General features: G+C 34.0%; 57 protein-coding genes, 2 pseudogenes and 1 riboswitch (2 of these 60 only partly in view). Of the genes and pseudogenes, 45 read left to right on the top strand and 14 right to left on the bottom strand.

The genetic code is table 11. The annotated features are described in order from the left end of the window. Together H033_RS0112865 and H033_RS0112860 are read left to right on the top strand one after the other, a co-directional pair. On the top strand, nucleotides 1–223 hold the 3' portion of the coding sequence (locus tag H033_RS0112865) for a DoxX family protein (RefSeq protein ID WP_026838672.1). Its footprint begins 191 nt before the window's first position; 223 of the gene's 414 nt are visible here — the last part of the coding sequence; its start codon lies off the left edge, out of view; its stop codon occupies nucleotides 221–223. A 33-nt stretch (nucleotides 224–256) separates the two neighbouring features. Next, a complete protein-coding gene (locus tag H033_RS0112860) occupies nucleotides 257–550 on the top strand; it encodes a putative quinol monooxygenase (protein WP_026838671.1) in 294 nt (97 codons plus the stop codon). 73 nt (nucleotides 551–623) lie between these two features. Here H033_RS0112860 and H033_RS0112855 read toward each other — a convergent pair whose 3' ends face one another. Next, a complete protein-coding gene (locus H033_RS0112855) occupies nucleotides 624–1454 on the bottom strand; it encodes a flagellar motor protein MotB (protein ID WP_026838670.1) in 831 nt (276 codons plus the stop codon). 578 nt (nucleotides 1455–2032) lie between these two features. Between H033_RS0112855 and H033_RS0112850 the strand changes: the two genes are divergently transcribed. Both H033_RS0112850 and H033_RS0112845 read left to right on the top strand, forming a co-directional pair. After that, nucleotides 2033–7030, top strand: coding sequence for a translocation/assembly module TamB (locus H033_RS0112850; RefSeq protein ID WP_026838669.1), 4998 nt, complete (start codon nucleotides 2033–2035; stop codon nucleotides 7028–7030). Between the two features lie 16 nt (nucleotides 7031–7046). Then, nucleotides 7047–9323, top strand: coding sequence for a BamA/TamA family outer membrane protein (locus H033_RS0112845; RefSeq protein WP_026838668.1), 2277 nt, complete (start codon nucleotides 7047–7049; stop codon nucleotides 9321–9323). On the opposite strand, the gene upp is transcribed toward H033_RS0112845, so the two are convergent. After that, a complete protein-coding gene (gene upp / locus H033_RS0112840; protein WP_026838667.1) occupies nucleotides 9320–9976 on the bottom strand; it encodes a uracil phosphoribosyltransferase in 657 nt (218 codons plus the stop codon). The two genes, H033_RS0112845 and upp, sit on opposite strands and share 4 nt — an antisense overlap. A 133-nt stretch (nucleotides 9977–10109) precedes the next feature. Here upp and H033_RS0112835 point away from each other — a divergent pair, with 133 nt between their 5' ends. Continuing rightward, nucleotides 10110–10748, top strand: coding sequence for a hypothetical protein (locus tag H033_RS0112835; protein WP_026838666.1), 639 nt, complete (start codon nucleotides 10110–10112; stop codon nucleotides 10746–10748). 87 nt (nucleotides 10749–10835) lie between these two features. On the opposite strand, the gene H033_RS0112830 is transcribed toward H033_RS0112835, so the two are convergent. Next, a complete protein-coding gene (locus H033_RS0112830) occupies nucleotides 10836–11318 on the bottom strand; it encodes a ferritin-like domain-containing protein (protein ID WP_026838665.1) in 483 nt (160 codons plus the stop codon). Nucleotides 11319–11613: 295 nt separating this feature from the next. Here H033_RS0112830 and H033_RS0112825 point away from each other — a divergent pair, with 295 nt between their 5' ends. From H033_RS0112825 to H033_RS0112800, 7 genes are all read left to right on the top strand, one after another. Continuing rightward, nucleotides 11614–12069: a universal stress protein gene (locus H033_RS0112825; protein WP_026838664.1), complete on the top strand. Its 456-nt coding sequence runs from the start codon at nucleotides 11614–11616 to the stop codon at nucleotides 12067–12069. A gap of 39 nt (nucleotides 12070–12108) precedes the next feature. Then, nucleotides 12109–12474: a DUF1622 domain-containing protein gene (locus H033_RS0112820; RefSeq protein ID WP_026838663.1), complete on the top strand. Its 366-nt coding sequence runs from the start codon at nucleotides 12109–12111 to the stop codon at nucleotides 12472–12474. Nucleotides 12475–12822: 348 nt separating this feature from the next. Continuing rightward, the gene (locus H033_RS22145) at nucleotides 12823–13668 is read left to right on the top strand and encodes an FAD-binding oxidoreductase (protein WP_231367618.1); all 846 of its coding nucleotides are present in this window, start codon (nucleotides 12823–12825) and stop codon (nucleotides 13666–13668) included. Nucleotides 13669–13848: 180 nt separating this feature from the next. After that, nucleotides 13849–14079 carry a BBE domain-containing protein gene (locus tag H033_RS22300; RefSeq protein WP_316928649.1) on the top strand — a complete coding sequence of 77 codons (231 nt, stop codon included), beginning with the start codon at nucleotides 13849–13851 and terminating at the stop codon, nucleotides 14077–14079. 299 nt (nucleotides 14080–14378) lie between these two features. Then, a complete protein-coding gene (locus H033_RS22135; protein WP_051227913.1) occupies nucleotides 14379–14564 on the top strand; it encodes a cupin domain-containing protein in 186 nt (61 codons plus the stop codon). A 265-nt stretch (nucleotides 14565–14829) separates the two neighbouring features. After that, nucleotides 14830–15276, top strand: a complete 447-nt coding sequence (locus tag H033_RS0112805) for a cold-shock protein (RefSeq protein ID WP_026838662.1) — start codon at nucleotides 14830–14832, stop codon at nucleotides 15274–15276. Nucleotides 15277–15486: 210 nt separating this feature from the next. Continuing rightward, on the top strand, nucleotides 15487–15852 hold the full coding sequence (locus H033_RS0112800) for a hypothetical protein (protein WP_026838661.1): 366 nt from the start codon (nucleotides 15487–15489) through the stop codon (nucleotides 15850–15852). Nucleotides 15853–15854: 2 nt separating this feature from the next. Here H033_RS0112800 and H033_RS0112795 read toward each other — a convergent pair whose 3' ends face one another. Continuing rightward, complete coding sequence (locus H033_RS0112795) at nucleotides 15855–18125, bottom strand: bifunctional SulP family inorganic anion transporter/carbonic anhydrase (RefSeq protein ID WP_026838660.1); 2271 nt, start codon at nucleotides 18123–18125, stop codon at nucleotides 15855–15857. 217 nt (nucleotides 18126–18342) lie between these two features. Here H033_RS0112795 and H033_RS20245 point away from each other — a divergent pair, with 217 nt between their 5' ends. The 5 genes from H033_RS20245 to H033_RS0112770 all read left to right on the top strand — a co-directional run bounded on the left by H033_RS20245 (nucleotide 18343) and on the right by H033_RS0112770 (nucleotide 22229). After that, complete coding sequence (locus H033_RS20245; protein ID WP_231367616.1) at nucleotides 18343–18903, top strand: hypothetical protein; 561 nt, start codon at nucleotides 18343–18345, stop codon at nucleotides 18901–18903. A 97-nt stretch (nucleotides 18904–19000) separates the two neighbouring features. Continuing rightward, nucleotides 19001–19702, top strand: coding sequence for a hypothetical protein (locus H033_RS0112785; protein WP_026838659.1), 702 nt, complete (start codon nucleotides 19001–19003; stop codon nucleotides 19700–19702). A 39-nt stretch (nucleotides 19703–19741) separates the two neighbouring features. Continuing rightward, complete coding sequence (locus H033_RS0112780; RefSeq protein WP_034886217.1) at nucleotides 19742–20329, top strand: Crp/Fnr family transcriptional regulator; 588 nt, start codon at nucleotides 19742–19744, stop codon at nucleotides 20327–20329. A 97-nt stretch (nucleotides 20330–20426) separates the two neighbouring features. Further along, complete coding sequence (locus H033_RS0112775) at nucleotides 20427–21107, top strand: type 1 glutamine amidotransferase domain-containing protein (protein WP_026838657.1); 681 nt, start codon at nucleotides 20427–20429, stop codon at nucleotides 21105–21107. Nucleotides 21108–21110: 3 nt separating this feature from the next. Beyond that, nucleotides 21111–22229, top strand: a complete 1119-nt coding sequence (locus H033_RS0112770; protein WP_026838656.1) for an alkene reductase — start codon at nucleotides 21111–21113, stop codon at nucleotides 22227–22229. A gap of 148 nt (nucleotides 22230–22377) precedes the next feature. On the opposite strand, the gene rlmF is transcribed toward H033_RS0112770, so the two are convergent. Further along, nucleotides 22378–23232 (bottom strand): 23S rRNA (adenine(1618)-N(6))-methyltransferase RlmF, encoded by an 855-nt coding sequence (rlmF, locus tag H033_RS0112765; RefSeq protein WP_026838655.1) that lies wholly within the window; start codon nucleotides 23230–23232, stop codon nucleotides 22378–22380. 114 nt (nucleotides 23233–23346) lie between these two features. Between rlmF and H033_RS0112760 the strand changes: the two genes are divergently transcribed. Continuing rightward, on the top strand, nucleotides 23347–24660 hold the full coding sequence (locus H033_RS0112760; protein WP_026838654.1) for a DEAD/DEAH box helicase: 1314 nt from the start codon (nucleotides 23347–23349) through the stop codon (nucleotides 24658–24660). Between the two features lie 347 nt (nucleotides 24661–25007). Here H033_RS0112760 and H033_RS0112755 read toward each other — a convergent pair whose 3' ends face one another. Beyond that, nucleotides 25008–25799, bottom strand: a complete 792-nt coding sequence (locus tag H033_RS0112755; protein WP_026838653.1) for an SDR family NAD(P)-dependent oxidoreductase — start codon at nucleotides 25797–25799, stop codon at nucleotides 25008–25010. Between the two features lie 227 nt (nucleotides 25800–26026). Here H033_RS0112755 and H033_RS0112750 point away from each other — a divergent pair, with 227 nt between their 5' ends. The 3 genes from H033_RS0112750 (at nucleotide 26027) to H033_RS0112740 (ending at nucleotide 28724) form a co-directional block, all read left to right on the top strand. Beyond that, nucleotides 26027–27574 carry an SDR family NAD(P)-dependent oxidoreductase gene (locus H033_RS0112750; protein ID WP_026838652.1) on the top strand — a complete coding sequence of 516 codons (1548 nt, stop codon included), beginning with the start codon at nucleotides 26027–26029 and terminating at the stop codon, nucleotides 27572–27574. A 28-nt stretch (nucleotides 27575–27602) separates the two neighbouring features. Next, nucleotides 27603–27833, top strand: coding sequence for a VF530 family DNA-binding protein (locus H033_RS0112745; RefSeq protein ID WP_026838651.1), 231 nt, complete (start codon nucleotides 27603–27605; stop codon nucleotides 27831–27833). Between the two features lie 585 nt (nucleotides 27834–28418). Further along, nucleotides 28419–28724: a GIY-YIG nuclease family protein gene (locus H033_RS0112740; RefSeq protein WP_034886215.1), complete on the top strand. Its 306-nt coding sequence runs from the start codon at nucleotides 28419–28421 to the stop codon at nucleotides 28722–28724. A gap of 844 nt (nucleotides 28725–29568) precedes the next feature. Here H033_RS0112740 and H033_RS0112735 read toward each other — a convergent pair. Next, nucleotides 29569–31359 carry a DUF885 domain-containing protein gene (locus H033_RS0112735; RefSeq protein WP_034886213.1) on the bottom strand — a complete coding sequence of 597 codons (1791 nt, stop codon included), beginning with the start codon at nucleotides 31357–31359 and terminating at the stop codon, nucleotides 29569–29571. Nucleotides 31360–31565: 206 nt separating this feature from the next. Next, nucleotides 31566–31661, top strand: a riboswitch (SAM-I-IV-variant riboswitch). Nucleotides 31662–31717: 56 nt separating this feature from the next. Between H033_RS0112735 and H033_RS0112730 the strand changes: the two genes are divergently transcribed. The 13 genes and pseudogenes from H033_RS0112730 (at nucleotide 31718) to H033_RS20240 (ending at nucleotide 43172) form a co-directional block, all read left to right on the top strand. Beyond that, complete coding sequence (locus H033_RS0112730; RefSeq protein WP_026838648.1) at nucleotides 31718–33073, top strand: Na+/H+ antiporter NhaC family protein; 1356 nt, start codon at nucleotides 31718–31720, stop codon at nucleotides 33071–33073. Nucleotides 33074–33305: 232 nt separating this feature from the next. Continuing rightward, complete coding sequence (locus H033_RS21380; protein ID WP_231367615.1) at nucleotides 33306–33566, top strand: pirin family protein; 261 nt, start codon at nucleotides 33306–33308, stop codon at nucleotides 33564–33566. A gap of 276 nt (nucleotides 33567–33842) precedes the next feature. Next, entirely contained in the window at nucleotides 33843–34088 is a 246-nt protein-coding gene (locus H033_RS0112720; protein WP_155827812.1) for a hypothetical protein, read from the top strand. A gap of 189 nt (nucleotides 34089–34277) precedes the next feature. Further along, entirely contained in the window at nucleotides 34278–35270 is a 993-nt protein-coding gene (lpxD, locus tag H033_RS0112715) for a UDP-3-O-(3-hydroxymyristoyl)glucosamine N-acyltransferase (RefSeq protein WP_026838645.1), read from the top strand. Nucleotides 35271–35388: 118 nt separating this feature from the next. Further along, on the top strand, nucleotides 35389–36729 hold the full coding sequence (locus H033_RS0112710) for a DEAD/DEAH box helicase (RefSeq protein WP_026838644.1): 1341 nt from the start codon (nucleotides 35389–35391) through the stop codon (nucleotides 36727–36729). Between the two features lie 176 nt (nucleotides 36730–36905). Then, nucleotides 36906–37622, top strand: coding sequence for a pirin family protein (locus H033_RS0112705; RefSeq protein ID WP_026838643.1), 717 nt, complete (start codon nucleotides 36906–36908; stop codon nucleotides 37620–37622). 78 nt (nucleotides 37623–37700) lie between these two features. Continuing rightward, nucleotides 37701–38156, top strand: a complete 456-nt coding sequence (locus H033_RS0112700; RefSeq protein WP_026838642.1) for a J domain-containing protein — start codon at nucleotides 37701–37703, stop codon at nucleotides 38154–38156. Between the two features lie 173 nt (nucleotides 38157–38329). After that, nucleotides 38330–39178, top strand: coding sequence for a DMT family transporter (locus tag H033_RS0112695; protein WP_026838641.1), 849 nt, complete (start codon nucleotides 38330–38332; stop codon nucleotides 39176–39178). A 299-nt stretch (nucleotides 39179–39477) separates the two neighbouring features. Beyond that, nucleotides 39478–40077: a fasciclin domain-containing protein gene (locus tag H033_RS0112690; protein ID WP_026838640.1), complete on the top strand. Its 600-nt coding sequence runs from the start codon at nucleotides 39478–39480 to the stop codon at nucleotides 40075–40077. Nucleotides 40078–40357: 280 nt separating this feature from the next. Beyond that, a complete protein-coding gene (gene msrB / locus H033_RS0112685) occupies nucleotides 40358–40894 on the top strand; it encodes a peptide-methionine (R)-S-oxide reductase MsrB (RefSeq protein ID WP_081661851.1) in 537 nt (178 codons plus the stop codon). Between the two features lie 777 nt (nucleotides 40895–41671). Next, nucleotides 41672–42004: an ArsR/SmtB family transcription factor gene (locus H033_RS0112680; protein ID WP_026838638.1), complete on the top strand. Its 333-nt coding sequence runs from the start codon at nucleotides 41672–41674 to the stop codon at nucleotides 42002–42004. Between the two features lie 37 nt (nucleotides 42005–42041). Further along, nucleotides 42042–42515, top strand: coding sequence for a DUF6428 family protein (locus H033_RS0112675; RefSeq protein ID WP_026838637.1), 474 nt, complete (start codon nucleotides 42042–42044; stop codon nucleotides 42513–42515). Nucleotides 42516–42563: 48 nt separating this feature from the next. Next, nucleotides 42564–43172: pseudogene (locus tag H033_RS20240) on the top strand (low molecular weight phosphatase family protein). A 145-nt stretch (nucleotides 43173–43317) separates the two neighbouring features. On the opposite strand, the gene H033_RS21645 reads toward H033_RS20240, so the two are convergent. Next, complete coding sequence (locus H033_RS21645) at nucleotides 43318–44109, bottom strand: hypothetical protein (RefSeq protein ID WP_051227911.1); 792 nt, start codon at nucleotides 44107–44109, stop codon at nucleotides 43318–43320. A gap of 196 nt (nucleotides 44110–44305) precedes the next feature. Next, nucleotides 44306–44518 carry a hypothetical protein gene (locus tag H033_RS20230; protein WP_034886211.1) on the bottom strand — a complete coding sequence of 71 codons (213 nt, stop codon included), beginning with the start codon at nucleotides 44516–44518 and terminating at the stop codon, nucleotides 44306–44308. A gap of 252 nt (nucleotides 44519–44770) precedes the next feature. On the opposite strand from H033_RS20230, the gene H033_RS0112655 reads away from it, so the two are divergent. Both H033_RS0112655 and H033_RS0112650 read left to right on the top strand, forming a co-directional pair. Next, complete coding sequence (locus H033_RS0112655; protein WP_026838636.1) at nucleotides 44771–45718, top strand: EamA family transporter; 948 nt, start codon at nucleotides 44771–44773, stop codon at nucleotides 45716–45718. A gap of 60 nt (nucleotides 45719–45778) precedes the next feature. Then, on the top strand, nucleotides 45779–46285 hold the full coding sequence (locus H033_RS0112650) for a peptide-methionine (S)-S-oxide reductase (protein ID WP_026838635.1): 507 nt from the start codon (nucleotides 45779–45781) through the stop codon (nucleotides 46283–46285). A gap of 88 nt (nucleotides 46286–46373) precedes the next feature. On the opposite strand, the gene H033_RS0112645 is transcribed toward H033_RS0112650, so the two are convergent. Further along, the gene (locus H033_RS0112645) at nucleotides 46374–47117 is read right to left on the bottom strand and encodes an SDR family oxidoreductase (RefSeq protein WP_026838634.1); all 744 of its coding nucleotides are present in this window, start codon (nucleotides 47115–47117) and stop codon (nucleotides 46374–46376) included. Nucleotides 47118–47555: 438 nt separating this feature from the next. Here H033_RS0112645 and H033_RS0112640 point away from each other — a divergent pair, with 438 nt between their 5' ends. From H033_RS0112640 to H033_RS0112615, 7 genes are all read left to right on the top strand, one after another. Further along, on the top strand, nucleotides 47556–48233 hold the full coding sequence (locus H033_RS0112640; RefSeq protein WP_026838633.1) for a DUF2461 domain-containing protein: 678 nt from the start codon (nucleotides 47556–47558) through the stop codon (nucleotides 48231–48233). Between the two features lie 199 nt (nucleotides 48234–48432). Then, nucleotides 48433–48633, top strand: coding sequence for a hypothetical protein (locus H033_RS0112635; protein ID WP_026838632.1), 201 nt, complete (start codon nucleotides 48433–48435; stop codon nucleotides 48631–48633). A gap of 134 nt (nucleotides 48634–48767) precedes the next feature. Then, a complete protein-coding gene (locus tag H033_RS0112630) occupies nucleotides 48768–49025 on the top strand; it encodes a hypothetical protein (protein WP_026838631.1) in 258 nt (85 codons plus the stop codon). A 144-nt stretch (nucleotides 49026–49169) separates the two neighbouring features. Continuing rightward, complete coding sequence (locus H033_RS22520; RefSeq protein ID WP_410503527.1) at nucleotides 49170–49247, top strand: hypothetical protein; 78 nt, start codon at nucleotides 49170–49172, stop codon at nucleotides 49245–49247. A gap of 53 nt (nucleotides 49248–49300) precedes the next feature. Next, nucleotides 49301–49504 (top strand): GlcG/HbpS family heme-binding protein, encoded by a 204-nt coding sequence (locus tag H033_RS22395; protein WP_316928641.1) that lies wholly within the window; start codon nucleotides 49301–49303, stop codon nucleotides 49502–49504. Between the two features lie 323 nt (nucleotides 49505–49827). Beyond that, nucleotides 49828–52254 carry a DUF5916 domain-containing protein gene (locus H033_RS0112620; protein ID WP_026838630.1) on the top strand — a complete coding sequence of 809 codons (2427 nt, stop codon included), beginning with the start codon at nucleotides 49828–49830 and terminating at the stop codon, nucleotides 52252–52254. Nucleotides 52255–52455: 201 nt separating this feature from the next. Then, nucleotides 52456–54006 (top strand): SDR family NAD(P)-dependent oxidoreductase, encoded by a 1551-nt coding sequence (locus tag H033_RS0112615; protein WP_026838629.1) that lies wholly within the window; start codon nucleotides 52456–52458, stop codon nucleotides 54004–54006. A 154-nt stretch (nucleotides 54007–54160) separates the two neighbouring features. On the opposite strand, the pseudogene H033_RS20220 reads toward H033_RS0112615, so the two are convergent. The 3 genes and pseudogenes from H033_RS20220 to H033_RS0112595 all read right to left on the bottom strand — a co-directional run bounded on the left by H033_RS20220 (nucleotide 54161) and on the right by H033_RS0112595 (nucleotide 55179). Then, nucleotides 54161–54461, bottom strand: a pseudogene (locus tag H033_RS20220) (HigA family addiction module antitoxin). Nucleotides 54462–54477: 16 nt separating this feature from the next. Next, nucleotides 54478–54654, bottom strand: a complete 177-nt coding sequence (locus H033_RS20215; protein WP_034886209.1) for a type II toxin-antitoxin system RelE/ParE family toxin — start codon at nucleotides 54652–54654, stop codon at nucleotides 54478–54480. A 240-nt stretch (nucleotides 54655–54894) separates the two neighbouring features. Further along, complete coding sequence (locus H033_RS0112595; protein WP_026838628.1) at nucleotides 54895–55179, bottom strand: hypothetical protein; 285 nt, start codon at nucleotides 55177–55179, stop codon at nucleotides 54895–54897. A gap of 737 nt (nucleotides 55180–55916) precedes the next feature. On the opposite strand from H033_RS0112595, the gene H033_RS0112585 reads away from it, so the two are divergent. Then, nucleotides 55917–56282, top strand: a complete 366-nt coding sequence (locus H033_RS0112585; RefSeq protein ID WP_026838627.1) for a DoxX family protein — start codon at nucleotides 55917–55919, stop codon at nucleotides 56280–56282. Nucleotides 56283–56292: 10 nt separating this feature from the next. Here H033_RS0112585 and H033_RS0112580 read toward each other — a convergent pair whose 3' ends face one another. Further along, nucleotides 56293–56640, bottom strand: coding sequence for a DoxX family protein (locus tag H033_RS0112580; RefSeq protein WP_026838626.1), 348 nt, complete (start codon nucleotides 56638–56640; stop codon nucleotides 56293–56295). Between the two features lie 328 nt (nucleotides 56641–56968). Here H033_RS0112580 and H033_RS0112570 point away from each other — a divergent pair, with 328 nt between their 5' ends. Beyond that, on the top strand, nucleotides 56969–57671 hold the 5' portion of the coding sequence (locus H033_RS0112570) for a zinc-binding alcohol dehydrogenase family protein (RefSeq protein WP_026838625.1). It continues 311 nt past the right edge of the window; only the first 703 of its 1014 coding nucleotides appear in the window; it begins with the start codon at nucleotides 56969–56971; its stop codon lies off the right edge, out of view.

The raw sequence follows: 57671 nt of genomic DNA, 5'->3' as shown, positions 1-57671 counted from the left end.
TTTTGCTGAAGTTATTTGCTCTTTGCTTATAGCTTTTGGTCTGGCTACCAGATTGGCAGCATTTATTCTTTTATTTACTATGGCCTTTGCATTTTTTGTTATCCATGCGGAAGATCCTTTTCAAACTAAAGAATTGGCCTTAATATATTTAGTAGTTTATATATTTATAGTGATAGTGGGAAGTGGTAAATATGCTTTGGATCATTACTTTCTTAAGAAATAAGCTCAAAAAACGAACTAATTAAAAAATATAAACATGAAAAATTTAGGATTACTGGCTACTTTAAAAGCCAAAAAAGGGAAAGAAATGGAAGTTTCCAACTTTATTAAAGAAGCTGTTAATTTGGCGAGAAAAGAGGAGAAAACAATAACTTGGTATTCGTTTAAAATAGATGAATCTACTTTTGGGATCTTTGATACTTTCGAAAAAGAATCTGGAAGAGAAGCACATTTAAATGGTGAGATAGCTAAAGCACTTATGGAAAAAGCTTCAGAATTATTAAGTGAGCCACCAACTATTAAAAAGGTTGAAATTCTTTCTGCTGTATAATTTTTATAATTACACAAAAATTAAAAAGGCCTAACACAAATTTGTGTTAGGCCTTTTTATATAAATGGACCTTTTACTCAGCAGAATCCATCATTGCAAAGAATTTATCAAGATTAGGAATAATAACTATTCTCGTTCTTCTATTTTTAGCCATATTTTCTTTGTCAGAATTCTCTACTAAAGGTGCATAACTACTTCTTCCAGATGCAATTAATTTGGAAGGATCTACATTATACTTGTCTTGTAGCTCTCTTACAATAGAAGTTGATCTTCTAACACTTAAATCCCAATTGTCTTGAATATGAGATCCGGGTACCATAGTTTGAGAATCTGTATGACCTTCTACCATCACTTCCATACTAGGTTCAGAATTAATAACTTCTGCTAATTTTTTCATCAACCCATCAGCTTTGTTATTCAATCTGTAACTACCACTTCTAAAAAGCAGTTTATCAGATACATTTATCATCACTACTGTTTTATCTACGGTAATTTGAACATCATCACTTTCAGAATCATCAGTGATAGATTGCTTTAAATTATAAGAAACTGCAAGATTGATTGAATCTTCCAGAGTGGTTGCTTTGCTTAATTCACTTTGATCTACTTTTGCTAAAGTAGCTCTCATTTGTTGTTTTGTTTTATTGGACATAACGGTAAGATCGTTCATCTCCATTTTTTCGTCATTAGATTCTTTTAAAGAATTGATCTTCGCATTGTAATCTGCAACACGAGATTCAATAGCATCTAATTTTGCCTGCGCCTCTTCTTTTTCCATTGCAGTACGCTGCAAATTACTTTGAGTGTTAGACAATTCAGTTTCTAGTGCTACATATTTTTTCTTAGACACACATGAGCTGAACATTGCTACAGACAATACGGTTACTAATACTGTTTTTTTCATATTATAAATTTTGATTTAAAGGTCCTTGATTATTTGATGATAAATTATATTCTTATTTTTACTAAGACCCTATCGCTTCTCTTTGCGATAACAGTGCCAGTGCATGTGCCTACAATCTAATTTATTAACAGAGATCTCTTTTAAAGCTAAGTTGATATTAGTTTAAGCAGTTAATATTCAGTTATCTAAGAAATAATCTAAGTCCAAGCCGGGGCCTTAAAAAGCCCTTTTTTATAGAATCTACGAACATATTAAAGCAATCATTTCTGTGGAAATCATAAATTAAGTGGGAATAATTACCACAGAATTAGAAGAATATTTGCCCTAGAAGTTGGTATAGTGCTATGCCACATCCTGGAATATATTAATTTGTTCTACGATTTTCGGTCCATTTTTTCCTTTAGTATTGAGATTTTAGGAAAATTGATTTAAAATAAATCTGCTACTATCAAGCCTGGATTTTGAATAAAATGAACTTCTTTAACAAAAATTTATAAATGAATATTTTAAATTAAAGAGTCCTATCCTTTATTATACTCTCTTTATCAATTAAATTTGAAGTTCAAGCACAAAAAGGATTGGAAAACGAAGAAAAGAAGAATAAATTTTTAAGGGTAATAGGCTGGATATTTTTAAGCCTGCTTATCCTTATAATTGTTATTTTACTTTTCGTCCGCAGTCCTTGGGGTCAGGGAATTATTGTGGATAAAGTTATTTCTTCTATTGAAAAAACTACAGGCACCAATGTCGATATTGAAAAACTCTTTATAACCTTTGATGGGAATATTCTTCTAAAGGGCTTATATATTGAAGATAAACAAGGTGATACTCTGGTTTACTCTAAATATTTAGAAGCAGATGTTCCGCTCATACCCATCATTCGTGGAAAAGGAATTTCCATTGATTTCCTGGAATGGGAAGGAGTTGTGGCCAATATTGTAAGAAAAGACAGTGTTAGCGGTTTCAATTATCAATTTATTGTAGATGCATATGCCACTGCAGATACTACAGCAGCTCCTCAGGACACTGCTGCTGCTCCTATTCAAATAAGTCTGGGGGATCTTAAATTTTCGAACTTCAAAGTTAACTTCAACGATGTTGTTGGCGGGATCAACAGCAAATTAATACTTGATCGGTTGGAAGTGGAAATGGAAGAAACGGATCTTGAAAACATGAGGTTCCAAATTTCTAAGGCCGAGCTTGAAAACACCAATTTTAAATACACACAAACAAAACCTTTTCCTCCCTCGGAAACAGAAGATACAGCTGCTCTTCCATTTATTAAAGTAGACAACATTGTCTTAAAAAATGTTTTTGCTGATTATTCTTCAGAACCTGATGGTCTTTCTACTGTTGTGGAAATAGGAAATTTTACAGGTGATTCTGGAGAAATAAATTTAGACCAAAGTATTATAGATATAAAGGAGGTTAGCCTTGCCAATTCTGATATCCTATTGGAGATGACAACTATCGCAGCAGATACTGCTGGTACAATAGTTAAAGAGGAACTTGTAATTAATGAAGAATCTCAGACCTTTGATTGGCCAGAATGGCAGGTAAATGTAGAAGCGATTGCACTGGAAAATATAGATTTTAGTTATTTTGTTGATGGAGCAGAAGTGGTGGAAGGTAAATTTGATCCCAATGCAGTAGTTTTAAAAGATCTTGATTTTATAGCTGAAAATATTCTGCTGAAAGAGGAAGCTGCAGGAATGCATTTAAAAAAATTCAATTTTAAAACAGCATCAGGATTAGCTTTAAATCAGTTTAATTTTGATCTGGAAATCACCGAAGATATACTGGTACTTGAAAGCCTGGATTTTAAATTAAATGAGAATGAACTCCACGGAAACTTAAGCCTGAATTATGACTCCCTGCAGCAATTAATCAATTCTCCGGAAAAGGTAAGTATAGAAGGAGAGTTTTCTGAAATCGATATTCATCTGAAAGATATCTTTCCATTTCAGCCTGAACTTAAGAACAATGAATATTTAGCCGCCTTAAGCGAAAAACCAATTTCTGGTAATCTGAAAATTGCTGGTAGTCTTTCTTCATTGGAAATTTCTTCTGCAGATTTCAACTGGGGTGCTAATACTTCTTTATCTGCAAGTGGAACAGTTCAAAATTCTCTGGATCCGGAAAACTTAAGATTTGACTTTCCTAGCATCAAACTATCTTCCAGAAGATCAGATCTTCAGAAGCTCATAAAAGAAGAAGATCTTGGCATCAAAATACCCGAACGGATATCACTAAATGGAAGCTTAAAAGGCAATCCTGAGGATATTTCCACAAATGCTTTCTTGCGAACTTCTGAAGGAAACATTAAACTGAACGGTAATTTCTCAAGTCTTGAAGGATTGGTTTATAATGCTGATCTTGAAGTAGAAGATCTTCAGCTGGGGAACCTTTTGGGAAATGATCAATTAGGAAGCTTAGACTTCAATTTAAAAACATCCGGAACTGGGGACAATGTCAATCAATTAGATGCCACATTGGAAGCTACCATTGCAAAATTTGAGTTTAATAATTATGTATTTGAAAATATTTCTCTGCAGGGAGAACTTGAAGATGGGAAAGGTTTAATCACTTCTTCTTATAAAGACAAAAATCTCAATGCAGATCTTAAAGCTTATGTTTCCCTAGACTCAGTTGCTCCAAAAGTAAATGCAGAATTGGATGTAATAGGAGCTGATCTTCAGGCGCTGGGAATAATGGAAAAAAATGTGAGAGCCGCTTTTAATCTGGATGTAACTTTTGAAGGGAATGCTGAAAATTTTGAACTAGTATCAGTGATATCTGATGGAGTTTTTGTGTATGATGACGCTCCTTACCAGTTAGGAAATATGGAGATCAGTGCATTTGTAGGAACAGATACCACAGCTGTTAGCATTGATAATAATATTATCAATTTAAAATTGAGATCTAATGCCAGCCCGACAGATTTTAGTTCTGCTCTTTACGATCACTATGAAAGTTATCTCGTTGAAGGGACACGTACAGATACAATTCAGGATCCTGTAAAACTTGAGTTAAGAGCAAATATCAATGAATCACCGCTTTTAAATGAAGTATTTTTCGCTGATCTTACAGAATTGGATACGGTTGCAATAAAAGTAGATTTCAATGAAAAAGACAGGAATTTATCTGCGTCTATAGAACTGCCGCATATTAACTACGCAGGTACTGAAATTGATAGCTTGTCTTTCAGGCTTGACACTAATAAGGACGTCTTTGTTTTCGGATTAGGATTTCAGGAATTAAATGCAGGACCTCTTGCCATTAAGGAAACTGTAATAGATGGCTCTATAGAAAATCAAAATTTGTACCTGGATTTCACCTCTTTTCATAACGATAAAGTTATGGTTCATGTAGCTTCTGAAATTTCCAAGGAAGATGATACATTTAAAGTTCATCTATTCCCTAAGGATCTTATATTAAATTATGAGGAATGGAATATACCGGCCACCAATGAAGCTTTCTTTAAAGATAAATATGCTGAATTCAATGATTTCAGATTGAGCAGAAATAACCAATTAATCGAAATAAGTGATAAAATTGCTGATGTAGAAAGAGAACATGTCGGGATACAATTCAAAAATTTTGAACTAGCAACCCTACTAAACTATCTAAATCCCGAAGATACTTTAGCTACGGGAAACTTGAATGGGAATTTCATAATTGAAGAACCATTTGTTAATAATGGATTACTTGCAGATCTTCAGATAAATGAATTCAATGTTAAGGGAGTGCCTTTAGGAACTCTTAATTTGGAAGCTGAAGCAGAAGGCCTGCAAACCTATGATGTTGTTATGGGACTTCAAGGCGGAGCAGCCAATCTGGATTTAACAGGAAGATATACTGCAGTTGAAGGAGCTGCTGAAATAGATTTAAATCTAATTTTAAATGAGCTAAAAGTGGAAGCTCTGGAAGGATTTACAGATGAAGCTATAACCCAGGGAGATGGGAGTATTTCTGGAAATATGAATGTCTCGGGATCATTGGCTGAGCCAGATTATGAAGGCTCGTTTACTTTCAATAATGCTGCTTTTACAGTAGCTACTCTGGATGCTCCTTTTAAGATTAACAATCAAACCTTAAGCCTAAACAATGACGGGATATATTTTGATTCCTTCACTGTAAATGATGCTACCGGCAATTCATTTATTGTAGATGGAAGTGTTTTGACAGAAAGTTTTATAAATCCTTCTTTTGATTTGGAATTTGAAGCTCAAAACTTTCAGGTGCTTAATTCAACAGCCGAAGACAATAAATTATATTATGGTACTGCAATTTTGGATGTTACAGCCTCTTTAACGGGAAATTTAAATATTCCTGTACTAGATCTAAAATTAAATGTTGATCCTAAAACCAACTTTACTTACGTAATTCCTGAAGATGAATTGATGCTACAAGAAAGGGATGGCGTTGTAATTTTTGTAAACCGTGAGAACCCTGACGCTATTTTAACCAAAAATACAGCTGAAGAAACTGTGAATATCTCTGGATATGATATAAGTGCGCTATTGAATATTAGCGAAGGGGCAGTGCTAAGTATAGTTCTGGATGAAGAAACCGGAGACAAATTTCAGGTCCAAGGGGAAGGGGAGTTGAATTTTGATGTTTATCCTAACGGAAGAACTACTCTTACCGGAATCTATGAAATTAATGACGGTTTCTATGAAATGAGCCTATACGGCCTTGTAAAGAGAAAATTTAATTTAGTTGATGGAAGTAAGGTTACCTGGTCAGGTGATATTTTTGATGCAGATCTTGATCTACGGGCAGTTTATAAAGTGGAGACTTCTGCTTCTTCCTTAATGGCCGCTCAAACTGCGGGTGCGGATGCTTCGGTTAAAGGAAAATTTAGGCAGGAGCTACCTTTCTTTGTTTATCTAAATATTGACGGGGAATTGTTGCAACCAAAGATTTCATTCAATCTTGATATGCCAGAAAGCGAACAGGGAGCAATTGGCGGTGCGGTTTACGGAAGGATTCAGCAGCTTAACAGTCAGGAACAAGAGCTTAATAAACAGGTTTTTTCCCTTTTGGTGCTAAATCGTTTCTTCCCAGAATCCATTTCAGACGGTTCAGGAGGTGGCGGTGCCGCAGGTATAGCAAGGGACAATATCAATGATGCTATCTCAGATCAATTAAATGTTTTTGCTGAAAATATTTTAGGTGATTCAGGAATTGAACTGGATTTTGGTGTTGACAGTTTTACAGATTATCAAGGGTCAAGCCCTACAGAAAGGACCCAGCTGAATGTTGCTGCTCAAAAAACACTTCTTGATGACAGGCTTGTAGTAAGAGTGGGAAGTGATGTAGACATCCAGGGTAGCAGTCCTGTGGAAGGAGAGGGAACTCCGTTGATTGGAAATGTGAGTATTGCCTATCTATTAACCGAAGATGGAAGGTTCCGAATTCAGTTTTTCCGAAGAAATGAATTTGAAAATGTAATAGACGGGCAGCTTATTGTGAGCGGGATTGCTTTTATTTTTACCAAAGAATTTAATAAGTTTCAGGAATTGTGGGACAGCCTTCTTTTCAAAGGAGAAAACACTACCGATGAAGATTAAAAGATAACAGAGACTCATGCTAAAAAAAACATATTTACCTCTTTTTATAGGAATCATTTTCCTGGTAATATTGCAGGGATGTAGTGTGGAAAAATTTATTCCAGAAGATAAATTACTTTATACAGGCGCCGAATTGAAAGTACAGGATTCAGTTGCCAAGATTAATGACTATGATGAACTAGTTATGCAGCTGGAAGCTTTACTACTGCCAAAACCCAACGGAAAATTTCTTGGAATGCGTCCTAAACTATATTTTCATTATAAAGCACAACAGGAAAATCCGGGTTTTATAAACAAATTCTTGAATAAAAAATTGGGAGAGGAACCTGTTTATCTTTCAGATGTTGACGCTAACTTCCGGGAAGATTTATTGATTAATCGGTTGGAGAACAGCGGATTTTTTTACAGTACTGCAAGCTCCACCATTATAGAAAATGAAGAAGAAAAATTAGCTTCTGTAGAATACGAAGTGAATATGAAAGAACCTTATATTCTGGAAAAATATAAGTTAGATACAGATTCTTTAAAGATCTATAAAAGAATTGGGGAGTATCTGCCTGAATCACCCATTGAAGAAGGTATGCGTTTCGATTTGAGTTTATTAAAACTGGAACGGGAACGCTTGGAAAGGAAACTGTTGCAGGATGGATATTATAATTTCAATGCCGGTTTCTTAATCTTTGAAGCGGATACCAACCAATATGTGAATAAAAAATTCGATCTTTTTCTTCGGCTGAAAAAGGATGTTCCTGAAAAAGCTATCATTCCCTATAAAATTTCTAAAGTTAATATTTACCCCAATTATGTATTAGGAAATGATTCAATTGCACAGGATACGGTAAGGTTTGATGGTAAAAATTATATCCAGGCCGAAGAATTTTTCAAACCTAAAAGACTGGATCCATATATATTGATCAATGAGGGGGAATTTTATGATCCCTCAGCTTCCAGGAACACCAGTAGAAGATTAGCCTCCATAGGAGCTTATAAGTTTGTAAATATAAAGTATGATGAGGTAGAAACATTGGGAGATAGCCTGGGTATTCTTGAGGCAAATATATTCTTATCCCCTTTAAACAAAAGAGCTTTTCGTGCTGAATTACAGGTGGTTACAAAATCTAATGATTTTATAGGGCCTCATTTGGCTTTGACCTATTCTAACAGAAACCTTTTCCATGGAGGTGAAATTTTGAACCTAACAGGTAAGTTTGGTTATGAAGTTCAGGTAACCGGGAGCGATCTGGAAACAATTTCCAGCACGCTGGTGGGATTGCAGGCAGATCTTATATATCCAAGATTGTTATTTCCAATATCCATAAATGACGACTGGTTTGAATATTCTATCCCAAAAACCAAGATCAGTTTGAGTGGAGACTATGTTATAAGGACCAACCTTTATAGCATTGGCTCAGTTTCAGGAAGGTTTGGATATCTCTGGAATGCAAATAGATTTGTCACTCATGAGTTGAATCCTGTTTCAATAAATTACGTGAAGCTAGCCAACACAACCCAGGAATTTGAAGACATTCTGGATGAGAATGTATTCTTAAGAAACAGTTTTCAGCAAGAATTTATTGCAGGGCTTACCTATTCCTTTACATATAATGGAATGATAGATGCAGGCAAGACACATCAGTTTTATCTTAACGCTAATATGGAGACTGCCGGAAATACCATGAGCCTCTTCAGTAAAGAAGCTGAGGAAGGCCGAACAGCTTTTGGACTTAAATATGCCCAGTTTGCAAAAGCTGATGCCGATTTAAGATATCATTATAATTTTGGAAAGGAACAAAAAATTGCAACCAGGTTATTTGCCGGACTAGGAATTCCTTTTGGAAACTCAGACGTTATGCCTTTTAGCAAACAATATTTTTCTGGAGGGCCATATAGTGTTAGGGCATTTAGAATAAGGTCTTTAGGACCGGGTAGTTATGAACCGGAGGAATCAGAAAACACCTCATATTTTGACCAATCGGGAAATCTAAGGTTAGAAGGCAATATAGAATACAGATTCCCAATTATTTCATTCCTGAAAGGAGCCGTATTTGCTGATGCAGGAAATGTTTGGACAACAAGAGAAAATCCAGCTTTACCCGGAGGAAAATTCGGAAAGGATTTTTTAAGTGAGTTAGGGGTCGGTGCAGGAGTAGGCTTAAGGGTTGATATACAGAATTTTGTCATCAGACTTGACGTAGCTGCTCCAATGAGAGTGCCATTCCTGCCTGAAGGAGAGAGATGGACCTTTGCTTTTGATGAGCCTATATTTAACTTTGCTGTTGGGTATCCTTTCTAATGCTGAAGCTTAATACCATAAGCCAGATCTCCTGCATCACCTAAACCAGGAACAATATATCCTTTATCATTCAATTCCTTATCTACCGTTGCTATCCATAGCTTGGTATCTTCAGGGAAATGTTCAGCGATATGTGCAATCCCTTGTTCTGAACCAATTACTGAAGCCAAATGAATTTCTTTTGGAGTTCCCATAGCTTTTAATGCATTGTAAACATTCACAAAAGATCTACCGGTAGCCAACATAGGATCGGCTAAGATTAAAATTTTGTTATCTAAAGACGGAGAAGCTAAATATTCCACTTTTATTTCAAATTCAGTTTCAGAGATCTGATGTCTATAAGCTGAAATAAAAGTATTTTCAGCTCCGTCAAAATAATTTAGCAATCCCTGATGTAAAGGTAAACCCGCTCTAAGAATAGAACATATCACAACATCTTCTTCTGGAATGTTGCATTTAGAAGTCCCTAAAGGGGTTTTAATATCTACGTTATTATAGGAAAGTGATCTACTTAATTCATAACCCAGGATCTCACCAACTCTTTCAATGTTTCTTCGGAATCTCATTCTATCAGATTGTACTGATACATCTCTTAATTCTGAAATAAATTTATTGAGGATAGATTGTTGTTCGCCTAGATTGTTTACTTGCATTGAATGGATTTTGGATAAATTTAAGCAGAATATTTAGTAAGATATTCATTCATCTCAATAAAATCTAATTTTTATATTTCGTGGTGCTATTTTTGATATTATAGAGTTTCTAATAATTCCTTATTTTTATTAAATGAAAATATATTATATTTTTTTCTTACTTGTTATTAGTTCTAGCCTCGGATTTTCCCAAGAAATACCTGTAAAATCCACACCTATTGAGCGAGAAGGAACTTCTTTTCCTCCGCCAAACGAAGGTTCTGCAATTCCATCAACAAAATCTAATAATCCATTTTTTAAGCCTAAAGTGAGAACTTCTAATTTGCCTTCAGAAAAAAAAGAAACTTTTAGTATGAAAACGGGAAACGATCTTTTAACAGCTGGAGATTTTATTGAAAAAAAATGGACTGAGGATAAAAGAATTAGTGAAGAGTATAGAAAAGACCAATATTTAGGAGATTTTAAAACTGGAGGAAGTTATGTAGAAGTGTTATGTAGGGATTACCAATATGTAGATGGAGATAAAGTGCGGGTATATGTGAATGGTAAGATGATAGAGTCTGTTTTAGAATTACAGGCAAATTATACACCAATTTTAGTGAAGTTGGAAAGTGGCTTAAATAATATTGAAATTGAAGCTCTTAATCAAGGGAGTTCCGGGCCAAATACCGCAGCTTTCAAGATCTACGGAGATCAGGGAGAATTAATTACCTCTAACGAATGGAACTTACTTACAGGTGCTAAAGCAAGTGTTATTATTGTAAAGCAATAATTATGTTTCAAAATGATATCAAATATCATAACTTGAAAAAGCCACAAAACAATTGTTTTGTGGCTTTTATATTAGATTCCAAATTAATTAATCGTCTGCTATATCTTCCAATCTTTTTACACTAGAAATGGTATTCTTAATTTCATGTAATTGGCTAGTAAGCATTTTTTTAACATTAGGAGAAAAATAACCTTTGCTCAGTTTTTCCTCATATTCTTTAGCACTTGCTTTTTCACCTCTTATACATTCTTCTAATACAGCTTCATCATCATTTCCAGAAAGAGCAGTTTTTATATCTATCCAAACGCGGTGTATACTCCCTGTGGCACTACCTTCCTTAATTTTTGGATGAGCATTAAGATCGTGAAGCTCTTTTTCTATTTCGGTTTTAAATCTATTTCTAATCACTACTTGCTTTTTGAAGAACTTTTTTAAACTAGGGTTTTTTACATCTTCTAATGCTTTTTTAAATCCTTTTTCCGCATCATAATTCTTCTCTAAAAGTTCATTAAGGTTTTTCACAACTTCATCATGACTTTCTTCTTTTGCTTCTTCTCTAGTGGTTTTCATATTTTGTATTTCTGTAATTTCATATAAATATACAGTGATAATTATTGAAAAAAACTAATCTAAATCATATTTTGCAATGGTTTAACATAATTTGTTAAGATGTTAAAAATTAGCTTAGTTTTTCATTTCAGATGCATCAATCAATTATTGAAAAAAAATAACAGACATAAAATTCTATATTTAAATTTTCTGAGGGGATTAAAATAAATTAAATAATCTTAGATGCTTTACTTAATTTATTACGAAATTAGTACCACTTTTTAATTTTAGTCTCAATTTATTAATTCCGTTACTTATGAAAAAAGTTCTTATTTGTATAGACTACAACCCAACTTCAGAAATTGTTGCAGATGCAGGATACCAGCTTTCTAAATCTTTAAATGCTGAAGTCTGCTTGCTTCATATTATTGCAGATGTTCAGTATTATGGAGTGCAGTATCCCACTTTTATGGGCTATCATGGGTTTGATGCTGAAATAGATCTAAATATAAATAAGGAAATGCATAGCGTTGCAGAGAATTTTTTGGACACCGTAAGAAAGCACCTCAAAGATACGCAGGTAGAAACTAAAGTTATTGAAGGGACCACTGCCGAGGTTATTTTAGAATATGCATCTTCATGGAAGGCTGATACTATTGTCCTTGGAACACATAGTCATAATATTTTGGAGAAAATTTTTATTGGGGATGTGGCATCTAAAATATTGAAGAATACCAAGATTCCTGTTTATATGGTGCCTACTAACAAATAAAACCTATTTCATTATAATTATAAATAATTCAAAATAAATATGGATGAAATAAAACTTTATATAGAATACGTTGCGAAGGGATTGGAAGCTGTAGGTGTAGTAATTATTGCTATTGGGGCATTAATAGCAATCTCTCGTTTTCTTGTTTCTCAATTAAAATTTAAAAATCATCTCTATACTAGATTAAGACGTGAGCTTGGCAAAGCAATTTTATTAGGTCTGGAAGTATTGGTTGCAGCAGATATTATTGCAACTGTTGTAACAGAACCTACGCTCAAGAGAGTATTTACTTTAGGAGTGATTGTTCTTATAAGAACATTTTTGAGTATATCTCTACAAGTTGAAATTGAAGGAAAGTTTCCATGGCAATCAAAAAAAATAGAAGCAGAGCCGTATTCCAACTAATATCTCAAAACTTTTTAGAAACACATTTGTTTTTTTTAGCGATAATTAATTCAAACCCATTAATGGTTTAAATTTTTACTTACCTTTAATATTCTAAATATCAGAGTATTCCCTCCAATTGCCCCACTAAATTTTATCCCTAAAATTAAAAATAATCAGAAATGAGAAACCCTCATTTTTCAATTTTTAAAATTAAACTATTCATTTTCATTAATAAATAGTTTAGTTATGGAGTTAACGGGAACATTAGATACCACTATGAAGTAGGTATTATCTAAAGAGATTAAAGGCCAAATAATCTTTCCAGAAGACAAGATTTACGAAGAGTCAAGAAAGGTCTACAATGGAATGATCAATAAGCATCCAGGGACGATCATTAAATGTATTGATGCTGCCGATGTAATAACAGCCGTAAATTTTGCAAAAGAAAACAAATTGCTACTTGCAATTAGAGGAGGAGGCCTTAATGGTGGCGGACTCGGTTCTTGTGACGGCGGAATGGTAATAGATCTTTTAGAGAATAAATTTGTATGTGTTATTGCTGAAGATAACACGGTAAATGTAGGAGCAGGTAATTTATGGAGAGAAGTCGATCATGCTACTCATCCTTTTGGCTTAGCAATTTCATCTGGAATAATTTCTACTACAGGAGTTGCAGGTCTTACACTTGGGGGAGGAGTTGGTTATTTAGCAAGAAAATGCGGCTTAACTATAGACAGTTTACTAGAAGTAGATATGGTAATGGCAGATGGCACTTATCTCACTGTGAATAATCATCAATACCCAGATCTATTCTGGGCAATTCGCGGAGGGGGAGGAAATTTTGGTATAATTACCTCTTTTAAATTTCAGGGACATCCACTAAAAACGGTCTATGGAGGTCCAACATTGTGGCCTATTGAACAAGTAGAAGAGATAATGGAATGGTACGATGCATTTATTGAAAACGCAGAAGAAGACCTTAATGGATTTATTGCTACTATGATAATTCCAAGACCACACTTTCCAGATTTTCTTCATAATAAAAAATTCTGCGGAATTATTTGGTGCTATTTAGGCGATCCAAAAAATGCGAAAGAAGTATTTAAGCCAATAAAAGAATTGAAACCTATTTTCGAACATTTAGGGGAGATGCCTTTTCCGGCACTTCAAACTATTTTTGATGGTATGATGCCACCTGGATTACAATGGTAATGGTGTGCCGATTTTTTTAATGAATTAGGACCAGAATTAAGAAAACAACACAAAAAATTTGGATCTCAAATTCCAACTCCTTTATCACAAATGCATCTATACCCTATTAATGGCGCGGCAAGTAGAAAAAAGAATTCTGAAACTGCGTGAGCCTACCGGGACGCAAAATATGCTGGAGTAATTGTAGGAGTAGATCCAGGAAATGCTGTTAAAATAACAAAGTGGTGCAAGGATTATTGGGAAGCTTTACATCCTCATTCTGCAGGAGGAGCATATTCCAATTTTTTAATGAATGAAGGGGAGGAGCGAGTTAAAGCAAGTTATAAAGGGAATTACGATCGCTTAGTTGAAATTAAAAGAAAGTACGATCCTAAGAATTTGTTCAGAGTAAATAAAAATATTAAACCTTAATAAATATTAAAATGAAAAGAGATATAAAATCATTTCGGAGTATTGGACCAAGTTTATTAATGGCTGCTATTTTTGATTACTTTCTTTTAGCCAAGAAAATAATCAAAAAACATTTGAAAAATTTTTCGTAAAAGACGTTAAAAGTTCAAATATCACGGGGTCCTTGCCCTGAATTTATGCCCGAAGGTTGTGAAATTTCGATCTTGCATGGAGATCCGGCTAAACCAAATGTTGATATTCTTTTTAGATTACCCGCGAATACTGATATTCCCAATCATTGGCATAATTCTGCATAACGAATGATTCTATTGTCTGGAGAATTACATGTAACCTATCAAGGTGAAAGCACCCAAACTTTAAAACAGGGGAATTACGCTTATGGCCCAGCCAAAAAACCGCATTCTGGAAAATGTGGTAACTCAAAGCCCTGTGTTCTGTTTATTGCGTTTGAGAATCCATTAGATGCTATACCAATAAATAAATAACCTAAGAAGAAGAGTTTGAGAAAATAACTAATGGAATATATTATTTTTAAAGTAGCAGATGTTAAATGCGTAATGATTTGTGTGATTATTATTGTACTTTTACACATCGGTGAACGTATTAATGCCCTTCAAGTAATTTTGTTACCCTCAACGACGATATAATTTATCTTTTTTGAGATCTTTTTGCTTCCTAATCGAGTGTTTTTACGTGTTGCCAGATTGTTCATGCAGAACAGTTATATAATAATTAATATTTTAAGTAAGAATGGCGAGACCACAAGAAAGTTTTGGTAAAAAAGAAAAAGAAAAGAAACGTTTAAAAAAACGTGAAGAAAAGCAACGTAAAAAAGATGAGCGCAAATCTTCAGCTAAGAGTGGCGACTTGGAAGATATGTTGGTTTATGTAGACGAAAACGGACAATTAACAGATACTCCACCAGATCCAACCAAAAAGGTTAAGATTGATGCAGAGAGTATTGTTATTGGTGTTCCTAAAAAAGAATATATAGAAGAAGATCCTTTCCATAAAGGAAAAGTTGAATTCTTTAACGATTCTAAAGGATTTGGATTTATTAATGATCTAGATTCTCAAGAAAAATATTTCGTTCACATTAGCGAATTGGTAGATGAAGTAAAAGAAGGTGATAATGTGATTTTCGAAATAGAACGCGGAATGAAAGGAATGAATGCCGTTAGAGTTAAAAAAGGTTAAATTTTTTATTAAACCTGTCATTTCAAATCGTTTAGAAACTATATTTTAATTGGTTCTTACCAAAAGTAGCATTTAGTTGATTTAAGTTTTATAACTATTACGATGGAATAAAGCTAAATTTGTCATTTAAGATAAAATGTATGTACTTTAGATGATATTAAATTATTAAACTCATCTAAGCTGTTTTATTTATAAATAGCAATTAAAGTTATGGAACCGTCTGAAGTTACATCCGATTATTCTTCATACTCTTCAAAAAAGTTTGAACTAAAGCGTGATGAGTATAAAGCCATATTCGAAAAAGTCTCAAATTCTGAAGAATTGAATAGAGTAATACTATTAAATTTTTCAGAATTATCCAATTTCTATATTTACGCAGCCCAAAACGAATTTCAGCTATATTCCGAAGAAAAGTTTCACCCAAAGGAATGCTATTTATTTAATTATGCTTTAGCAAACCCATATAAGGATCTTATGCTGTTGCATAGGGATGTTTTGCTTCAGCTTCAAATTGCCACTTATAAGTTAAAGGGAAAAGTTGTTTCAAAAGAGTCTACTCATATTTTATATAGGTAAATTTATTTGTTCGGTGCAATAATTGTTTTCTTTTTAACCTGATGGAGATTAGAAAACTCTATCTTTCCATTGCTGCGGTTAAAAAATGCAGAAGCCATTCCTATCCTTCCCTCTAATATTTCCTTTCTTAAAAATTCACTTTCTTTAAGAACCACACTTTTAGATTTTTTTAAATTCCATTTCGTGATCACATCTGCCAGGTTTGATAATTCTTCTAAAGAAATTTCTGCTTGAGTTATAATATTTGCTTCAAGGGCTTCTACTATCAAGGGTAATAAATACGAATTCCGGCCTTCTTTATAATTCTTTAGCGCTTCAGCATATATTCTATTGGAAGAATTTCCCATAAACAATATTAATTTCGCACCCTGGTTTAAGCACGCCACTTCAAGACTTTTGATCACCTGATCATCTGCAAGATTACCTGCCGTTCTTATAGGAATAAGGTCACCAATCCCCGTATTCATAAGCACGTTCAAAGGTTCCCTCATATCAATGCAATTCACAATAGCGGCCAGCGGAGGCGCATTGATAAAATCCATAAGTTCTTTGTTCCTCAATCTTCGGGATACTAATTTCCCGTCAACATAGCGTTGATTACCTTCTTGTAAATAATCAAAGATTTCTGTGGGAGTAGATTTTTCTTTCACTTCCTGCAATTCTTCCTGAACAAACTCCAAATCCTCACCTAGAGCGTATTTTTCCTTTAACCCTAGTATACTAAGATTTATGTTATGCTCTTTAGCAAATGTATTCTGGAAATCCTCAAAAATCTCAAGAACATCATTATCTATATAACTGGCAAAAGTAGCATCTATAATTACGGTAGATTCATCTGGCACATTCCATAAAGTGTTTTTGATGGAGGCTTTATTGAAAAAGGAAACTTCATTTGAAAGTTCCAGCCTTATGGTTTCCCCTTTAAAAATTTTAGTGTTTTCCACAAAAAATGCATTGTGGTAATTGCTTCGAAGCAAGAAGAAAATACTTACCAAGGTTCCAATAAAAATTCCGATAAGCAAATCTGTATAAATAATTGCTATTATAGTTACTACAAAGGGAATGAATTGATTCCAGCCTTTTTTGAACATAGCAGTGACCACGTCCCAGGAGGCAAGCTTGTAGCCTATTACCAATAAGATCGCTGCAAGACTGCTCAAAGGGATAAGGTTCAGGATACTGCTAAGAAATAAAACACTTAACAGGAGAAAGATACCGTGTAAAATAGCTGAAAGTTTTGTTTCTGCACCTGCATTGATATTTACTGAACTTCTCACAATTACAGAGGTAATAGGAATTCCGCCTATTAGCCCGGTAACGGTATTTCCTATACCTTGCGCCACCAGCTCCCTGTTTGGTGGTGTATTTCTTTTATGGGGGTCAATTTCATCTGCCGCCTCAATAGCCAGCAAGCTGGCAATGGAAGCGATAAGGGTGATGGTTATTGCCACACCCCATACCTTAGGGTTCGTAATAGAAGAAAAATCTGGGAAGGTGACCAACTGTGAAAAACTTTCAATTTTTGGAATGTTAACCAATTGTGCCGTATCCAGGTGAAGAGAAGGAAATGCATATTCAAATATCACATTAAGCAGAACACCCAAAAGTACTACCACGAGTGCCGGAGGCAACAATTTAAAATTTTTGAGTGGAGTTTTATCCCATGCAATCATAATCGTTAAGGAAATGGCTGAAACCACCAGGGCGCCGGCAGTGAGAGAATTATAAAATCCGGTAAAAACAGTACCTATTTGATTGAAAAAATTTACCTGAGGAAGAAAATTATTTTCTGCATTTGCATCGATCCCCAGAGCATAGGGAATTTGAGCAATAATAAGAATAATTCCAATAGCCGCCAGTAGGCCTTTAATAATATTGGAAGGCATATAATCTGCTATAAGACCTGCCTTTAAAATTCCGAGAGTGAACTGAAAAATTCCACCCAGAACTACGGCCATTAAAAAAACTTCAAAACTTCCCAGGGAGGCAATAGAGGATAATACTACTGCTGTCAAACTTGCCGCAGGACCACTCACACTTACAGAGGAGTGACTTACACTTCCTATGACAATTCCACCTACAATTCCCGAAATAAGGCCAGATAGTAATGGTGCACCACTTGCCAAAGCAATACCCAGGCACAATGGCAGCGCGACCAAAAATACTACAATACTTGCTGGTATATCTTTATTTAACCTTGAAAATATGGGCTTCTGCAGCTGATCCATATCTACTCTACTGGCTATTTTACTTAGATTAGGAATCTTTTTCAATGGAGCTATTTTTGCGTCTTATAAATGAAAAGATCATTGATAAGGGCGTTGGTCGTAAAAATAACAAAATATAAACAGGTAATTTCAATTTAAAGCTTGTACGGCCGTTTTTTATTAAATTTTTACCAAATATTGAAAAATCACGCGGGACGTTTATTAATCTGTTTGAGGAATTACTTTAAATAGATATCTTTAGTAGAATAACATTTCTTAAAAAATGCATTTATCGTCTCTCATCATTATTCTCATTTTTGGATTGGTGATCGCAAACATGAAATTGTTCTTTAAAGGTAAGCTCTCCAAATATCTTCATTTTCAAAAAGCACACCATATTTATCATGAACTACATACTATCACTGCAGAAACGGCATTTGTAGTTAGAACATTCTTTTTTGTGATCTTCGGCTTAACCATTGCTATCACATCTCTTTGGAATTTAAATGTGGCACTTATAAGTTTAATGATCATTGGTTCTATCTACGGAATGAGATTTGTGTTACTAAGAATTTTCATAGGCGCAGATCTCCTTCCGCAGTTATTTATAGCGCCACGAGGATTAATTACCGTACTCTTATTTTATGCAATCCCTGTGGAGGCCCAAATAGAAAGTTTTGAACCTGGAATCTTATTATTTGTAATTATAGGAACCAGTCTTATAATGACATTTGCTATGATTTATGATAAACGTAGATCTTCTAAAGCATTAAAAGAAGCAAATAGTATTAAGGTAAGTACCACCAAATGGAAGGCTACTGCTTTGGAGGAAGCTTCTAAGTAAATTAACCTTGCGTTGTGATAGAAATCCCTCGTAATTATTCAATTTTGGAAGATCTAAAAAAATTGGATAAAGACAACATCAAAAAATAAACGGACTAATGAATACAATATATAAAGCAGAGATATTAAACTTTGAAACTATTTTGGCATTACCTGGTTATTGGAATAACCAAAAATATAAGGACTTGCTTGGAGTAATGGAATACGGAGATATTTCTGAAATTTCTGATGCAGAATTAAAAGATATGTGTTACATGTCTATAACTGAAAACGAACCAGAAGAAGCAGCAAGACTTATTTTAGGATATGTATTTAATGATAAATTGAATGCAGGCCAAATAGATAATCTTTCCAATGAAATGAGGGAAGAAAAAATGTGGGAAGAATATGCTGAAATAGGCTACCATGAGGACTTTTTTAATACTGGGCAAATCCTTTTTGACGCTTTCAACGGGAAGTTTCCACTTCCTGAAGCTGTAAAATTTGAGGTGAAAATTACTTCAGATAAATTAAAGGAGCTGTTACTAGAGAATAAAATTACCGAAGCAGCTATAATAAGATTGTTGGTTCAAGGAATGCCAGAACACACATTGATAAAAAGATTATTTACAGAACAATTAAGCTCTGAATCATTTGAAGAAGCCGAGAATATTATTTGGCAGATGAACACCGAAATACAATCAGACGATTCTGTATTAGTAACTGCAATCTCTTCTAAATATTTTTTCCTAGACTTAAAATATACTGAAAGCTTTGAGGGGAAAACCCACAATGACGCAGAAATAGTAGAGGAAGATTAGACCTTTCTAATTATATTTTGGAATATACTTATATGCTTAATGAAGGTAGATGACTTACATACTAATATTTTAAATCATCTAACAAAGGTGATAAGCCTTACTGAAAGTGAGCAGCAAGAATTTACTAGTATCTTAGAAGATATAAGAATTTCTAAAAAGAATTTTTTAATAGAACCGGGAGATCTGGTAAATTCAGAATATTATGTGGTTTCAGGTTGTTTAAAGGCCTATTACTTGGATGAAACTGGAGATAAACATATTATCCAGTTCGCTGTTGAGGATTGGTGGATATCAGATTTTGAAGCATTCTTTAATAAAGTGCCAGCTAAATTATATGTAGAAACTATAGAAGATTCTGTTCTTTTAGCCATTAATCGCGAAGCTTTAGAAATTCTGTACACTCGCATTCCCAAGTTCGAGCGTTTCTTTAGAATTAAAACCACCAACGCCTTTGTTTCATTACGAACTAGAATATTATCTACCCTTCAGAAAAGTGGAAAAGAACGCTATCTGGAGTTCTGCGAAACTTATCCTAAAATAGAACAACGGGTTCCAAATTATCATATTGCCAATTATCTGGGTTTGAAACCTGAGAGCCTAAGCAGAATACGAAAAGAAGTGCTTTAGCTTAACTTTTTTTAACACTACATCCTAACTTACATCAAGTAGTTTTAGCAGCTTTTGACTTAATTTTGTTTTTATAAATCAACAAAAACAAAAAATTATGAAAAATATACTTTTTGTACTGACCAGTAACGATAAAATGGGTGATACCGATAACAAAACCGGTTTCTGGATAGAAGAGTTTGCTGCACCTTACTATATTTTAACCGATGCAGGATACGATGTTACTTTGGCATCGCCACAAGGAGGACAGCCACCAATAGATCCAAATAGTGAAACAGAAGACGCTGCTACTGAAGATACCAAACGTTTTGATAAGGATAAGAAAACTCAGGAAGTTTTAGCCAATACTAAGAAATTAGAAGATGTAGATCAGAAAGATTTTGATGCAGTTTTCTACCCAGGAGGTCACGGTCTGTTATGGGATCTGGTAGAGAACAAAACTTCTAAGAAACTAATTGAATCATTTTTAGCAAACGACAAACCAATTTCATTTGTATGTCATGCGCCAGCAATTTTAAAGAATATTCAGGATGCTAATGGAAATGCTTTAGTAAAAGGTAGAAATGTTACCGGATTTACCAATGGCGAAGAAAAAGCGGTACAGTTAACAGATATTGTTCCTTTTCTTATTGAAGATATGATGAAGGAAAAAGGAGCAAACTATAGTAAAATTGGAGATTGGGAACCGTATGCATTAGAAGATGGACTTTTGATCACAGGTCAAAACCCAGCATCTTCTACTAAGGTAGCAGATTTATTAATGAAAAAATTAAAATAAGATATGAGTTCCAAACAAGAATTATTACAATCATATAAGTTAGGAGACTTAAACCTGTCTAATAGAGTCGTAATGGCACCAATGACAAGGGGAAGAGCAAACAATCCTGAAGACAAACCAACAGCCAGTTTACATGCTGAATATTATAAGCAGCGTGCAAGTGCCGGTCTTATTATTTCAGAAGGCTCACAGATCTCTAAAGATGCCGTTGGATATATTAATACACCTGGAATTTATACTGAAGAGCAGATTAAAGGGTGGAAGGAAGTAACTCAAGAAGTGCATAAAGCCAATGGAAAAATATTCATTCAGCTTTGGCATGTTGGGAGAATGTCTCACCCAGATTTTCATAAAGGGAAATTACCAATGGCACCTTCTGCAATTAATCCAAATGAAAAATCGTATACTACAGAAGGATTTAAAGACACAGTAGTTCCAAGAGAAATGTCTTTGGAAGATATTAAAACTACAATTTCCGACTTCAAAACTGCAGCAAAGAATTCAGTAGAAGCGGGGTTTGATGGAGTTGAAATTCATTCTTCAAATGGATATTTGTTTCATCAATTTTTCAATGCGACATCTAATCAAAGAAAAGATGAATATGGTGGAAGCATAGAAAATAGAGCAAGGATTCTTTTTGAAGTATTGGATGCTGTCAAAGAGGTAATTCCAGAAAATAGAGTAGGAGTAAGATTAAACCCTTCTATGCATGGCATTTTTGGATGTGTCCTGGATGAGCAAACTATTCCAACTTTCGATTATATTATAGAGAAACTGAACAACTATAACCTGTCCTATTTGCACTTGTCTGAACCTTTTACAGATGTTTCTGAAGTTCCTTTTGCAGAGACTGAAATTGCTAAAAGATACAGACCAATGTATAATGGCACCATAATTATAAATGGTGGATTTGATCAAGAAAAAGGGAACCGTGTAATAGCAGATGGAGATGCCGATATGGTAGCCTTTGGTAAACCATATATTTCTAATCCAGATCTAGTAGAACGTTTTGCCCAAAATATTCCTTTAGATAAATGGGATGAAGACACTTTATATTCTGGTGGTGCCAAGGGATACTTGGATTATGAGGTTAAAGCAGAAAGAGAAGCGGTTTTACAATAAGATACTCTTCTTAAGAAAAAAAAGCTCTTCAATTAATTTTGAAGAGCTTTTTTTTTTAACTATTTTAGAAAAGGTCTTCTAAAGTGGAGTGAGTTAACTATTTTTAATGATTTAGATAAGCGAAAATGGTTAAAACGGCAATGAGGCATTAAAATTTCCAAGCGATAAAGCGGCTCTTTTTATTACCCTGACTCATTGGGATAACTTTGTAAGTAGCCTTTAATTTATCCAGTTGCTTATATATTTTTGAAAGACTTTCTTTTTTAGAAATAAGAGAAGTGAACCAACCAACTTGCGTTTTGAAATCGGCACTTTCCTTGATCATTCGCTTTAAGAATAAAGCTTCTCCACCATTACACCATAATTCGTTAGATTCTCCACCAAAATTTAGAGGGCTTCCAATTTCTCTACCTAAATTCTTGGTCTTTCTTCTACTCGTTTTGGCCGCCTCTTCTTTTGAAGCATGAAAAGGAGGATTACACATACTAAAGTTGAAATATTCACCTTCCTTGATCACTCCTTTAAACATATTAGAATGATCATCTTGGTATCTTATTTCAATATTCTGACTTAATTTTTTAGTTGTATTTATATTATGTTGTGCTGCTGCCACCGCATTTTCATCGATATCTGCACCAACCATTTTCCAATGATAAATACTGTTCCCTAAAATTGGATAGATACAGTTGGCACCAACCCCAATATCTAGACCTTTAACTTCCGGAGTTAATTTCTCTTCAGCCAGAAGATCGGCTAGATGATGGATATAGTCTGCTCTTCCCGGTATTGGTGGAATTAAATATTTAGGCGGAATATTCCAGTCGGCCACCTTATAATGATGCTTTAAGAGCGCTTTATTTAAATGTAGAACAGCTTGATTATCACCAAAATCAATGGTTTTTTCAGCATTAGTATTGGTTATAATATATTGTGATAATTCTGGTTGTACTTTTTCAAGTTCTTCAAAATTATATGCTTCGTTATGTATGTTATTTGGATGCAAATGTGTGAGATTAATTAAAAACCAAAGATACGACCTTTATAATGGTTGAAATAACTTAACCGCCACAACTTCAGAAACCTCTAAAAGTATAGGATTTAGCTGTATTTTTGCAAAATGGCAAATAAAATTAAAGATCAGAGCGAAATCTTGGAAAAGATGGGGATAGCAAAACTTAATCCTATGCAGGAAGAGGCTTGCGAAGTTATAGGTGCAAACGCCAATGTCGTTTTATTATCACCTACTGGAACCGGAAAGACCTTAGCATTCTTATTACCAATTATAGAATTGTTGGATATGAATTCTAAGGAGGTTCAAGCCATGATCTTAGTTCCTTCCAGAGAACTTGCTATACAGATTGAGCAAGTGGTTAGAGAAATGGGTACTGGTTATAAGACCAATGCAGTTTATGGAGGTAGACCATTTTCTAAGGACAAAATTGAGTTGAAGCATGAACCTGCAATTTTAATAGGTACACCTGGAAGAGTTTCAGATCATTTAAGAAGAGAAACTTTTTCTGTGAATTCAATAAAAACTTTGGTATTAGATGAGTTTGATAAATCTTTAGAAGTTGGTTTTGAAGAACAAATGACAGAGATCATTAACGCCTTGCCAAATATTGAAAAACGAATTTTAACTTCGGCTACACAGCAAATAGAAATTCCGCGTTTTGTTGGATTAAAGGATGCTGTGCATATAAATTATCTGGTTGTCAAGAAGGTCTCTCAGCTTCAGATAAAAACTATAAATTCTGCTTCCAAAGATAAATTAGAATCTTTGAAAGAGGTTTTAGATCATATTGGCAACAAGCCGGGTATCATATTTTGTAATTTCAGAGATAGTATTCAAAGAGTGAGTGATTATTTAACTCAGAATCAAATAGGTCATGGTTGTTTCCATGGTGGTATGGAACAAAAAGACAGAGAGCGATCTCTAATTAAATTTAGAAATGGAACTCATAATATTATTGTGGCCACAGATCTTGCAGCCCGTGGATTGGATATTCCTGAATTAAATTTTATTATACATTATCAACTTCCGCTTAAAGAGGAAGAATTTACCCATAGAAATGGACGTACTGCTCGAATGAATGCGAGTGGGAATGCATATGTTATAAAATGGGTAAAGGAAGACCTTCCGGATTTCATAGAATTGGATGAGCTTAAGAATCTTTCTCCTAGAGAAACACCTTCTAAAACGATTTGGGAAACATTATTTGTTTCTGGCGGTAGAAAAGACAAGATCTCGAAAGGAGATATCGCCGGATTATTTATTAAACAAGGTAAGTTAGAAAAAGATGAGTTAGGTGCAATTGAGTTGAAACAGGATTGTTGTTTTGTTTCAGTCCCTGCAACTAAGGCAAAAGAGCTTATCTCCAATCTCAACAACACCAAACTAAAAAAGAAGAAAGTAAGAATAAAACTCGTTTAGTTTTGTTCTGTTTCAAAATCCAGCCCTCAAATAGGGAAAAAGCCTCTAGAAATCTCCAAAGGCTTTTTTTTTGTTTTAGGAAAGCTTATTTAATCCCTCATTGAGGGTTTAATTCCTCGAGTCTTGCCTCGAATTTTTAAAAGTATTTTCCAATTCATACCTCGTGGGCTTGCCCCGAGGTTCTTGATTTTTACAATAATTGTAACGATGCTATCCGTCATGCTGCTCTGACAACTATAGGAATTGTTTCAGCATTGTATTTATTTGGATTAAGACCCTGAAACTCCCGACGATTCTGGACAGGGTGACTAGAAAATTTCAAAGAGTGTAATTTTGTTTAAAAAAAATTACATAGATCTATGTTTTGAGGCTCTTTCTTTCATAGAATCGTACATAGTATTCACCTTTTTATCGAACTCCAAAGGATCATTAAAGTTTTCCTTGTTATTTTCTATACGTTCTTTTCCACCCATAATAACATCTATTTCTTCATTTTTTAATCCTTTAAGAGTGTCTTCTGCAACCATTTTAGGGGTGTCCATATTTTTAGAAGAAGCGCTTTCCATCATTGGAGTATCTGTGGCGGTTGGATAAACCGTCATAACATGAATTGGGAAATCTTTCAACTCCCGTCTCATAGCTTCAGAAAATTGTTTTACCGCAGCTTTCGTAGCAGCATAGGTTGCATAAAATGGCATTCCTATTAATCCTAAACCTGAAGATATATTTATAATGGCTGCATCTTTACTTTTCTTAAGCAAAGGAAGAGCATGTTTGGTGAGCAATATAAGTCCTGTGGTATTGATATTTTGTTGAGCAATAATATCTTCATCAGAAATGTCCTCTAAAGCACCAGCGCTTACTACACCTGCATTATTTATAAGAACATCAATTTCTTTCCATTCCTTTTTGACCGAATTTATCACTTCTTTAATGTCATCTAATTTTGAAACATCTCCCTGAATAAAACTAAATGTTGCTTTAGGAAATTCGGTTTTTAGTTTCTTCATTTTATCCACATCTCTTCCAACAACAGCAAAAGTGCTAGCGCCGTTCTTATGAAATTCAGTGATTAATGCTTTCCCAATTCCGCTAGAACCTCCGGTGATTAAAATTTTCTTATTTTCAAAATTCTTCATTGCTATATTTTTTAAATCTATTGAAAGATAAAGTTTTGGTGTTTTATTTTTACTAAAGTCGACTTAAAAAATTGACTGAAACAGGATTATACTGTGAAAGTTCTATTAAAAGAGTATAGTTGTAAAAAAGAAATTATAGGGATACGATTAGATATAAACATTTTCAATCCTGCCTATACTTTATGGTAGATAATAAAATTATATTTGCAGACTGAAAATTTGATATAATGGGTTCTGAGAAAGATGAGATAAAAGGAAATTTAAGTAAAGCAGAAATTAATCTGTGCATCTCTATGTTAGAGTCATTAGTTGAAGATTCTAATCAGATTTTCGATCTTTCTGAAGAAAAACGAATCGCCTTAATGAAGGCTGCCGGAGCATTAACACGCCCAAGTAGAGATGATTTTATTAAGAGAAAGAAAGATTCTAAAAAGGCTGCAAAAAGGAAGATGATCGAACGGGATAAACATGCCCGAAAAGAAACCGGGATTAGAAGCGCCAGAGAAGCCACAATTTTTATTGCTCCCAGTCTTGTTGAAGTTCCCGCAGATGAACGCCCAGAATTAGAATCTCCTCGTAACTGTTATGTGTGCAAGACTTTGTATACTAAGTTGCATCATTTTTATGATACTATGTGTACACAATGTGGTGACTTTAATTATGCCAAGCGTTATCAAACTGCCGATCTAACGGGTCAAGTTGCAGTAGTAACAGGATCTAGATTAAAAATTGGGTACCATATAACACTTATGCTATTAAAAGCAGGGGCAACAGTAGTTGCAACTACCAGATTCCCTGTAGATTCAGCCTTGCGATTTTCTAAAGAATATGATTTTCAAGAATGGGGAGATCGCTTAAAGATCCATGGATTGGACCTTAGACATATTCCTAGTGTAGAGATCTTCTGTAATTTTATAGAGCAACGCTATGAGAGATTAGATATTCTAATAAATAATGCTGCTCAAACCGTACGTAGACCCTCAGGATTTTTTGCGCATTTAATGGAAAAAGAAGAACTACCATATGACTCATTACCTCAGTTTGCGAAAGATCTATTAACAGATCACTATAATTCTTTGCAAGAATTAAAATCATTAACAGAAGGGTCTTCTAATAATCAAAATAATGTTTTGCCGGTAACCTGGCATGGACCGGAACCAGGAATTGGATTAAGAGCTTCTGCCAAACTATCACAGATCCCTTACAGTTTTGATAATTCACTTTCCACCAAAGAAGTTTTTCCAGAAGGAAAATTAGATGCAGATCTTCAACAGGTGGATCTTAGAAAGACCAATAGTTGGAGATTAAGATTAGGGGAGATAGAAACCACAGAAATGATCGAGGTTCAGTTAGTAAATTCGGTTGCTCCATTTGTTTTATGTAATCGTCTTTCAGATCTAATGAAAAAGGAGAAAACTGGTAAGAAGCATATTATTAACGTTTCTGCTATGGAAGGAAAGTTCCATAGATTCAAAAAAGAAGATAGACATCCACATACCAATATGGCGAAGGCTGCATTGAATATGATGACGCATACTTCTGCAGCAACTTTTGCTAAAGATGGGATTTTCATGAATGCTGTAGATACCGGTTGGGTAACAGATGAAGATCCTGCAGAATTGTCTAAGAAAAAAGTGGAAGTTCATGATTTTCAACCACCTTTGGATATTGTGGATGGTGCAGCCAGAGTAATGGATCCATTATTCGATGGAATAAACACGGGTAAGCATTGGTGTGGAAAATTCCTTAAAGATTATAGACCAATTGACTGGTAAGAAATAAAAAAATTAAATTAGATAACCTATGGATAATAATAAAATACCTCAAAAACAGCATAACAATCAATTACACGGAGTAAAATTGGTTGATATTATCGAGCGTTTGGTAGAAAAGCATGGATGGGAGAAAATGGGGGAGATGTTACCTATTAGGTGTTTCACTCACGATCCTTCTGTGAAATCAAGCTTGAAATTTTTAAGAAAAACACCTTGGGCAAGAGATAAGGTGGAGAAAATTTATATGCAAGATTTATAATTTTTGATTGTCATTTCAAAAGGAGTATAGCGGACTGAAGAATTTCAAAGTAGCATGATGTTTCTTTAAGAGATTCCTCCTTCGTCGGAATGACAAAGCTTAATAGCTGTCATTCTGAAAGGAGCATAGCGAATTGAAGAATCTCAAAGAAGCATAATGTTTCTGTAAGAGATTCCTAATTTTGTCGGAACGACAAAGCTTAATAGTTGTCATTCTGAAAGGAGCATAGCGAATTGAAGAATCCCAAAGTAGCATGATGTTTCTGTAAGAGATTCCTCCTTCGTCGGAATGACGAAGCTTAATAGTTGTCATTCTGAAAGGAGCATAGCGAATTGAAGAATCTCAAAGAAGCATAATGTTTCTGTAAGATATTCCTCCTAACGTCGGAATGACAAAGCTTAATAGTTGTCATTCTGAAAGGAACATAGCGAATTGAAGAATCTCAAAGAAGCAGATGTAACATTATAAGAGATTCCTCCTTTTGTAGGAATGATGAAGCTTAATAGTTGTCATTCTGAAAGTAGCATAGCGAATTGAAGAATCTCAACTTCAATATTTCATCAAAATTATTTTTATCTTAATCTGATGAAAACTTTAGGCACACATAACTACTACACTTATATTCTCACTAATAAAAACAAAACAGTTTTATATATAGGAGTTACCAATAATCTGAGAATAAGGTTAGAGTACCATAGAAACCCGAATGAGCCAAAAAATAATTTCACTACGAAATATAAGTGCTTCTACTTAATATATTATGAACATTTTCAGGACATCAATATAGCTATTGGAAGAGAGAAAGAGCTGAAAGGATGGAGTAGAGAAAAGAAGGAGATTCTAATAAATTCAACCAATCCCAATTGGGAGTTTTTAAATGATAGAATATAACGAAATGTCATTCTGATCATTGCGAAGAATATTTAAGAAACTGAAGTAATGTTATAAGAGATTCCTCCTAACGTCGGAATGACAAAGCTCAATAGTTGTCATTCTGAAAGAAGCATAGCGAATTGAAGAATCTCAAAGTAGGATGATGTTTCTGTAAGAGATTCCTCCTTTTGTAGGAATGACGAAGCTTAATAGTTGTCATCCTGAAATGAGCATAGCGAATTGAAGAATCTCAAAGTAGCATGATGTTTCTGTAAGAGATTCCTCCTTTTGTAGGAATGACGAAGCTTAATAGTTGTCATCCTGAAATGAGCATAGCGAATTGAAGAATCTCAAAGTAGGATGATGTTTCTGTAAGAGATTCCTCCTAACGTCGGAATGACAAAAGCCTTGTAATTGTCATTCTGAAAGGAAGCGCAGCGAATTGAAGAATCTCAAAGTAGCAGAATTAAATTTCATAAGAGTTTCCTCCTAACGTCGGAATGACAACTTTTGTTCTATGTCATTCTGAACGAAGCGCAGCGAATTGAAGAATCTCAAAGTAGCAGAATTAAATTTTATAAAAGTTTCCTCCTAACGTCGGAATGACAAAAGCCTTGTAATTGTCATTCTGAAAGGAGCGTAGCGGATTGAAGAATCTCAAAGTAGCAGAATTAAATTTTATAAGAGCTTCCTCCTACCGTCGGAATGACAACTTTTTATTCTGTCTCATTCTGAACATAGTGAAGAATCTCAATGTACTAGAAATATGGTAATAAGAAATCCCTCCTTCGTCGGAATGACAAATAAAAAATGCACGAATATCATATAGAATATTCGTGCATTTCTGTTTTAATTAGTGCCGCTATTTACTTTCTGCGATCCAACTATCTATTTTATTCTCTAACAATTCTAAAGGCACACATACAGTTTCTAGAACCTGATTGTGATACTGTCTTATATCAAATTTATCACCTAATTCCTTTTTCGCCCTTTCTCTTAATTCTATGATCTTAAGTTGTCCGATCTTATAAGAAAGTGCCTGACCAGGATTGGCCATGTACCTTTCAATTTCAGAAGTTATTCCTGCTTCAGACTCTGCTTCGTTTTTCATAGAATATTGAATTGCTTGTTCTCTCGTCCATCCTTTAGAATGTAAGCCTGTATCTACAACCAATCTTACTGCTCGATGCATTTCTGCACCTAACATTCCGAAGTATTGGTAAGGATCTGTATAGAGTCCCAATTCTTTTCCTAAGGATTCTGAGTACAAAGCCCAACCTTCACCATATCCGCTATACCATAATGTCTTTCTGAAATCTGGCAGCAAAGTGCTTTCTTGAGTTAAAGAGATTTGGTAATGATGTCCCGGAATTGCTTCATGCAAGAATAATGATTCATCCGAATATATATTGTAAGTCGGTGCATCTGGAATTGGTACATAAAAAATTCCCGGTCTTGTTCCGTCTAAAGAACCTTGGTTATATTCGGCGCTTGCAGAATTTTCTCTGAAAGCTTCAGTTCTTCTAACTTCAAATTGAGTTTTTGGAGTAACATCAAATAATTTATCCAACTGAGGTTTCATCTTTTCATGGATCGCATTAAAATTTGCGATAATATCTTCAGGTTTACTATAAGGCATTAACTCCTTATTCTCTCTAACATAATTAAAGAATGACTTTAGATCTCCCTTGAATCCGATTTGCTCTTTTACTTTTTCCATTTCTGAAGAGATACGCGCCACTTCATCCAATCCTAATTGATGGATCTCTGCCGCCGTCATATCTGTAGTGGTATATAGCTTTATTTGATGCTTATAATAAGCTTCTCCATTTGGGATAGCTGCAATTCCGCTGGTGGTTCTACCATCCGGTAAGTATTCATTCTTAACAAAATCATGCAATTTTTGATAAGCAGGAATCACTCTATTATTGATCATAGAAGTATAAGACTCCTTTAATTTGGTTTTTTCTTCTTCAGAAAAACCTTCAGGAAAATTAGTGATTGGAGTGTAGAAAAGATGCTTATTTAGATCTTTTTCGGTCATAGCTTCTAATTGAGGAATCACTTTAACGATCAAGGATTTTGGTAATACATAAGCTTCCTTCATTCCTTCCCTCAACTTTTCTTCAACGGAATTCATCCAAATTAGATAGCCATCTACACGCTTTTCCCAATTTTTATAATCTTCTACAGTTTTAAATGGCTGCGAACTCATTCCACTTGCCAATTGTCCCATATTTAAGTTAACAGACCACATTTGGTCTATAGGAAAGAATTCAGAATTACGAAATTTTAAGGTTTCCAAATTTATATCAGTTTCCCATTTTAATATCGCCTTGCTCATCTGCTCGGTTTCAGAAAGATCTGAATTGTCAAACTTTGCAATCTTTTCTTGATAAGAAGTATAATAGTTTTTCAATGAATCTCTGTATGCTTCAGAAAGGGTATTAGGAAATTGATCGTTATACCTATTATCTCCTGCCGCTGTTGCACTTAATGGATTCAGTTTAAGACCGTCTTCATAATAGTTTCCTAGCAACTCATTAAATTCTACTCCAATTTTATTTTCAGAAGAATTTTCTTGTTTTGGTTCGTCTTTACAGCTAATAATCAAAAGACTTATTAATCCTATAGTAACTATTTTTTTAATCATTGAAATAAATTTAAAATTAATGCTATAAATGTAGTGGAATTCTAATTGAATTATAATCAGACCAATAATTTTTATTGAAGCTAATATTTCTACTTTTAAAAAATTTACAAGACTTTGATTTTAAGGGTTTTATATATTTTAAGAATGATGCCTATAATTAAATCACATTTTCTCTTTTAAGTAGAGCTATAAATTTTATATTTGCAGCTAATTATCGAGAATCTCAAAAAGAGATAGCAACCTGCATTAACAAGCAAGGTGCTAAAATGATAAGCCATTTCTTTGGAACAAATGTTAATCACTACTTCCTTTTTATTGCTTTAATTTCCTTTATTGAGATTCATAAAAATTTTGATTTATGAATAATTCTATTGAGACTGAAAAGAAGGGAAATTTTTATGCATTACTACCCTTATTTTTATTTGTTTTAACTTTTTTAGGTGCTGGTATCTATTTAGACGATTTTTATGCATTGCCTTCTCCAATTGCAGTAATACTAGGAATAGTGTTAGCACTAGTCATGTTCAAAGACTCGATTAATATCAAAATAGCTACTCTCTTAAAAGGCTGTGGAGATGACAAAATATTAACCATGTGTCTTATTTATTTGTTAGCAGGTGCCTTTACAGTGGTTTGTAAAGCAACTGGAAGCGTAGATGCTATTGTAGAACTTGGCTTACAATATATTTCAATTCAGTGGTTGTACGCAGGGGTATTTATAATTGCAGCATTTCTCTCTATAGCAACCGGTACTTCTGTTGGAGCAATTGTAGCATTAGGAGCAGTTGTAATAGGTTTTGCAGATACTACGGAGGTGTCTTTAGCAATATTGAGTGCCTCGCTTTTGGGAGGTGCAATGTTTGGGGATAACTTGTCTATTATATCAGATACCACTATCGCTGCTACCCAATCTTTGCAAGTAAATATGAAAGATAAATTTAGGCAGAACATAATTATTGCGGGACCGGTAGCAGTTGTTACCATTGGAATTTTACTTTATCAAGGTTTTGCACTAGATGATAGTATTAAATTAGACTCATCTAATTCAATAGAAATTATTAAAATAGTGCCTTATCTATTAGTGCTAACACTTGCCGTTGTTGGAATAAACGTTTTTGTAGTGCTATTTATAGGAATTCTGGCTGCAGGATTTTTAGGGATCTATTACGGAGATTTTGGATTGCTCGAATTCGCAAGATTATCCTATGAAGGATTTACAAGTATGACAGAGATTTTTCTGCTTTCTTTATTAACCGGTGGTTTAGCAGCATTGGTAACCAAAGCAGGAGGAATCACATTTCTAATAAATTTTATCACAACTAAAATGAATTCTAAAACTGCATATTTTGGGATCTCTGGTTTGGTAGGTGTTACAAACATGGCTATCGCTAATAATACAGTTTCAATTATTATAATTGGTCCCATTGCAAAACGACTAAATGATCGGTTTAAACTGAATCCAAAAAAAGTAGCCTCAGTCCTAGATATTTTTGCCTGTGTAGTGCAAGGTTTATTACCTTATGGAGCTCAATGTCTTATAATTTTAAGTTTGGCTGATGGAAAAATAGATTACTTAGATCTTGTAAGTAACTCATGGTATCTTTGGTTATTATTAATAGGTACTCTCCTTTATATTCAGTTAACATCCAGGAATACTCCTCCTAAGATTCCAACTGAAAAAGAGTTGATTTTGGAAAAGGGTTTAGCTAATTAATTTGCGATTTTATAAAAATGAAACCGTAGAGTTTTAGAATATTTTACGACCATTAAAACTATAACTTTAAATCGTTACTGTTTTTAGAATTCACACGTTATTTATATCTAAAACACAAAGGTCAAAAGTATAAAACCATTAAGGCCTTCCTTGGGAAACCAGTGATCCATTTTTATATTGCGCTCATCACAGAGATGAATAACCTGAGGGAAATGAACACATAGGGCCTGCAGTGCCTTTAGATGGAAGAAAAATAGGTCAATATTTTACTATTAAAGATGGTTGGAGAATGTATCATGCTAGCACTATGCTTGGGTTTCCATTTCATCCACATCGCAAATTTGAAACTATATCCATCAACAACGAAGGCTATGTAGATCATACAGATTCTTCAGGAACTGCAGGAGCTGCAGGCAGATTTGATGCCGGAGATGTGAAATGGATGACTGAGGGGAATGGGATTCAGTATTTAGAAATGTTTCCACTTGTATAAGAAAATTAAATATGAAATTATATAAGCAGTCTTTTTAGACTGCTTTTTGTCTTTTACATAAAAAAAATATTTCTACTTGTTATTTCTGCAGTTTCTAATATATATAGTCCAGAAGACGCTTTGTATAGAGGCTTATTTATTGGAAGTTTAACTACTGGATTGTTAATCATGCTGGGCGGATTTTTTTATCGAAATTTCAATGACAAACTTTTTATTTCGGTTGAAAGTGATTATAAAAAGGATAAGGCAATATTCTTAAATAATGAAACAAAAAGGATGGAGAAAGTACTTGATGATTTTTCGTCGTTTCAAATCATATTTACCATTATCATCATTTTGGCAATTGGAGTTATTATTATCTCATTTAAGATCCCATACATTTCAGGGATTTACTTAGCAATTAGTATATTATTAATTGGGATCATGCTTATTGAAGCTATATCTAAATCTTCTATAGATCACTATTATGAAGAATTACAAAAGGCTCATAGCTCCAATTCTATTTTACAAGATACAGAGTAGATTTCTAAGTCTGTATGGATTTATAACGTGATCATCAGAAGATTACAAACAATATTAGCCATTATAATAAGTATTTCTCTGAGTAACAGCTAAATATAAATTAATAGCCCCTATCTTGCCCTTTCTAATATACAGGTTACAATTAAAAAATAACTACTTGTTATATATTACCCTAAAAATCACCCTAAAATGAAAACTATCAATATTAAAGAATTAAGCGAATTAGTTAATGGAGAATTAATTGGAGATACAAGTTTGCATATTACTGGATCAGAACAATTAGAAAGAGCTCAAAGTAGTCACATTTCTTTTATTGGAAAAAAAAAATATATTAAGCTTTGGAACGCATCCAAAGCAATGGCAGCTATAATTAACAATAATATAAATCTTGAACCAGAAGAAGGACAAGCTTTAATTCGCGTTAAAAATGCAGATCTGGCAATGGTTAAAATATTGGAAGCCTTTAATCCTGGGCTGCCTCAACTAGAATCTGAAATCCATGCCACTGCAACTATTCACGAAACTGCCAAGATAGGAGCTAATTGTATTATTGGAGCAGGATCTTATGTTGGTAAAGATGTTGTCTTGGGAGATAATGTTTTCCTATATCCTAATGTTACTATTCTAGATGAAACAAATATCGGAAACAATACTACTATCTGGTCTGGAACTGTGATCAGGGAACGAACTGAAATTGGAAGTCATTGTATTTTTCATAGCAATGTCAGCATAGGATCTGATGGTTTTGGTTATAGACCAAGTGACGATGGCCGCGGATTGGTTAAAATTCCACAAATCGGGAATGTGGTTATTGGAAATCAAGTAGAAATTGGTGCAAATTCCTGTGTGGATCGTGGAAAATTCAGTTCTACTGTCATTGGTGATGGATGTAAGATCGATAATTTGGTTCAAATTGGACATAACTCAGTAATGGGACGTTCATGTATCATGGCTGGAGGAAGTGGTCTTGCTGGTTCTGTTACCTTAGGAGATGGGGTGATAATTGGAGGTAGCGCTTCTATAAAAGATCATATTACCGTACATTCTGGTGCAACTGTAGGTGGAGGCTCTGGTGTAATGAGTGATGTTGCTGCAGGAAAAACTGTTTTGGGTTATCCTGCGTGTGATTCCAAGGATATGCTTAAGCAATGGATTGCCCTAAGAAGCCTTGCTAAAAACTAAGAATTTCAAATCTTCATTTTAAAGGAATATTCTTTAGCTCAATTTTCATTGAAAATAATGGCTGATTTTTCACTGATTAAAAGCGAAAAGAGTACTTACCTTTGTCAAAAAATATTTTATGTCAAATCAGTTTTCCAGTTTAGGGATATCAGCAGAGATCACTAAAAGTTTAGAAGAATTAAATATCTCTGTTCCAACTGAGATACAAGAGAAAACAATTCCTATTCTGCTATCAAAAACTGAAGACTTTGTTGGTTTAGCAAAAACTGGTACGGGGAAAACTGCGGCATTCGGGTTGCCTTTACTACAACTTATAAATGCTGAAGAATCTCATATTCAAGCAGTAATTTTAGTTCCTACAAGGGAACTAGGTCATCAGATACTGAGCAACTTTGAAAGTTATGCTACCAATTTACCAGATGTTTCAATTACTGCTACTTGTGGAGGAATTCCTATTAAACCACAGATCGAAAGATTATCCAAGCCCACACATATTGTAATTGCGACTCCGGGAAGGCTTATAGATCTTATAAAACGCAAGGCCATAGACCTTTCTATGGTAAACTATTTGGTATTGGATGAAGCCGATGAAATGGTGACTTCATTAAAAGATGGTCTAGATGAGATCGTGGCAGAACTTCCGAAGAAAAGGAGAACCTTATTATTCTCTGCAACGCTTCCAGGAACCATCAAGCAACTTATCCAAAATTATATGTCTAAACATGTAATCCAGATAAGTGCTAATATGGAGACTGTTGGGAATCAAGAAATAGATCATCAATTTGTAGTGGTAGAACCTATCGAGAAATTGGAGGTTTTAATGCATTTTTTATCCTCAAAAGAAGGAGAACGCGGAATTATATTTTGTAAGACCAAAGCTGCAGTAAATAAACTGGCTAAGAATTTAGCCATCAACAAATTTTCTTCAGGAGCTTTACACGGTAGTTTATCCCAGCCAATTCGGGATCGCATCATGAAACAGTTTAGAGAAGGACATATAAATATTCTTGTAGCTACAGATCTTGCTGCCCGCGGAATAGATGTAAAAGAGATTTCCTATGTGGTGAATTACCATTTGCCAGATGTGTATGAGGTTTATGTGCATAGAAGTGGTAGAACGGCTAGGGCAGGAGCAAAGGGGCTTTCTTTAACCGTGATCCAAAATGAAGAAATTCCTGATATTGCTGAATTTCAAGATGAATTGGGAATAGTTTTCAAAGAATATTCTAAACCCGATGCCCAAAGTGTAGAAGATAATAATACGCTGTTATGGGCAAAGCAAATTTTTAAAACTAAGCCTAACCACAATCTTTCTTTCGAATTAAAAGATAGAGTAAAGACCATTTTTCATCACTTAACTAAAGATGAATTAATAGAGAAAATGCTGGCTTCTTATATCTTAAATACTAAGAATGACAGCATGCCTAATAATGAGCCGCCTAAAAAGAAACGTAGGTAAGTTTTAATCCCTCATTGAGGGTTTAATTCCTCGAGGCCTGCCCGAAACATTCAGGCGGGCTTGCCTCGAATTTTTAAAAGTATTTTCCAATTCATACCTCGTGGGCTTGCCCCGAGGTTCTTGATTTAAAGGTTAATATTTAAGAATCTTTACTTTTAGCCTGTAAAAACAGATCTATGGAATATGTAATACACAAAGCAGATACAAGGGGCCATGCAAATCATGGATGGTTAGATAGCCACCATAGCTTTAGTTTTGCAAATCATCATAACCCTGAAAGAATGAATTTTGGAGTGTTACGTGTCTTAAATGATGATATAGTAAGTGCAGGAATGGGATTTGGTAATCATCCTCACCAGAATATGGAAATTATTTCTATTCCTTTAGAAGGTGACTTACAGCATAAAGACAGCTTAGGGAATTTAAGTGTGATCCGGGAAGGGGATATCCAAATATTAAGTGCCGGTACAGGGATCTCACATTCAGAATACAACAGGAATAAAGGAGAACAGGTAAAGTTTCTTCAGATATGGATCTTTCCAAACAAGAGAGATCTTGCTCCCAGATATGACCAGATCTCGATTAGGGATCTTCAGAAAAAAAATGAATTTTATCAGGTGCTTTCTCCAAATTCAGATGATGACGGGGTATGGATAAATCAAGAGGCTTGGTTTTCTATGGGAGAATTCGAAAAAGGTGTTTCTTGCCAGTACGAACTTCATAATAAAAATAATGGCGTTTATATATTTGTCCTTGAGGGATCTATAAGCATAGATTACCATAAACTCGAAAAACGAGATGGTTTTGGAATCTGGAAAATAGATAAATTTGAGGTGATTGCAGGTTCAAATGCTAAGCTCCTTTTAATGGAAGTTCCAATGCAAATAAGTTGATTTTGGATGATTTAAAAATAGATTCGAATAATTAGATAAAAAGCTGTAATTTCGCGCCTTATTTAAAATGAGGCATTTATGAAGCGTGTTAACGAATACAAGAAATTATTTAATGTTGAAAAAGGTTACGATCTTAAGCAATTAAAGACTTCTTACAGAAATTTGGTAAAAGAATGGCATCCAGATAAATTTCAGGAGAGTGATGAAAAGCACGCGGAAGCTGAAATTAAAAGCAAACAAATTATTGATGGTTACCACTTTCTAGTGAGTATAGCTCCAGAGACTAAGGCAGCCAATCTTGAAGAATACAACAAAACCACCTCTGAAGCTGGAATTGCCGATTTCCAACATAAAGGAAATTTATTGGAAATATCTTTCACAGATGGAACTACTTACGAATATTTTGGAGTAAACAAACCTTTATTTGTAAAGCTTGTTAATTCTGATAGACAATTCAGATTCGCAAAAAGAAACATTTTTAATTCTTTCCTTTATAGAAAGTCTAAGAAAGATCAAGAGCTTCAACCAGCATAAGTTTAATAGCTCATTGAGATTTTAAATCCCCGAGGTTCATATTTAAAAAAATATTGTTAATTCCAAAAGCACTTGCTGTTTTTGGAATTTGCTTTTTATATCAAGTTAATAATAGCATATAATGCATTGTGTAGAAACTTGAAATTAATCATCTAATTAAAGAATCATTACGCATGAATAAAAAGGCGATCTATGCCATTATAATATGTGCCATTCTTGCGGGAGCCAATGGATTGCTCATAAAATCTATGACTAGCCTTAGTACCGGAACTATCGCCTGGTTTAGAACGGGAATTCCAATCTTGATCTTGATCCCTTTTTTGTGGAAAGACGGAGAGCTGCATTTTAAAGGAAATAATAAGAAGATGTTACTCGCCTCTTTGATAAATGCCGCGAGAATGTATCTCTATTTGCTTGCTTATATCTATACGTCTATAGGAAATACCGTTGTGCTTTTTTATACCTATCCCATTTTTGTTACTGTTATTGAAGCTATTGCTTTCAAACAAAAAATAGAGCGGAAACAAACTTTATTGTTATTACTGGCTTTTACCGGAATTGTAATCACCTATATTGGCAAACCATTCAGTTTTCAATCAAGCGATTTTATTGGAATGCTTGCAGCTGTAGGAGCTTCAATTGGATATGCGATAACAGTTGTGTTATTTAAGGCAGAGAATGCAAGATATAGTAAGAACCAAATGATTTTTTATCAGAATATATTGGGCGCTATTGTTTTCATACCTTTTTTAACTGCAATCCCTTCAGCTACTTTACCAGATCTGGGGATTGGTGTTTTCTACGGATTTCTAATAGGAATCGTTGTTTTTAAACTCTTCTTTTTCGGACTCAAACAATTATCAGCTGCTACTGCAACTACACTGATGTATTTAGAGGTTGTTAGCGCCATCTTAGTGGGATATTTTGTACTTGATGAAGCAATCACCTGGAACATTCTTTTAGGAGGTAGTTTTATAGTAACCAGTAGCTATTTAATTTCTAGATTGAATAAAAAGGAATAAACTTTACGATTAATCTTGTATATCATTAAAAACCACCTTAAAATTAAATTTTAAGGTGGTTTTTCGTTTATTCCAAATTCTTATTACCTTTATAATCTAAAAAAAACAGGATGTGTCTCTATCTAAAAAAGAAAAGGTATTATTTCTATCCAAATATGTAAACGCCTAATAACCAAGGGTATTATAAAAAATCACATCTTCATAATTGTTAAAGTAAGGCTAAATAGCTATCTATTTAAAACCGCCCAGATCTTATATGCGTTTATCTAGACACATATAATAATAACAAATCAACAATTATGAAAACTAAAAACATTTTTAAAGCATTTTTATTCGTTTCAATTCTTTCATTGGGAGCATGTTCATCTTCTAAAGACAAAGCCATGAAAGATAACATGAATATGTCTAAAGACATGACCGTTATGGTTGGGGGTGCAGCAATGTATCCAACAAAAAACATCATTGAAAATGCTGTGAATTCTAAAGATCATACAACTTTGGTTGCTGCTGTTAAAGCTGCAGATCTTGTAAGCACTTTACAAGGGGATGGCCCATTTACTGTTTTTGCTCCAACAAATGCTGCATTCGATAAATTACCAGCGGGAACTGTAGCAACTCTTTTAGAGCCTGAAAATAAAAAGCAATTACAAAATGTACTTACTTACCATGTTTTAGCTGGAAAATATTCTTCTACGGATATTGTAAATGCTATCAAAAAAGGAAATGGGAAAGCAATGTTTACTACCGTTAACGGTGGAATGTTAACTGCAATGATGAAAGGAAGTAACGTAGTTATTACAGATGCTAACGGAGGAACTTCTATGGTTACTATTGCAGATGTAAATCAGTCTAATGGAGTGATACACGTAGTAAATACGGTTATGTTACCTAAATCATAATTCAATTTCTTATATAAATAAAAAGCGACTCTTTATGGGTCGCTTTTTTATTCTAAGTAGTTTCCTTTTCAGCTTTAATACTGATTAATAAAGATTTAGCATTAATTTAAGAAAGGACAGAGAAGGTTTTGCGTACAAAGAATAACAGAACTTTAAAAAAAAAGAATCTATGGTCAAGCATAAGAGATACTTCCTCATGGCTCGGGAGGAAAATTCTTTTAAAGATTTCGAGGTAAGGCTTGGTTAATTAAACCCTCAATGAGGGATTAAAATAATAATTATGAAAAATATAATTTCAAAATACAGCTTCTTCACTTTTGTAATATTTTTTGCAATATCTCAAGTATCTTGTCAGAATACCCAGAAAAAAGGAATGTCTAAAGATAATATTTCAGTAAATGCAGAGACTGCAATAAATAAAGATTTTCCTAAGACAAAATCTGATAGTGAATGGAAAGCGGAGTTAACAGCAAATCAATATGAAATTTTGGTTAATAAAGGAACAGAACCACCTTTTCAGAATGCCTTTTATAATAATCATGAAGAAGGGGTTTATGTGAGTGCGGCCACAGGTGAGCCATTATTTGATTCTGAAACCAAATTTGATTCGGGAACCGGCTGGCCATCTTTTAGCGAACCAATTAATGATGATGCAGTTATTTGGGTAAAAGATAATAGTTTAGGAATGGTAAGAAATGAAGTGATAGAAAAATCTACTGGCTTGCATTTAGGGCACGTATTTATGGATGGTCCAGCACCAACACATATTAGATATTGTATCAATTCTGCGGCTCTTAAATTTATTCCCAAGGAGTAATTTAAAGCTATTTCGAGCGGAGTCGAGAAATCTTTAAACCTAGAGATTCTTCAATCCGTTTTACTTCCTTCAGAAAGACAAAGCATATTATTTATTGTCATCCCGACAAGGGGAGGTAACTCTATACTAAGATCCTTCGACAGTCCCGATAATTATCTGGATGTTTTTCAGGATCTACTTATAAATACTTTTAATAGTAGAAGCTAAAACAATTCCGATAGCTATTGGAAAAGCTTTACGAGAAATAGTGCCATCTCAAAATGATTTATATTATGTTGCAATAATACCTTTTCGAGCGGAGTCGAGAAATCTTTAAACCTAGAGATTCTTCAGTCCGTTTTACTTCCTTCAGAAAGACAACGCATATTGTTATTGTCATCCCGACAGTAGGAGGTAACTCTATATTAAGACCCTTCGACAGTCCCGATAATTATCTGGATGTTTTTCAGGATCTACTTACAAATACTTTTAATAGTAGAAGCTAAAACAATTCCGATAGCTATTGGAAAAGCTTTACGAGAAATAGTGCCATCTCAAAATGATTTATATTATGTTGCAATAATACCTTTTCGAGCGGAGTCGAGAAATCTTTAAACCTAGAGATTCTTCAATCCGTTTTGCTTCCTTCAGAAAGACAACGCATATTGTTTATTCTCATCCCGACAATAGGAGGGATCTCTATACTAAGTTCCTTCGATAGTCCCAAGACTTTTTTTTAAAAATTAATATCAATTGAAATATATTAATCGTAATATTGCTATATAATAATAAAGCAGGATGGGAGTTACAAAATCTGAAATCTTTACAGAGCAACAAAACAAGATCGCACTTATTGCTAAAGCTTTTGGGCATCCTGCTAGAGTTGCAATTTTACAACATCTATTCAAGATGCAAACTTGTATTTGTGGAGATCTAGTTAATGAAATTGGTTTAGCACAACCAACAATTTCCCAACATTTAAAAGAGCTTAAAAACTTGGGGCTTATTAAAGGGAATGTAGAGGGCACAAGTGTATGTTATTGCATTAATCCAGACAAATGGAATGAGGCACTCGGCACATTTAAGGAATTCTTGGAATTACAACCTGCTAAACAAAACCAGTGCAAATAGATAAATAAGCATAATATCAATTTTAAAATTAAGAGCTATGAAACTGTCAGAAATAAAAGAAACACTCAAAAATTTAGAAAGCATTGCCTTTGAACTTCCTGACGGCAGTCTAGTGCCACGACATTTTCATACAACAGAAGTAGGTAAAGTAACTAAACACTTTATAGATTGCGGCGGAATAGTTAGGAAAGAAGAAGTAGCTAATTTTCAGCTTTGGGAGGCAGATGATTACAATCATAGACTTCATCCTGAAAAATTAGTACATATTATAGAGCTTTCAGAAAAAATATTTGAGATGGAAGCTCTCGAAATAGAAGTAGAGTACCAAGGTGAAACCATTGGAAAATACGGATTGGATTTTAAAGGTGAGAATTTTCTATTAACTAACAAATTGACAGATTGTCTTGCCAAAGATAAATGCGGAATTCCTTCAGAAAAAACTAAGGTAAATTTATCTTTTCTGACAAAAGAAGAATCAAATTCATGTGCCCCTGGATCTGGTTGTTGCTAGTAGTAATAAAGATATCATTCAAAGATGACACAACTTATAAATTAGAAAATGACACTTCCCAAAATTGAAGCTATAATAAATTCTTTAGATGTTAACTCCATTTCTAACGAACGCAAACAAGTATTAGCGCCATTAGTAAATTATACACAATCCAAGGTAAACACAAAAAGTGAGGTAAGATTAAATTTTATTTGTACCCATAATTCGAGAAGAAGTCATTTCTCTCAGGTTTAGGCTCAGACAATTGCTGCTCATTTTAAGGTTGATAATGTAGTTTGTTATTCGGGTGGAACAGAGGCTACCGCATTATTTCCAATGGTTGCTGAAACCTTTCAAAGATCAGGATTTAAAATAGATGTTCTTGCAGAAGGGACTAATCCTATATACAGCATAAAACACTCCGATAATAAACATCCGATTATTGGTTTCTCTAAAACCTATGATTCGAACTTTAATCCAAGTTCAGAATTTGCAGCTATCATGACCTGTTCCCATGCCGATGGGAACTGCCCAATGATTACAGGAGCAGAGAAACGATTTCCTATTGCTTTTGAAGATCCAAAAGTGTCAGACGGAACTCAGGAGCAGGAAAGTGTTTATAAGGAAAGAAGTTTACAGATAGCTACTGAATTGAAGTATGTTTTTTCTAAAATATAAGTTCAGCTTTAGCTCAATAAAAATGCCTACAAATACTAGTATTTGCTGGCATTTCTTTATATGAGATAGATTAAAATTTAAAATTCAAGTATAAGTCTTTAAATCGGGCTCTAATTTATGAATATAGATATCTCCGAAATTTTTTCTAACTGTTTCTATAATTTACACCATCAAATTCTCCTCGGTCATAAAAGTCGTCATCATTTGGATCGTGCTTATTAGAAGAGTCTTTTTTTTCTCTTTTGGTATCATTGGTGGAGTCACTGTCCTGATTTTGATCTCTCCTTTTTCTTTCTACTTCTAATTTTTTACGCTCTTCTTCCAGCTTTAATCTTTCTTCCTTTAATTTTTGTCGCTCCAATTCCAGCTTGCGGCGTTCTTCACTCCACTCAGCATCAGTGTTTAAATCTCGTTGAATATGATCTTTATCTGTATTATATGGAGATTCTTCGTGAGTATGTGAATCCTCATGAGTTTGCTGATTGCCATGTCTATCTCTATCCCGATTATAACTATCCATAACAGCTACTTCATATTCCCGATCTACATTATCACCGGTTTTGAATCTTTTGGTTTCTGCAAAGGTTTGGTGGTCTATACTTTCGGTATTTACGTATTTTTGATCTTCATTAATGTTTACCATTCCTATTGTCACGATAACGTGATTTTCCCCCTCCTTGTTTACAAACTCCCGAATATCTGAATTCTGGGAATTACTATAGGGATCATAATTCGCATCTATGATGGTTTTATCGACCTCTACGTCCAGATAAACCACTCTCAATAAATTCTTATTCACTAAGAGATTATCAACTTTTCCAATAACTCTGTTATCATGATCTTTCACTGGCCATCCACGTACATCTGCGTAATGACTGTCTACTTTATAATCTGATAATTCGTCGAGATAGTATAAATGTTTCTTCTGTTCTTTCATGATTTTAAAATTTTTATGGTTATAGATATTATGAAAGGAATCAAGAGTCTTTCCTTTTTTTCATAGAAGGCACTCAATTCATATTCGATTTTAATTTAATCAGATATATAATCTGATGAATTAAGAGTAGGCTAAAGAAATATTTTCAGGAATCTTAAAACTAAAACTCTTAGCAATAAATTTCCTGAATAATTTACTACGAGTATTCAGTAATTGGTAAATTAATCATTCTATTATGCTGAAGATTTGTAGAAGTCACTTCCTCAAACTCTGTTGCATTATCATCTGTAAATTCATTTTCATCTGTATCTCCATAGAAGAATAAAAAGAATAGCCCTCCAATAACTATTAAAAAAAGAAGAATCCAAGGCCATACTGGTGTCTTTTTGGTAATTTTTATTTCAGCCATAATATATTTTGATTGATTAATAGTTTATTAAAATTACAGAGATGGAATTGTAATTTTAATAAAGTTCATATAAACTATTGTTAATTAAGGCCTAACAACTTCAACAAGGTATGAGATGAGAAATTGACCAATTAAAATTGATTTCTACAGACCTACAAAAGAACTGTATGAAAACTATAAAATCTAGAATGAATTTAAAGGCTGGAGTATAGTTTATGCTTAATATTGCACTTTATTTAAAACACAAAATTCATGGAAAAAACTCCAAACAAATTACTTATTGTACTGGCTTTTTTTTCAATTTATGTTATCTGGGGCTCTACATATCTTTTAAATAAAATTGCTGTAAGCGAGTTAGCTCCCTTTATGCTGGCAGCTATAAGGTTTATTACTGCGGGGATTCTAATATTTGTTCTTTGTAAGTTTTTAGGGATAAGCCTTTCTGTTACTAAGAAACAGTTGAAAAACACCATAATTGCCGGATTTCTGTTTCTCACTTTTGGAAATGGGATCGTGGTTTGGGCTCTACGGTTTGTAGACAGTGGATTTGCTGCATTGGAGATCTCTGCACAACCCTTAATAGTTTTATTACTATTACGTGTTTTGGATGGTAAGAAAATAAAAACCATGTCTTTGATTGGGGTTGGATTAGGAATTATAGGAATGTATCTTTTGGTAAGTCAGAAGCAAATAATAAGTGATGGCGATTCTATAATTGGAATGGGAATGATCTTTTTATGTTTAGTAAGCTGGGCCTACGGAAGCATTTTTGTGAGTAAAGCAGATTTGCCTGCTAATTATTTTGTAAATACTGGTTATCAAATGATTTCAGGAGGGATTATGCTGATGCTTGCTAGCTTTGCGTTTGGAGAATCTTGGTCGCTCCCTACAACCTGGAGTGGAGAAGTACAGATCTCTATGATCCTGTTAATTCTCTTCGGAAGTATTGTAGCCTTTACATCTTTCAATTATTTACTGAAAGTTGTTTCGCCAGAGAAAGTTGCTACTTCTACCTATGTAAATCCAATTATTGCAATGAGCTTAGGCTGGTATTTCTTGAATGAACAAATTACACTTCAATCTTCTATTGCTGCTCTTGTTCTTTTAACCGGAGTATATTTTATCAATACCAAAAAGAAATTAATTCTTTTAGCAAGGTTTAAAGGTCGATTAAGACCAAAAAAAGTGGAGATAGAATAAAAAAAGCTCTTTTGTAATATCATTTGGGCTTCATAAATTAAATCACATAATTAGCTTTAAATGCGGAGTTCTTTAGAAAAAATTGCTTTAGGTGGAGGGTGTCATTGGTGTACCGAAGCTGTTTTCCAATCTTTAATTGGAGTTGAAGAAGTAGAGCAGGGCTATGTGGCGTCCAATGCTGATAATTCAAGTTTTTCTGAAGCTGTGGTTGTACATTTCAATTCAGAAGTCATACCTCTTAAGCGACTTATAGAAATTCATCTCTACACTCATAGAAGTATATCCATGCATAGTATGAGAGGAAAATATAGATCTGCTGTTTATACTTATTCCAAAATTCAAAAAGAAAAAGCTATAAAGATTATTGAAAATCTCCAACCAGATTTCAATAATAAGCTTATCACAAAAGTTCATTCCTTTGAAGCATTTAAAGCCTCCAGAGAGGAACTTCATAATTACTACCTCACCGATCCTCAAAAACCATTTTGTAAAACATTTATAGCGCCAAAACTTAAAATGTTACTGGGGCAATTTTCAGAAAATATAAAATCTGATTATAAAAATTAAACAGTATAAGGATCTATCTTATACATAAAGCAAAAGGGTTTAAAGAACTAAGTTCCCTAAACCCTCTTTTATTTGATATAATTGTAATTTAGAACTCTTGTACAGTAGGTCTAATTACAATCTCATTTACATCTACATCATCTGGTTGCTCAATTGCATACGCAATAGCACGAGCAATAGAATCAGAAGGAATTGCTTGTTTGTAAAATTCTTTTACGTGTGCAGAACTTTCTTCATGAGAACTTCCATGCTTTAATTCAGATTCGATAGCTCCGGGCTCTATAGAAGTAGTTCTAATAGCACCTCCAACTTCATGTCTCAATCCTTCAGTTATTGCTCTAACAGCATATTTGGTTCCGCTATAAACAGTACCTCCCGGGCTAAAAACTTTAATTCCTGCAACAGAAGATAAGTTTATTATATGTCCAGAAGATTGATTTTGAAATATTGGCAATACTGCAGCAATTCCGTAAAGCACTCCTTTAATGTTAATATCAATCATTTTATCCCATTCCTCAACTTTAGTTTCAGAAAGAGGAGCAATTGCCATTAAACCAGCATTATTAATCAACACATCAATTTTACCAAAAGCAGAAACAGCTTTGTCAACCAAAGCTTTTACATCTGCAGCCTTGGTTACATCAGTCTTTAAAACTTCAGCCTTTCCACCGTTCTCTCGAATTTCTTTTGCGATTTTCTCTAAATTCTCTATTCTACGAGCTCCTAAAACTACGGATGCTCCTTTGCTTGCTAAATGTCTTGCTGTTGTTTCTCCTAAACCACTACTTGCTCCAGTAATTACAACAACTTTTCCTTTTATATTATGTTCCATTTCTATAAATTTTAAGTTTAACTATTAAATTCTGATGCAAATCTAGGGGAAAGAAAGTGCTTTGAGGCAGTAGAATTAGAGATTAGGATTAGTTTAACCTCATCGATTGACCTACATCAATTTTAATTCTTAAAACCGACTTAAATTCATCTTGAGTTTTTATAATCACGTTATGAACTTGAGTTGGCAAGAGTAATTAGATTTGAAATTCGGTGAAATGAGATCAATCCTCTTCAGCAGAAAAAAATATCAAGCAGCAGCAGGGATAATTATAAAGTAAGTTCCAATTTGCTTAGTTATCAATTGCCTATTCTTTTAAAAGCATCCGTAATTTCATTATTTTTAGCATGACAGAAAGTACTAACTGCAGCTCATGATAATTGAATTTATTGCTGATTCAGCATTTAGCTTTCAATTCAAAACACCTTAATTTTTATTATGACTTATTTTACTGAAGATTTTTCGCAGTTTTTCATGGATCTGGCTGGAAACAATAATACCGAATGGTTTCATGCGAACAAACCACGCTATGAAAAAAGTGTCAAAGAACCTTTTGAGATTTTTATAGGCAAGGTCATAGAAGAGATAAGCAAATTAGATCCTGAGTATCAAATAACTCCTAAAGAATGCATTTTCAGACTTCATAGAGATGTAAGATTCTCTAAGGATAAATCTTCCTATAAATTATTCTCCTCTGCAGTTATATCGCCAAAAGGAAGGAAAGATAAAAGCTTACCCGGGCTTTATCTTAGATTATCTCCAGAAGATATTGGAATTATGGGAGGTTGTTACAATCCTTCCACTTTACAACTTCAACAAATTAGAACCGCAATAAGTGCAGATCCAAAGGCATTTCGGGCCTTGATAGAGAATGAAGATTTTAAAGAAAGATTTGGTGAAATTAAGGGAGATGTTAATAAGCGGATTCCGAAAGAATTTCAGGAAGCATTTAAAGTTGAACCTCTTATTGCAAATAAGCAGTTTTATTATGGAATTACGCTGCCGCCAGAAATAATTACCCATAAAAATTTAGATACTTTGGTACTAGACCATTGGAAAACTATGCAACCTCTTAATGATTTCCTCACTGAAGCTATTACTGAAGATGGCTTATAACATGTTTTCAAAGTAGAACTCAGCAAGAATATTTCTATACTAAATTTAAAAGCCCAAAAATAATAGTCTTTTTTGAAGTTAAATATTATTTTTATACTTTACTGTAATTCAGTAAGCAATTGCTGTTTGTTTTAATATTAAAGGCGATTTCCTTTCTATTAATTTTAATAGTTAATCAAACATTTGAAAAAGAACACTCATGGAACTTGTAATTTATATAGTTATTGGAATTGTTATCGCTGTAGTCATTTACCTTTTAGTTACAAAAAGTTCAGTATCTCAGGAACATGAGATCAATAATGAAAAGAACAAGAAAACGCAGTTTAATCCTGAAAAGGTTACTGGATCAAAGCCCAATAAAGAAAAAAGTGAGGTTGAAGAGAAAGAGAAAAAAACTTAATTTCAATATTTACTGTATAAAAAATTAAAGTATAACTGATTCTTTTCAGAGTTTTTGCTTGGTAGTGATTATATGAAAACGGAAAAATTGCAATAAATATTCGAGGATTATTTAAAAAATTGAATGCAGTGATAATGGGAGTAGAGGAAAAAATCCGACAATTGCCAATAGGATATTCCAAAACCATGTATGAAGAAAAAACTTATGGCATTACCAGAAAAGATTTCAATAAAGGCAGAAGCATAAAAGTTTATGCTGAAGAACTTGGTGGTAAAAATTATATAAGCTTTAATTTTTATTCTACTCGAACTTCAGAAAGTATCAAACCTTGTGAAATGGAAAGGCAAAAAATCATTCATTTTTTAATGAACCATGAACCCATAATTGGTTAAGACTCTATATTTATAAGGACTTTTACAGTAAATAATGGTGAAGAATAATTCTTATATATATCTTAGAAAAAAAGAAACAACATGAATATTACTTTAGAACAAGCTTAAAAAATAATAAATTCTGCTTTAGAGAAAGCAAAACAAATGGATTTGAAAATGAATATTGCAATTGTGAATGCTGGAGTTAATCTGGTTGCTTTCGCAAAGATGGATGACGCCTGATTAGGGTCTATCGATATATCAATAAAAAAGCAGAAACAGCGAGATATTTCAATATGCTAACCGATCAAATTGGAAAACTTTCGCAACCCAGCGAATTCCTATTTAATATCGAACATTCTAATGGGGGCTTAATTAGTTTTCCTGTTGGAATTCCTATAAAAAATTCAAAAAATGAAATAATTGTTGCTATTGGTGTTAGTGGTAGCAGCGTAGAAAACGATCATAAAGTTGCTTCTGCCGGTATAGAAAAATTTTAACTAGTAATTTAAAAATTTGTTTTGAAATAAAAAAACGCAATATCAATATTGCGTTTTTTTTATGGGTTTAAATTGATGATAGAAAACATACGAGTTTCAAAAAGCATTCTCTACTAAATAGTTGTAGGAGAGTTGAATTAGTGTTGCAGAAAATATTGATTAGATATTAAAAAATCCTTTTAACCAACTGGATTACCAGGTCGATACTAAAAGACAAAGTAAACATCTAATGTGCATATTTCGATCGATTATTGAATTTTCTCTCATTTTTTGTAACATAAGACAATAAAACGGGTCTATTAGATACATCAATCATCCAATAAATGAAATTACCTTTTCTAAGCATCATCATGCTTTCCATTTGTATTAGTGCAACCGCACAAGAAACTAAAAAACAACTTCAAATTAAAAGAGCGGAAGAAGCTCCAAAGATAGACGGGGTCCTCAATGATCCTGTCTGGGCAGATGCACAGGAAGCAGTAGACTTTATCCAATTTAGGCCAGATATGGGTGTAAAAGAAAATCTGGAGAATAGAACCGTGGTTAAAATGGCTTTCGATAATACAGCCTTATACATCTCTGCACATTTATACGATGATCCTACAAAGATATCCAAGCAGCTTTCTAGCCGAGATAATTTTGGAAATGCAGATTTCTTCGGATTTATAGTAAACCCTAATAATGACGCTCAAAATGATACAGAATTCTTTGTTTTTGCTTCTGGAACCCAAGCCGATGCTATTTCTAATCCAAGTGTAGGTGAAGATTTTGGCTGGAATAGTGTTTGGAGCAGTGCAGTAGAGATCGTGGACGATGGTTGGATCGTGGAGATGAAGATTCCATATCGTTGTCTTAGATTCGATAATAATAACATAGAGACTTGGGGAATACAATTCCATAGAAGTTTTAGAAGGGATGAAACTCAATATACCTGGAATCCTATAGATATTTCCAAAGGGAATATTGGCTTATACCATGGAGAATTAAATGGGTTGAACGATCTGGATCCTCCAACAAGACTTTCCCTTTATCCATTCGTTTCAACTGTTCAAAATAATTTTGATGGTGTTTATGAGTCTAACTTCAACGCCGGTTTAGATGTGAAATATGGTCTTACCGAAAACTTTACATTAGATGCTACGCTTATTCCAGATTTTTCACAAGCTGGATTCGATAATATCACCTTGAACCTTGGACCCTTCGAGCAGACTTTTTCTGAACAAAGACAATTTTTTACTGAAGGAATAGATCTTTTTTCTAAAGGAAATTTGTTCTTTTCAAGAAGAGTAGGAAGCGCGCCAATCACAGACCCTGTGACTTCTGAAAATGAAGAGGTGGTGGATTTTCCAGAATCGGTGAAAGTGCTAAATGCAATTAAGATTTCTGGAAGAACAGGAAATGGACTAGGCTTAGGCTTTTTTAATTCCTTTACAGAAAAAGCAGAAGCAACCATTGAAAATATAGAAAGTGGAGATAGAAGGAGGGAAGTGGTAGAGCCTTTTACCAATTATAATATTATGGTTATAGATCAGCAGTTTAATGGGAACTCCTCTATTGGGATCATCAATACGAATGTAACCCGGGAAGGATCTTTTAGAGATGCAAATGTTACCGCGATCACGTCAGATATAACTAATAAGAGAAATACTTACCAGATTCGTGGAGATATAAAAATGAGTAACATCAATTTGGAATCTGGAACTCTAACAGGTTTCAGCACTTTTGTAGCTGCACGTAAAGCGCATGGGAATCTTAGATATAGCATAGATTATAGTTATGCAGATACCAAATTTGATCCTAATGATCTTGGTTTGCAGTTTAGAAACAATTATAATGATCTAGGAATAGATATTAATTACAGAACTTTTGAACCTTCCGGTATCTGGAACCGCTATTTCGCTAATTTTTATGTGAATTATACAATGCTGGCAGAACCAAACACCTTCACAGGATTTGGATTGGGATTAAGCGCTAACGGAACTACAAAAAAATTGTATGGGATAGGTGCGAACATCAATTTACTTCCCGGAAAGCAATATGATTATTTTGAACCTAGAAAAGCAGGAAGCTATTTTATTAGAGAAAATGGGGTGAATTTTAATGGCTGGTTCAACTCAAATAACAATAAAAAAGTATCGATTAATGCCAATATTGGTGCTGAATCTTTACTTGAAGACGGACGAGATTATTTTGATTATTGGTTTGGAATTGGACCTCAAATACGTTTCAATGATAAATTCATGATCTCTTATTTTTTCTCCCGAGACCATTATCTAGGAGATAGAGGTTATGTAACTCAAGTAGATGATGATGTAATTTTTGGAGATCGGGATAGAGAAGAGATCGAACAAACTTTTAATGCGAGTTATAACTTCAATCCTAATCATACCTTATCACTCACTCTAAGAAATTACTGGGGAACTGTGAAGTATGATGATCAATTATTTAGTTTGCAGGATAATGGACGAGTTACTAATACTACAGGCTATACCACTACTAACATTCCAAATAATCCAGATATTAATTTCTCTACCTGGAATTTCGATCTTGGCTATTCCTGGCAATTTGCACCGGGAAGTTTTGTAACTGCGCTATACCGTAATCAGTTATTCAATTTTGATACTGCAGCTCGAGATTCTTACACACAAAGTATAGATACCTTGTTTAAGCAACCTATAAACAATGTGTTTTCTTTAAAGCTTCAATATTTCCTAGATTATAATCAGATCGCCGGAATATTTAAAAAATAGCTCTTTTTAGATATTACTCAAAACGAGCGGAAAGAGAAATTCAATAGCTGGTTTTTTTTATAAGAAATTGAATTATCATTTTGAAAATTGTTTAAAGTGGGATTGGGTTTTAAAAACTACATTTGCGCTTCGAGAAACATAGCATAAGATTCAGTTGGTTTTAGCTGAAATTTAAGCTGAGTTCCAGCTTAAATATTGGTCATGGAGAAGAATGAAACAGAAATAGAAAGAGCGATCACTTCCGCAGAAATTGAAAGTTGCATTGCGGTTTTGTCCCAATTGGTAGAAGATACAGATCAGATCTTCGATATTCCTAAGGAACAAAGAACCGAACTTTTAAAAGTAGCCGGAATGTTTTCCAGACCCAATCGCGATGAATTTTCCCGAAGAAAAAAGGATGCGAAAAAGGCATCAAAACGCAAGCAAGAAGCCAAGGATAAAACTGCACGTAAAGAAACTGGAATCCGAAATGCTCGTGAAGCCTCAGTATTTGTAGCTCCCAAATTGCTTCCTATGGCTCACTTAACCAATAAAGTGAAACTAGAGCTGGAGACAGCTAGAAAATGTTATGTCTGCAAAACGGAATTTACTAGAATGCATCATTTTTACGATTCTATGTGTACCTCTTGTGGCGATTTTAATTACGCCAAGCGTTTTCAGAATGCCGATGTAAAAGGACAGGTAGCGGTAATTACAGGCTCCCGTTTAAAAATAGGATATCACATAAGTTTAATGCTTTTGCGTGGTGGGGCAACAGTGATAGCAACTACACGATTTCCTGTAGACTCTGCTTTGAGATTTTCTAAGGAAGAAGATTTTACCGAATGGGGTCACCGATTAAAGATCCACGGACTCGATCTTAGGCATATTCCAAGTGTGGAGATCTTCTGCAATTTTATAGGGCAAAAATATGAGCGATTGGATATCCTTATTAACAATGCTGCGCAAACCGTAAGAAGACCTGCAGGGTTCTATCAGCATTTGATGCCTAATGAAGAACGCCCAATTGGTGCCTTGCCAGAATTCGCTCGAGATCTTTTAGGAGATCATAGTAACTGTCTAGAGGAGCTAAAAGTGTTCAAACCAATAACTTCATCCAATACCAATATGCCGGTAACCTGGCATGGGCCTGAGCCTGGAATTGGATTGCGAGCTTCAGCCAAATTATCTCAGATCCCTTATAGTTTTGACAATACTTTGGTTGCTAAAGAAGTATTTCCAGAGGGAGAATTGGATGCCGACTTGCAACAGGTGGATCTTAGAAAAACAAACTCTTGGCGCCTAAAACTTGGTGAAATTGAAACTACAGAAATGCTGGAAGTTCAACTGGTAAATTCAGTTGCTCCGTTTGTGTTGTGCAATAGGCTTTCAGAAATAATGAAAAAGGACAATACTGGGAAAAAGCACATTATAAATGTTTCAGCCATGGAAGGAAAATTCTATCCAGGTTTTAAGGAAGACCGGCACCCACATACCAATATGGCAAAAGCTGCTTTAAATATGCTCACTCATACTTCTGCCGGGACTTTAGCAAAAGATGGGATCTTTATGAATGCGGTAGATACAGGTTGGGTTACAGATGAAGATCCAGCAGCCTTAGCAAAGTTGAAACAGGAGCGTGACGATTTTCAGCCGCCTTTAGATATTGTAGATGGCGCGGCAAGGGTTATGGATCCTTTATTAGATGGGATTAATAGTGGAAAACATTGGTGTGGAAAATTCTTAAAAGATTACAGGCCTATTAACTGGTAGTAAAGTTTCTATTAGTTGAAAACAACATTTTCATGATCTTTATCGGTCTTGGGTTACAAATTTAGCGAAGAGTAGGATGAGTTCTTGTCGACATAGATGTGCTATTACTTGGTGTTCTTTTACTCAATTGCCCACTAATTTATGATATCCGTCGTTATACTGCGCTATTTTCTAAGGGCTTGATATTATTAAACTCTTTTTCTTTTAAAGATTTTTCTTCTTCTAAATCATAGTCATCTTGCAAGCCTAACCAAAACTTAGCGCTTGTTCCAAAAAACTTTGATAGGCGTAGAGCCGTGTCTACCAGTTATCCTTCTTCTTTTCTTTAGTATTTCGCTGATTCGTGTTTGAGGAACAAAAGTTTCTTTGGATAATCGATAAGCACTAATTTCCAATGGATCTAAAAATTCCTCTTTCAAAATTTCTCCGGGATGAATGTTATTTAATTTTTTCATATCTCATTTTTTTAATTTAATGGTAGTCGACAATTTGAACTTCAAAAGCATTATCATTTTCCCATTTAAATAGTATTCTCCATTGTTTATTAATTTTAATGTTACTAAAGCCTTCTAAATTTCCACTCAACTTTTCTAAATGATCAGCAAGAGGAATTCTCAGATCATTTCTATTTTGAGCAGTACTTATCATTCATTTGTACTTTTCCAATCCGGTTGACTATAAACTATTTAATTCAGCTAATTTATCTAGTAACAGACTTCTATAATTTTCCATATAATCAGGGAATAATGCATTGCGAAAACGCCATGATTTATGAAAACCATCATCATTTTTAAATTCTAAATAAAATCCTCCATTTGCATTTGTGCAATCAGTACAATCCAAATATCCATTTGGTTCATTAAATATTTCATTAGGTAACTCAATTATTCAGGATTTATAATCTCGATAATCTACGTTAGTCATCAACTGATAGTTGCCTCCAAAAAAAGTATTCTCAGGGTAATTAGAATCTATGTCCTTATATATTTTTCCATTATCTATTTTATATATATCAGAACAACCTCCTTCACAGCTTGAATCTGAAAACCAGCCAAAAATGAGTATTCCATTTCTTTGCGTGTTTTCTTCTGTAGTTATATTATCATCTACGGAGTTGCATCCAGAAAGGATGAAAAATACTAATAAGCTTAATATAAAATACAGGTTTTTCATTTCAGTTTATTGTTTTAAATTTAGTATTGTCCTATAAAAAAAATCAGGATTTCGGTGAGGCTCGAAGTAACGCGAATTAAGACTGTTTTCAATGTTTAGGAGCTTGCTATTGGAACACAGAATTATTTTTTCCTTTTTGAAAAATTTATATAGAATAAAATATTGATTTTCAATTAGTTGGAATAAAGTCTTGCGTCTTGAATCTAGCAGCGCAGCAATCTTATATCTTTTGTCGGACGACAATGATTTAAATTATTGCTGACTTTTTTTTTCGTTATTAAAGTCAAACCTAGTTAAAATTAAAATACGAAATCGGAAAAAGTTATGAGGTTCAACTTCTAACATGTTTAGGACCAAGCCCTTAAGCTAAGGCCTCAACCGAGAATAGCATAAAAACGAGGAATTACCAGAAGCGGTTAAAAAGCTAATCTCCGAAAGATATAGAAATAATAAGATCACCGAAGTGGAGAGAGTAGATAGTGCAAAAAAAGGAGTTTTCTATGATGTGGAATTCAAGCAGAAAGGCAAAAATAAGGATGTGGAATTTAGAGAAGATGATACTCTTATAAGCTGAATTTTTATCAATCAAAAGACGATTTGATGCAAAATATTCGCTTGCCTATCTATTAAAATAGTTTAAGTCAGAAAATTGAGATGGGAACAAATCTTTCTAATTAAAAAAATCTTAGTAGATTAGAGTATATTTTTTAATTTACTGTAAAATAAAATTCATAAATATGGAATATGTTTCTATAGCGTTACAACTTATCGTAGGTCTTAGTATCCTCAATGTTTGGCTTATTCAGTATAATAAAAACTCACAATGGCGTGGAGGTAATGCAACAACAATTAAGGAGGAATTTGCCGTTTACGGATTACCTCAGTGGAGTCTTTATGTAATAGGGTTTTTAAAAGTAGCTCTGGCTATTGTGCTTATTTGCGGTATATGGTTCCCAGAACTTATAGATCCGGCAGCATTAGGCCTTGCATTTCTTCTCACAGGATCTGTTTTGATGCATATTAAGATTAAAGACCCGATTAAAAAATCTTTTCCGGCATTTCTATTTTTAGTGCTATGCTTAATACTGGTTTTTATATCATAAGTTTTCCTATTTATAAGCTCAATATTAATGCTATAGCAATATAGGCGTTTATTACAGAATAGATAATAGAAGGTGCAGATTGAATAAAACTGTCTCTGATCCTCAAGCGTACCCCGAACCCCAATAACATTAGTATGGATAAACCTACTGCAGCTGCAATACTTAAATAAGGAAGGAATAAATAGCCAAGCCCAAGTCCAATGGCTCCTATAATTTGTAATGCTCCAATAAGATTTAAATGATCGCTGAGTCCATAACGAATAAATTCAGTTCGCATTTCCGCTGTGAAAAAACAGCTAAATCCGAAAAATAAAAACGATAATGTTGAAAATATTACCAAAAAAGTTAATAAGGTCATTGTATCTATATAGTAAATGAGTCTGCTATGGGGCTAATACGTTTTGCAAATCTAATCAATCCTTAGGTAATTACTTAATTTATCGTTTAAGACTAGGAAACACATTCTGAGTATTTAAAATGGTTTTACTTTTAAATTAGATGTTTTTATGAAATTTGGACAAACCAGGAAATTTGTAAAGAACATATGAATAATTTGCACTTAGCTATTTTTGTACAAGAAACTGAAGAAGCTTTGGAAGATTTTAAATCATATGAATTGGCGCTAATAACGTAAAGAAAACTAAAGCCAGCATTAAAATTATATTGAATCGATTAAACATAAAATTATGAAAGCAATAGGATTTAAAAAATCACTACTAATATCAGAGAAAGAAAGTTTCATTGAATTTACTACAGAAAAACCATCTCCTAAAGGATATGATCTGTTAGTAAAAATTCAGGCAAACTCTATAAATCCGGTAGATTATAAAATACGAAAGAACGCAGCAAAAGACGAAGTTTTAAAAACTCCAAAAATTATTGGTTGGGATGCTGTAGGAATTGTAGAAGCAGTAGGAGAAAAGATCACTAAATTTAAGGTGGGCGATGCTGTTTTTTATGCCGGAGATATTACCAGAAGTGGGAGTAATGCAGAATTTCAATTGGTAGATGAACGTATTGTTGGTAAAAAACCTAAAAACCTCAGTATTGCTGAAGCTGCTGCCATGCCATTAACAAGTTTAACAGCCTATGAAGCTTTGTTTGATCGAATAAGAATAGATCCTAAAAAAGACAAAGGCAAGTCGGTATTGATATTGGCTGGTGCTGGAGGAGTAGGTTCTATCGCGATTCAGTTGGCTAAAAAATTAGGAGACTTAACCGTAATTGCTACGGCTTCTCGAGAAGATTCTATAGAATGGTGTAAAGATTTGGGAGCCGATTTCGTAGTTAATCATTATAATTTAAAGGAGGAATTAGAAAAAATTGGTCATAGTCAGGTAAACTATATTTTAGATTTTGTGGACCTGGAAGCATATTGGGAAACTGCAA

The organism is Gillisia sp. JM1, assembly GCF_000424645.1.
GTDB lineage: Bacteria > Bacteroidota > Bacteroidia > Flavobacteriales > Flavobacteriaceae > Gillisia.
The sequence above is the reverse complement of the archived record's forward strand: the minus strand, read 5'-3'. Positions and strand labels throughout refer to the sequence as shown.

Excerpts from the sequence above, each read along its gene's own strand:
- H033_RS0112640 (WP_026838633.1), top strand. The coding sequence starts at position 47,556 with ATGACTTATTTTACTGAAGATTTTTCGCAGTTTTTCATGGATCTGGCT.
- H033_RS0112710 (WP_026838644.1), top strand. The coding sequence starts at position 35,389 with ATGTCAAATCAGTTTTCCAGTTTAGGGATATCAGCAGAGATCACTAAA.
- msrB (WP_081661851.1), top strand. The coding sequence starts at position 40,358 with ATGAAAAATATAATTTCAAAATACAGCTTCTTCACTTTTGTAATATTT.
- H033_RS22135 (WP_051227913.1), top strand. The coding sequence starts at position 14,379 with ATGATTCTATTGTCTGGAGAATTACATGTAACCTATCAAGGTGAAAGC.
- H033_RS0112585 (WP_026838627.1), top strand. The coding sequence starts at position 55,917 with ATGGAATATGTTTCTATAGCGTTACAACTTATCGTAGGTCTTAGTATC.
- H033_RS0112750 (WP_026838652.1), top strand. The coding sequence starts at position 26,027 with ATGGGTTCTGAGAAAGATGAGATAAAAGGAAATTTAAGTAAAGCAGAA.
- H033_RS0112740 (WP_034886215.1), top strand. The coding sequence starts at position 28,419 with ATGAAAACTTTAGGCACACATAACTACTACACTTATATTCTCACTAAT.
- H033_RS0112695 (WP_026838641.1), top strand. The coding sequence starts at position 38,330 with ATGAATAAAAAGGCGATCTATGCCATTATAATATGTGCCATTCTTGCG.
- H033_RS0112595 (WP_026838628.1), bottom strand. The coding sequence starts at position 55,179 with ATGAAAAACCTGTATTTTATATTAAGCTTATTAGTATTTTTCATCCTT.
- H033_RS0112745 (WP_026838651.1), top strand. The coding sequence starts at position 27,603 with ATGGATAATAATAAAATACCTCAAAAACAGCATAACAATCAATTACAC.
- H033_RS0112770 (WP_026838656.1), top strand. The coding sequence starts at position 21,111 with ATGAGTTCCAAACAAGAATTATTACAATCATATAAGTTAGGAGACTTA.
- H033_RS20230 (WP_034886211.1), bottom strand. The coding sequence starts at position 44,518 with ATGGCTGAAATAAAAATTACCAAAAAGACACCAGTATGGCCTTGGATT.
- H033_RS0112835 (WP_026838666.1), top strand. The coding sequence starts at position 10,110 with ATGAAAATATATTATATTTTTTTCTTACTTGTTATTAGTTCTAGCCTC.
- H033_RS0112785 (WP_026838659.1), top strand. The coding sequence starts at position 19,001 with ATGAATACAATATATAAAGCAGAGATATTAAACTTTGAAACTATTTTG.
- H033_RS0112615 (WP_026838629.1), top strand. The coding sequence starts at position 52,456 with ATGGAGAAGAATGAAACAGAAATAGAAAGAGCGATCACTTCCGCAGAA.
- H033_RS22395 (WP_316928641.1), top strand. The coding sequence starts at position 49,301 with ATGCTAACCGATCAAATTGGAAAACTTTCGCAACCCAGCGAATTCCTA.
- H033_RS0112720 (WP_155827812.1), top strand. The coding sequence starts at position 33,843 with ATGGAGAAAGTACTTGATGATTTTTCGTCGTTTCAAATCATATTTACC.
- H033_RS0112855 (WP_026838670.1), bottom strand. The coding sequence starts at position 1,454 with ATGAAAAAAACAGTATTAGTAACCGTATTGTCTGTAGCAATGTTCAGC.
- H033_RS20245 (WP_231367616.1), top strand. The coding sequence starts at position 18,343 with ATGCATTTATCGTCTCTCATCATTATTCTCATTTTTGGATTGGTGATC.
- H033_RS0112705 (WP_026838643.1), top strand. The coding sequence starts at position 36,906 with ATGGAATATGTAATACACAAAGCAGATACAAGGGGCCATGCAAATCAT.
- H033_RS0112620 (WP_026838630.1), top strand. The coding sequence starts at position 49,828 with ATGAAATTACCTTTTCTAAGCATCATCATGCTTTCCATTTGTATTAGT.
- H033_RS0112655 (WP_026838636.1), top strand. The coding sequence starts at position 44,771 with ATGGAAAAAACTCCAAACAAATTACTTATTGTACTGGCTTTTTTTTCA.
- H033_RS0112820 (WP_026838663.1), top strand. The coding sequence starts at position 12,109 with ATGGATGAAATAAAACTTTATATAGAATACGTTGCGAAGGGATTGGAA.
- H033_RS0112830 (WP_026838665.1), bottom strand. The coding sequence starts at position 11,318 with ATGAAAACCACTAGAGAAGAAGCAAAAGAAGAAAGTCATGATGAAGTT.
- H033_RS0112630 (WP_026838631.1), top strand. The coding sequence starts at position 48,768 with ATGGGAGTAGAGGAAAAAATCCGACAATTGCCAATAGGATATTCCAAA.
- H033_RS0112860 (WP_026838671.1), top strand. The coding sequence starts at position 257 with ATGAAAAATTTAGGATTACTGGCTACTTTAAAAGCCAAAAAAGGGAAA.
- H033_RS0112735 (WP_034886213.1), bottom strand. The coding sequence starts at position 31,359 with ATGATTAAAAAAATAGTTACTATAGGATTAATAAGTCTTTTGATTATT.
- H033_RS0112680 (WP_026838638.1), top strand. The coding sequence starts at position 41,672 with ATGGGAGTTACAAAATCTGAAATCTTTACAGAGCAACAAAACAAGATC.
- H033_RS0112650 (WP_026838635.1), top strand. The coding sequence starts at position 45,779 with ATGCGGAGTTCTTTAGAAAAAATTGCTTTAGGTGGAGGGTGTCATTGG.
- H033_RS22145 (WP_231367618.1), top strand. The coding sequence starts at position 12,823 with ATGATCAATAAGCATCCAGGGACGATCATTAAATGTATTGATGCTGCC.
- H033_RS0112690 (WP_026838640.1), top strand. The coding sequence starts at position 39,478 with ATGAAAACTAAAAACATTTTTAAAGCATTTTTATTCGTTTCAATTCTT.
- H033_RS0112775 (WP_026838657.1), top strand. The coding sequence starts at position 20,427 with ATGAAAAATATACTTTTTGTACTGACCAGTAACGATAAAATGGGTGAT.
- H033_RS0112675 (WP_026838637.1), top strand. The coding sequence starts at position 42,042 with ATGAAACTGTCAGAAATAAAAGAAACACTCAAAAATTTAGAAAGCATT.
- H033_RS0112845 (WP_026838668.1), top strand. The coding sequence starts at position 7,047 with ATGCTAAAAAAAACATATTTACCTCTTTTTATAGGAATCATTTTCCTG.
- H033_RS20215 (WP_034886209.1), bottom strand. The coding sequence starts at position 54,654 with ATGATAAGTACTGCTCAAAATAGAAATGATCTGAGAATTCCTCTTGCT.
- H033_RS0112755 (WP_026838653.1), bottom strand. The coding sequence starts at position 25,799 with ATGAAGAATTTTGAAAATAAGAAAATTTTAATCACCGGAGGTTCTAGC.
- H033_RS0112635 (WP_026838632.1), top strand. The coding sequence starts at position 48,433 with ATGGAACTTGTAATTTATATAGTTATTGGAATTGTTATCGCTGTAGTC.
- H033_RS0112700 (WP_026838642.1), top strand. The coding sequence starts at position 37,701 with ATGAAGCGTGTTAACGAATACAAGAAATTATTTAATGTTGAAAAAGGT.
- H033_RS0112580 (WP_026838626.1), bottom strand. The coding sequence starts at position 56,640 with ATGACCTTATTAACTTTTTTGGTAATATTTTCAACATTATCGTTTTTA.
- upp (WP_026838667.1), bottom strand. The coding sequence starts at position 9,976 with ATGCAAGTAAACAATCTAGGCGAACAACAATCTATCCTCAATAAATTT.
- H033_RS0112645 (WP_026838634.1), bottom strand. The coding sequence starts at position 47,117 with ATGGAACATAATATAAAAGGAAAAGTTGTTGTAATTACTGGAGCAAGT.
- H033_RS0112805 (WP_026838662.1), top strand. The coding sequence starts at position 14,830 with ATGGCGAGACCACAAGAAAGTTTTGGTAAAAAAGAAAAAGAAAAGAAA.
- H033_RS21645 (WP_051227911.1), bottom strand. The coding sequence starts at position 44,109 with ATGAAAGAACAGAAGAAACATTTATACTATCTCGACGAATTATCAGAT.
- lpxD (WP_026838645.1), top strand. The coding sequence starts at position 34,278 with ATGAAAACTATCAATATTAAAGAATTAAGCGAATTAGTTAATGGAGAA.
- H033_RS22520 (WP_410503527.1), top strand. The coding sequence starts at position 49,170 with ATGGATTTGAAAATGAATATTGCAATTGTGAATGCTGGAGTTAATCTG.
- H033_RS0112800 (WP_026838661.1), top strand. The coding sequence starts at position 15,487 with ATGGAACCGTCTGAAGTTACATCCGATTATTCTTCATACTCTTCAAAA.
- H033_RS0112760 (WP_026838654.1), top strand. The coding sequence starts at position 23,347 with ATGGCAAATAAAATTAAAGATCAGAGCGAAATCTTGGAAAAGATGGGG.
- H033_RS0112730 (WP_026838648.1), top strand. The coding sequence starts at position 31,718 with ATGAATAATTCTATTGAGACTGAAAAGAAGGGAAATTTTTATGCATTA.
- H033_RS0112825 (WP_026838664.1), top strand. The coding sequence starts at position 11,614 with ATGAAAAAAGTTCTTATTTGTATAGACTACAACCCAACTTCAGAAATT.
- H033_RS0112780 (WP_034886217.1), top strand. The coding sequence starts at position 19,742 with ATGAAGGTAGATGACTTACATACTAATATTTTAAATCATCTAACAAAG.